Genomic DNA, 57,671 nt, shown 5'->3' with positions numbered 1-57,671 from the left:
GGTTCGGGCTGAACCAGGAGCAGGCGGGCCGCTGGACGGTGGACTTCCAGGCGCAGTTGGCCGCGCTGGACCCGGCGGCGCTGGGTTCGCCGGAGAGCTGGTGGTCGGTGCTGCTGGAGCAGATGTGGGACGGGTTGTTGTGACCCGTCGCAGCTGAACCCCGTGTGACGCGAGGAGCCGGGCCCGGTCGTCAGGACGACCGGGCCCGGCTTTTGCGTGCCCTTCTCGCGGAGTGTCGCGTTATGAACACTTCCGTGTCATCCATCAAGATGTGCGCGATTCATCCCATTTCGTGCTCGGTCTTTCGTGCTGGGCTTCGTGTCCGTCGGTGGAGAGGGGTTCCAGGGTGAGCAGCGCATCGGTGTCGTCGCAGGGCTTCGAGGTCGTACGGGGGCGTGGCTACCGTCCCTTGCAGGTGATCGCGTACGTCGAGGCCGTCTCGGATCATCGTGACGCCGCCTGGGAGCGGGCCGCGCGGCTCACCGTCCTCGCCCGGGAGATGGAGGAGGAACTGGAGCTGCTGCGGGTGCGGGTGGCGGGGCTGGCGCCGCAGACGTACGAGTCGCTCGGGGAGAGCGCGCGGCGGCTGTTCGAGCTGGCCCGGGAGGAGGCGACGGCCGTACGGGAGTCGGCGCGGCAGTACGCGCGGGACATGACGGACCTGGCGGGGGACGACGCGACCGGCGTGCGGGAGGCCGCGCAGGCGCACGCCGAGGCCGTACGCGCCGAAAGCGATGAACGCGCCGAGGAGGTGCTGCTGGCGGCCCGCGCGGAGGCCGACCGGATCCGGGTCGAGGCCCGGCTCGAGGTGAAGGAGCGGCGCGCGGAAACCCTGGCGGTGCTGCGGGAGATGCGGGAGCGCACCTCCGGGATGCTCGCCGAGGCGGCCGGGGAGCAGGCGGAACGGCTGGACGCGGTGGCGCGTGAGGAGGCCGCGCGGGTGGCCGCGCTGGACGCCCGGCACGCGGAGGGGGAGGAGCGTGCCGAGCGTGCGCTGGCCGAGGCGCGGCAGGTGTTCGCCGACGCGGAGGAGACCGCGCGGCGCCGCGCGGAGGAGGCGCGGGAGCGGGCGGCGGAACTGCTCGCCGAGGCACATGTCCGCGCGGAGGGCGTCGCGCGGGAGACCGAGCGGGTGCTGCGCGAGCACGCCGGGACGCGGGAGAACGTACAGGCGCAACTGGACCAGGTGTGCGCCGGCCTCAGCGCGCTGACGGGCCGGGCCGTGGAGTGACCCGGCTCCGGGCGTGAGTTCCTGGGCACGGCCGGTGCGGAAGGGTCCGTTCGGAGTGCGGGGCCCGTTCGGTTCTTGAGCACCGGGAACGCGTGGGGTGCGAGGACCGGCAGGACCGGGAACGCCGGTGCCGCCGCACGCCGCGCCGGGGCGGACGGCGTCCGCGACGGCCCGGCGGGTCGCCTCGGGGACGGTGCCCGCGTCCAGGGCGCGGGTGACGGGGTCCAGGTCGTCCGCGCGGCCGAGGCCGCCGGTGATCCGCGGGACGGCCGTGGACACGATGGTGGAGTCGAGTGCCGTCAGGGTCGTCGCGAGCGTCGGTGCGGTGACGACGGCTCCGCGTCGCCCGGTCGCGGCGGATCGCCCGCGGTCGCGTGTCACCGGCCCGGTGCCGTCCACCCGGAGTCCCCTCCGCGCGGTTGGGTGCCCCTTGCACCTGTCTGCCGCCGCACGGCTTCGCACTTGACCCTCACGCCACGGGAGGGCGGAGCCTGGATGAGCCGACAGGTGGAGCGACCCCGAGACGGTGTCCACCTGCCGGAGGAGAGCCCCTAGGGGTACCTCCGTACTACGGGTCGGGGAGGGTTCGTACCGACGGAGGACGAGACGGGGCGGGGGTGGTCCTTAACCTGGCTTTACGCCGCTGGGGGGTGGCGCGGTACACCGGCGGGGGTGGGGTTTTCCTCAGTACAAGACTGCGCTGGGCACCAGGGCGCGGGACCCCTGCCGGCCGCCAGACTGAACCACGTCGCACGAACACGCACGAAGCGGCCGCCGGGTACGACGGGCGGGCGCCGGAGCACCGCTTTCATCTGCTGACCGACATAGGAGACTTACCGTGACATCGGCTGTGACCATTCCCAGGCACGGGGGCACTGGAGGGACTACGGCCGTTGCCGCGCGGGCGCGGCAGGTCGTGAAGGCGTACGGGTCGGGCGAGACCCGTGTCGTCGCCCTCGACCACGTCGACGTGGACATCGCCCGCGGTCGGTTCACCGCGATCATGGGGCCCTCGGGGTCCGGCAAGTCCACGCTGATGCACTGCCTCGCCGGACTCGACACCGTGACGTCCGGTCAGATCCATCTGGACGAGACCGAGATCACCGGCCTGAAGGACAAGAAGCTCACGCGGCTGCGCCGGGACCGGATCGGCTTCATCTTCCAGGCGTTCAACCTGCTGCCGACGCTGAACGCGATCGAGAACATCACGCTGCCCATGGACATCGCCGGCCGCAAGCCCGACAAGGTGTGGCTGGACCGGGTGGTGGAGACCGTCGGGCTCGCGGAGCGGCTGAAGCACCGGCCGACGCAGCTGTCCGGCGGTCAGCAGCAGCGGGTCGCGGTGGCGCGGGCGCTGGCGGCCCGGCCGGAGATCATCTTCGGCGACGAGCCGACCGGGAACCTCGACTCCCGCGCCGGCGCCGAGGTGCTCGGCTTCCTGCGCCGCTCGGTGGACGACCTGGGCCAGACCATCGTGATGGTCACCCACGATCCCGTGGCCGCCTCCTACGCCGACCGGGTGCTGTACCTCGCCGACGGCCGCATCGTCGACGAGATGCACCAGCCGACCGCCGAGCAGGTCCTGGACCGCATGAAGGACTTCGACGCCCGGGGGCGCACGTCATGACCGTCCTGAAGACCTCCATGCGCAACTTCTTCGCGCACAAGGGGCGGATGGCACTGTCCGCGGTGGCGGTGCTGCTGTCCGTGGCGTTCGTGTGCGGGACGCTGGTGTTCACGGACACCATGAACACGACGTTCGACAAGCTCTTCGCCGCCACGTCGTCGGACGTCACGGTGAGCGCCAAGGGCGCCTCCGACAGCGGTGAGACGACCGCGGACAACGGCAAGCCGCCGGTGATACCGGCCTCCGTGCTCGATGAGGTCAAGGGCGCGGACGGCGTGAAGTCGGCCGAGGGCACGGTGTTCTCCACCTCGGTGACCGTCGTCGACGGCGACAAGGACAACCTCTCGCCGACCAGCGGCGGCCCGACCATCGTCGGCAGCTGGAACGGCAACGACGCCCGCACCATGGAGATCACCTCCGGTGCGGCGCCCGAGGGCGCGGACCAGATCATGGTCGACGCCGACACCGCCGACAAGCACGACCTGAAGCTCGGTGACGAGATCGGTGTGATCACCGTGGTCGGCACGCACACCGCGAAGGTCTCCGGCATCGCCGACTTCACGGTCACCAACCCCGGTGCGGCGATCTTCTACCTGGACACGAAGACCGCGCAGCAGACCCTGGTCGGCGAGAGCGGCGTCTACACCAACGTCAACGTCACCGCCGCGGCCGACGTCAGCGACACACAGCTGAAGAAGAACGTCGCGGCCGAACTCGGCGGCGCCTACAAGGTGCAGACCGCCGAGGAGACCGCCGAGGCCAACCAGGAGAGCGTCGGCGACTTCATGAACGTCATGAAGTACGCGATGCTCGGCTTCGCGGGGATCGCCTTCCTCGTCGGCATCTTCCTGATCATCAACACCTTCTCCATGCTGGTCGCCCAGCGCACCCGGGAGATCGGCCTGATGCGGGCGATCGGCTCGTCCCGCAAGCAGGTCAACCGTTCGGTGCTGGTCGAGGCGCTGCTGCTCGGCGTCTTCGGTTCGGTCCTCGGGGTCGGCGCGGGCGTCGGTCTCGCGGTCGGCCTGATGAAGCTCATGGGCATGATGGGCATGGAGCTGTCCACGGACGACCTCACGGTGGCCTGGACGACCCCGGCGCTCGGACTGCTCCTCGGCGTGGTCGTCACGGTGCTCGCCGCCTACCTGCCCGCCCGGCGGGCCGGCAAGATCTCCCCGATGGCCGCGCTGCGCGACGCCGGTACCCCGGCGGACGCCAGGGCCGGCTGGATACGCGGCGGGATCGGCCTGGTCCTCACCGGCGCCGGCGGCTTCGCCCTGTACCTGGCGGGCAGCGCGGACAAGGCGACGGACGGCTCGATGTGGCTGGGCCTGGGCGTGGTGCTGTCCCTGATCGGCTTCGTCGTCGTCGGTCCGGTGCTGGCGAGCGGTGTGGTGCGCGTCCTCGGCGCGATCCTGCTGCGGGCCTTCGGTCCCGTGGGCCGCATGGCCGAGCGCAACGCCCTGCGCAACCCGCGCCGTACCGGAGCGACGGGCGCCGCGCTGATGATCGGCCTCGCGCTGGTGGCGTGCCTGTCCGTGGTCGGCTCCTCCATGGTGGCGTCCGCCACCGACGAACTCGACAAGGCCGTGGGCACGGACTTCATCATCCAGTCCGACAACGGCCAGCTGATCACTCCGCAGGCCGTCGAGGCCGTGAAGAAGTCACCCGGGGTGGACCGGGTCACCGAGTACAAGTGGACCGAGGCCGACTTCACCACGCCCGACGGCAAGACGCTGAAGGACACGGCGATCACGGCGGCCGATCCGACGTACGCGACCGACCTGCGGGTCGAGACGGTCGCCGGAAAGCTCGACGACGCCTACGAGCCCGACTCGATGTCCGTCCACGAGGACTTCGCGAAGGACCACGGCATCAGCGTCGGCTCGAAGATCGAGATCGCGTTCAAGGACGGCGAGACGGGCGAGCTGACGGTCCGGGCGATCACCAGCAGCGAGGGCGTCGTCGACGCGGGCGCGATGTACACGTCCATCGACACCCTCGCCACGTATGTGCCGGCCGACAAACTGCCGCTGGACACGCTGCTCTTCGCCTCGGCGAAGGACGGAGGGACCGACGCCGCGTACACGGCGCTGAAGGACGCGCTGCACGACTACCCGCAGTACACGGTGCGCGACCAGACCGACTACAAGGAGGCGCTGAAGGACCAGATCGGCCAGCTGCTGAACATGATCTACGGCCTGCTGGCCCTGGCGATCGTCGTCGCGATCCTCGGTGTGGTGAACACCCTGGCCCTGTCGGTCGTGGAACGCACCCGGGAGATCGGCCTGATGCGGGCCATCGGCCTCTCGCGCCGGCAGCTGCGCCGCATGATCCGCATGGAGTCGGTCGTGATCGCCCTCTTCGGTGCCCTGCTGGGCCTGGGACTGGGCATGGGCTGGGGTGCCACCGCGCAGCAGCTGCTCGCCCTGGAGGGCCTGAAGGTCCTCGACATCCCGTGGCCGACGATCATCGGCGTGTTCATCGGCTCGGCCTTCGTGGGTCTGTTCGCCGCCCTGGTCCCGGCCTTCCGTGCCGGCCGCATGAACGTCCTGAACGCCATCGCCACCGATTAGCCACCGCACACGGGGGTTGCGGGGGAAACACCCGGCGCCGGAAAGTCCTCGGGGGACTTTCCGGCGCCGGGTACGTATGTCCCGGCCCCTCGGCCTTCGGCCGGCCGAGTCGGGTGACGGGTGGGTACAGGCCGGGGGCCAGGGGGGAGCCCCCTGGGAGTCGAGCACCGGCGCCGCCCCGCCGGCCGGCGCACGTTGTCCACAGCCCCGGCACCCTCCGGCGCGGCGACGTACGCTGGACACCCCCGGCCCGCAGCGCGCGTCGGGCCCGTCGTGTTGCACACCCCCGGACGGAAAGCGCCCCGAATGAGCCTGCACGGTCTGCTCGACGCCGTAGTCAAGGACACCGCCCTCGCGGAAGCGATCGCGGCCGCCGCGGACGGCAACCGCATGCACGTCGACCTGGTCGGCCCGCCCGCGGCCCGGCCCTTCGCGGTCGCCGCCCTGGCCCGTGACACCGGCCGCCCCGTGCTGGCGGTGACGGCGACGGGACGCGAGGCGGAGGACCTGGCGGCGGCCCTGCGCTCCCTGCTCCCGTCCGAGAAAGTCGTGGAGTACCCGGCCTGGGAGACGCTGCCGCACGAGCGGCTCAGCCCCCGCAGCGACACCGTCGGCCGCCGCCTCGCCGTACTGCGCCGCCTGGCCCACCCCCGCCCGGACGACCCCGAGACCGGCCCGGTCTCCGTCGTCGTAGCGCCCGTACGCTCGGTGCTCCAGCCGCAGGTCAAGGGCCTGGGCGACCTGGAACCGGTCTCCCTGCGGAGCGGCCGGAGCGCCGACCTCAACGAGATCGTCGAAGCCCTCGCCGCCGCCGCGTACGCGCGCGTGGAGCTGGTCGAGAAGCGCGGCGAGTTCGCCGTACGCGGCGGCATCCTCGACGTGTTCCCGCCCACCGAGGAACACCCCCTGCGCGTGGAGTTCTGGGGCGACGACGTCGAGGAGATCCGCTACTTCAAGGTCGCCGACCAGCGCTCCCTGGAGGTCGCCGAGCACGGCCTGTGGGCCCCGCCGTGCCGTGAGCTGCTGCTCACCGAGGACGTACGGGAACGTGCGCGGGTCCTCGCCGAGATCCACCCGGAACTGGGCGAGCTGCTCGGGAAGATCGCCGAGGGCATCGCCGTCGAGGGCATGGAGTCCCTGGCGCCCGTCCTCGTCGACGACATGGAGCTGCTGCTGGACGTGCTGCCCAAGGGCTCCATGGCCGTCGTCTGCGACCCGGAGCGGGTGCGCACGCGCGCGTCGGACCTCGTGGCCACCTCGCAGGAGTTCCTGCAGGCGTCCTGGGCGGCCACCGCAGGCGGCGGCGAGGCGCCCATCGACGTCGGCGCGGCCTCCCTGCGGTCCATCGCGGACGTCCGCGACCGGGCCCGCGAGCTGGACATGATGTGGTGGTCGGTGTCGCCCTTCGCCGCGGACGAGGAGCTCACGGAGACGTATGCCGCCGACGCGGCGGGGGACACCCTCAAGCTGGGCATGCACGCCCCGGAGACCTACCGCGGCGACACCGCCAGAGCCCTCGCCGACACCAAGGGCTGGCTCGCCGACGGATGGCGCACGGTGTTCGTCACCGAGGGCCACGGTCCGGCCGCCCGCACGGTCGAGGTACTCGGCGGCGAGGGCATCGCCGCACGCCTCGACAACGACCTGGGCGAGATCACCCCGTCCGTCGTGCACGTCTCCTGCGGCTGCATCGACCACGGCTTCGTCGACCCGGTGCTCAAGCTCGCCCTGCTCACCGAGACCGACCTGACCGGCCAGAAGGCGTCCGGCCGCGAGGGCGCCCGGATGCCGGCCCGGCGCCGCAAGACCATCGACCCGCTCACCCTGGAGGCGGGCGACCACATCGTCCACGAGCAGCACGGCGTGGGCCGCTACATCGAGATGGTGCAGCGCACCGTGCAGGGCGCCACCCGCGAGTACCTGGTCGTGGAGTACGCCCCCGCCAAGCGCGGCCAGCCCGGCGACCGCCTCTACATCCCCACCGACCAGCTGGAGCAGATCACCAAGTACGTCGGCGGCGAGGCCCCCACCCTGCACCGCCTCGGCGGCGCCGACTGGACCAAGACCAAGGCGCGCGCCAAGAAGGCGGTCAAGGAGATCGCCGCCGACCTGATCAAGCTGTACAGCGCCCGCATGGCCGCGCCCGGCCACGCCTTCGGCGCCGACTCGCCCTGGCAGCGCGAGCTGGAGGACGCCTTCCCCTACGTGGAGACGCCCGACCAGCTCACCACCATCGCCGAGGTCAAGGAGGACATGGAGAAGTCGATCCCCATGGACCGCCTGATCTGCGGCGACGTCGGCTACGGCAAGACCGAGATCGCGGTACGGGCCGCCTTCAAGGCCGTACAGGACGGCAAGCAGGTCGCCGTCCTCGTCCCCACCACGCTGCTGGTGCAGCAGCACTTCGGGACGTTCAGCGAGCGGTACGCGCAGTTCCCGGTGAACGTGCGGGCGCTGTCCCGGTTCCAGACGGACGCCGAGGCCAAGGCGGCCCTGGAGGGTCTGCGCGAGGGCTCGGTGGACGTCGTCATCGGCACCCACCGCCTGTTCTCCTCGGAGACCAAGTTCAAGGACCTCGGGCTGGTCATCGTCGACGAGGAGCAGCGCTTCGGCGTCGAGCACAAGGAGCAGCTGAAGAAGCTGCGCGCCAACGTCGACGTGCTGACCATGTCCGCCACGCCGATCCCGCGCACCCTGGAGATGGCGGTCACCGGCATCCGCGAGATGTCGACGATCACCACCCCGCCGGAGGAGCGGCACCCGGTGCTCACGTTCGTCGGCCCGTACGAGCAGAAGCAGATCGGCGCCGCGATCCGCCGCGAACTGCTGCGCGAGGGCCAGGTCTTCTACATCCACAACCGGGTCGAGTCCATCGACCGGGCGGCGGCCCGGCTGCGGGAGATCGTGCCCGAGGCGCGGATCGCCACCGCCCACGGCCAGATGTCGGAGTCGGCGCTGGAACAGGTCGTCGTCGACTTCTGGGAGAAGAAGTTCGACGTGCTGGTGTCGACGACGATCGTCGAGTCCGGCATCGACATCTCCAACGCCAACACCCTGATCGTCGAGCGCGGCGACAACTTCGGCCTCAGCCAGCTGCACCAGCTGCGCGGCCGGGTGGGGCGGGGACGGGAGCGCGGGTACGCCTACTTCCTGTACCCGCCGGAGAAGCCGCTGACGGAGACCGCGCACGAACGGCTCGCGACGATCGCCCAGCACACCGAGATGGGCGCGGGCATGTACGTGGCGATGAAGGACCTGGAGATCCGCGGCGCCGGAAACCTGCTCGGCGGCGAGCAGTCCGGGCACATCGCGGGCGTCGGTTTCGACCTGTACGTGCGGATGGTCGGCGAGGCGGTCGCCGACTACCGGCGCCAGCTGGAGACCGGCGGGACCGAGGAGGAGCCGCCGCTCGAGGTCAAGATCGAGCTGCCCGTCGACGCGCACGTCCCGCACGACTACGCGCCCGGCGAGCGGCTGCGCCTCCAGGCGTACCGGGCGATCGCCTCCGCGAACTCGGAGGAGGACGTCAAGGCCGTACGTGAGGAACTCGTCGACCGTTACGGCAAGTTGCCGGAGCCGGTGGAGAACCTGCTGCTGGTGGCGGGGCTGCGGATGCTGGCCCGCGCGTGCGGCGTCGGCGAGGTCGTGCTCCAGGGCAGCAACATCCGTTTCGCGCCGGTGGAGTTGCGCGAGTCCCAGGAACTGCGCCTGAAGCGCCTGTACCCGGGCACGGTCATCAAGGCGACCGCGCACCAGGTGCTGGTCCCGCGCCCGAAGACCGCGAAGGTGGGCGGCAAGCCGCTGGTCGGGCGGGACCTGCTGGGCTGGGTCGGGGAGTTCCTGACGTCGGTCCTGGGTTCCTGACCCGCGGACGGGAAGCCGTCCACGGCGAAGGCCGCCGTGGACGGCCCCGACAGGTGCGCGAGGCCTTACGGCCGGTCGGGACGATCGCGGTCCATGCCGAGCCGGCGTTCGGCCTGTTGCTGTCCGGTGTCGATGTGCTGCTCGTACTTGCCGCCGGTCCTCTCGTTCATCTTCCGTTCCGCGGCGTCCGAGGCTTGCTTGGCCTTGTCGCGCGCCGCCTTGTTGCTCTTGAACTTGTCGAGGATGCCCATGCGGGAACTCCTTCCGGAGATGACTCGGAATCGACGATACGCGCGCTTTGCGACGAATGCCCGTGAAGTGTTGAATTGGTCTGGACCTCTCGCTCGTTACGGTGAGGTCCGGATCGACCCGCCCCCGGCGGGGCAGGAATCAGAAGAACGAGGGAGGGCGCGGTGACACGGAGCAAGAGGTGGAGCGCACAGGTTCGGCGCACGGGACCGGTGGTGATCGCCGCGGTGGCCCTCCTCGCCGGCTGCGAGGGCGTCCAGGACGCGGAACCGGACGGCAGCGCCGGACGCGCCGTCAGCCCGCTGGACAACCCCGACGGCACCGAACCGGGCCTCGCGTCCGTGACCGGCGAGCCGGACCGGGCCGAGGCCGTCGACCTCATATCGAAGGTGACGACCAAGGGCCGCGGACCGAAGACGGGCTACGACCGCGACGAGTTCGGTTACGCCTGGATGGACACGGCGGACGGAGTGCCGCTCGCGAGGAACGGCTGCGACACCCGCAACGATCTGCTGCAGCGCGACGGTGAGGACGTGCGGTTCCGGTCCGGGTCCGACTGCGTGGTGGTCGCCATGACCCTGGCCGACCCGTACACCGGCACGGCCATCGAGTGGCGCAAGCAGGAGGCCGCCGAGGTGCAGATCGACCACGTCGTGCCGCTCTCCTACAGCTGGCAGATGGGCTCCTCGCGCTGGGAGGAGGAGAAGCGGCGGCAGCTCGCCAACGACCCCCTCAACCTGCTCCCGGTGGACGGCTCCGCCAACTCGTCCAAGAGCGACTCCGGACCCGCATCCTGGCTGCCCCCGAGCAAGAGGATCCGCTGCTCCTACGCGGTCCGCTTCGCCCAGGTCGCCGTCAAGTACGAGATGCCGGTGACACCGGCCGACAAGCGCATGATGCTGGAGCAGTGCGGCGGCTGAGCGGCACCGCTGTGAACAACCGGGCGTCAGCTCAGGGAGTCGAGGTCCAGGACGTCGCCGGCGGGCTTCTCCACCGGGACCGGCTCGTCGTAGTCGCTGAAGGAGAGGGAGCCCGGCTCGGCGGTGGACGTGCTGTCGAACCGCAGCATGTACGGCTCGCCCTCGGTGGCGACGTACAGCGTGAAGCGGTCGTCGCCGTCCTGCGCCTTCAGCGTGATCGCGGGCGTGCCGTCGATCGTCGTGGTCTTCCCGCGGGTCGCGTCCGAGTCGCCGTCCTCCGCGCCGCCGAGGACCTGGTCGAGGTCGCAGAAGCCCGCGAGGTCCTTGACGTCGGAGCCCTCGGCGGACATCCTGGTCCACTTCCCGGCCAGTAGCGCCACGGCCGCGTCCACGCTCTCCTCGGGCTCGCCTTCGCTCTGGGACCGCAGGAACTTCTCGTCGTACCTCATGTAGACGGTGTCGCCGGTCTTGATCAGCTCGGCCTCGCCCTGGCCGTCCATCCCCATCGTGCCGGCACACTCGCCCCGCTTGTTCAGGGCCATGTCGACGTGGATGGTGCCGCCGCTCCCGTCATCGGGGACGTCGCCCGTCATCCGCAGGGACGACGCCCCGGTCGTGGCCTTGAAGGCCTTGTCGGCGATCTCGCCGCCGGTCAGTCCGGCGAAGGGTTCCTTCTCCGGCTTCGGGGTGCTCTCGTGTTCCTTCGCGGTGTTCCGCGCGGTCGAGTCGCGCGAGGTGCTGCTGTCCGGCTTGTCCTCGCCGCCACAGCCGGTGAGGCCGACGGTGGCCACGGCGGCCAGACAGAGGGCGGTGAGTGCGGTGCGACGCATGACGGATTCCCCCCGGGTCCCTAGAAGCTGCCGTTGCCGATGATCTCGCCGTCGGCGTCATACACGGTGACGAGACCGTTGCCGCTCTGCTTCCAGTCGGCGAACGCGGAGGCGATGAGCTTGGCGGGACCCGTGCCCTCGCCCATGATCCCGCCGGTGAAGTCGGTGTAGACGTCGGCCGCGTCCAGGATGTCGTTCTGCTCGTCCGCGCCCTGGACCTTGGTGATGTGCCCGGCGGCGTCCTTCTCCTGCGGCGTCCCGTTCTTCTGCACGAACGCCTTGAACTGCTCGGCCTGGGACGCCTTCCCGGTGCCCTTGTCCTCGGCGGGCTTCGCGTCGGACTTCGCGTCGGACTTCGTGTTGCCGGGCTGCTGCTCGGCGGACGCCGAGGTGCCCTTGTCGGCGGAACCACCGTCCGGGTCACCGGAGTTCGCCGAGACGGCACCGATGACGACGATCCCCACGAAGGCGCCCAGCGCGATCTTGCTCTTCATGCCCATGGCTGTGTCCCTCCACTGCGGCCACCGCCGCCTGCCGACGGTCGCTCGTTCGCGGGGTCAATGAGAACAGATTCTGTGAACTGAATCAACACAATTCACAGAGTGTTGTAGGTACACGTCCGTGAATCCTCGAATCTTGCGCTCATCGGTATGCTCGTCGCCACACACGGAACAGAGGGAAAGCGGGCGGGGTGCCGGGCATGCAGGACAACGCGACAGAAGTGACCGCCGCCGGGATCGCACGACTGGCCGGTGTCGGCCGCGCCGCCGTCAGCAACTGGCGCCGGCGGCACACCGACTTCCCCGGCCCGGTCGGCGGCACCGAGACCAGCCCCTCGTTCGCGCTGGCCGAGGTCGAGGGCTGGCTGCGCAGGCACGGCAAGCTCGCCGAGGTCCCGCTGAGGGAACGCGTCCGGCAGCAGCTCGCCGGCCACCCCGCCGGACCGGTCACCGCCCTCACCCACGCAGGCTGCGTCCTGCTGCTGATCCACGACCGCTCCCCGGTCTGGCTCGAGGTGAGCTCCGGCTCCGACGAGCGACTCGCCGCACTGCTGCCCGGAGCGCTGGAGCAGGTGCTCACACCTCGACTCGGCGACGTGAACGGCTCACCTGTGAACACCGCGGGCGCTGTTCACACCCCCGCCGCCCCGGCCGCCCCGGCCACCCGGAAAGCCCTCGAACCCCCCACCGCCCCCCAGCTGCTCCCCTCCGTACCCCTCCTCCGCGCCGTCGCCGAACTCGCCGCCGAACTCGGCGCCCGGCACACCTTCGAGTTCCTGCTCGGCCGTCACCTCGACGCCCACCCGCGCCAGTACACGCTCACCCCCGCCGACCTCGCCGGTCTCATGGCCGGCCTGGCCGGAACCGCCCGCACCGTCCTCGACCCGGCCTGCGGCACCGGAGCCCTGCTGCGCTCCGCCGGCAACGGTCCCGACCGGCGGCTGTACGCCCAGGACAGCGCCCCCGAACTCGCCGCCCTCACCGCGCTCCGCCTCGCCCTGCACACCCGCGCCCCCGTGCACGCCGCCGCCGGCGACACCCTGCGCGCCGACGCCCACCCGGAGCTGCGGGTCGACGCCGTCCTGTGCCACCCGCCGTTCAACGAGCGCAACTGGGGGCACGACGAACTCGCCTACGACCCGCGCTGGGAGTACGGCTTCCCGGCCCGCACCGAGTCCGAACTGGCCTGGGTGCAGCACGCGCTGGCCCGGCTGCGGGACGGCGGCATCGCCGTGCTGCTGATGCCGCCCGCCGCCGCGTCCCGCCGCTCCGGACGCCGGATCAGGGCCGACCTGCTGCGCCGGGGCGCGCTGCGCGCCGTCGTCGCGCTGCCGGTCGGCGCGGCACCCCCGTACAACGTCCCGCTGCACCTGTGGGTGCTGCGCCGGCCCGAGCGGGCGCCCGCACAGCCGGAGGTGCTGCTCGCCGACGCCGGGCGGTTCACCGGCGAGGGGCGCGGCGGGCCCGACTGGCCGGGGGTGCGGGAGACGGTCCTCGACGCCTGGCGCGCCTTCGACCGGACCGGCCGGCTCGACGAACGGCCGGGACTGGCCCGTTCCGTGCCCGTCATCGAACTCCTCGACGACGACGTCGACCTCACCCCGGCCCGGCGTCTGCCGCCCCCGGCCGCCGCGGACGGTGCCGGCCGGCTCACCGGCGTACGCGAACGGCTCGGCGAGACGCTGCGCCTGGCCACCGGCCTCACCCCGCCGCCCGTCGCCCCCGCGCCGCGCGCCGCCGGGCGCCCGCCCCTCATCACCGTCGGTGAACTCGCCCGCGCGGGCGCCCTGGTGATGCGTACAGGCGGAAACGGCGGCCACGCGCGCGTGCCCGTCCTCACCGACCACGACGTCCTCTCCGGAACCGGCCCCTCCGGCACGCTCCCGGAGAGCGACGAGGAGGCGGTGCTCACCGAACCCGGTGACGTCGTCGTGCCCGTGCTCGGCGGGGGCGCCGTCGCGCGGGTGATCGACGACGCGACCGCCGGGGCCGCCCTGGGCCGCAACCTCGTGCTGCTGCGCCCCGACCCGGAGGTGCTCGACGCGTGGTTCCTCGCCGGGTTCCTGCGCGGCACCGCCAACCACCGCCAGGCCGGCAGCTACGCGTCCACCGCCACCCGGCTCGACGTACGCCGGCTGCAACTGCCCCGGTTCGCACCGGCCGAGCAGCGGCGCCACGGCGCCCGCTTCCGGGCCCTGGACGAGTTCGAACGGGCGCTCAGGCAGGCGGGCCGGCTCGGTGAGCAACTCGTCCGCGGGATGTACGACGGCCTGACCGACGGGACGATCACCCCCGACCGGGTCCCCGAGTGAGCCCCGGCCGAGCCCGCGGAACACCCTCGGCGCGCCTCCAGGACGCCCCGGTACGACAACGGTTCGGTACATCCCGGGACCGGTTGTCGCTGTCGGCCTATACGCTCGGACTCCGAGTTTCCATCGGCTACACCTGTCCAGGAGCAGTCATGTACGGCCACGGCGCGGCGCCGCCCACCCCCAGCGCGGCAATGGTCATCACGCAGCGCGTGCTGTACGCCGCCGCCGGAGTCCTGTGCTGCGGCCTGCTGGCCTGCGTGCCGCTGTTCCGGGTCGCGTTCCTGCGGGGACGGCTGCTCGACTGGGCGGCGGCCTGGGTGAGCATCCCGCTGTCGATAGCCTGCCTGGCGGTGGTCGGTTCGCTGCCGGAGTCGGACTACCGGACCGACGTGGCCCTGGCCGCCGTCCTGATCCTCGGCGCGAGCGCGGCCGCGTACTACCTGACCGTGGACATCCGCCTGCACCGGCGGCCGCACCCGTACGCGGGCCAGATGCCGCCGCCGTCCCACGCCACGACGATGCACGGCCCTGGCACCCACGCCCCCTACGGCTACCCGCAGCAGGGCTCGCCGTACGCGCCCACGCCGGTCCCGCAGCCCCAGGCCCCCCACACCCCGGTACCGCACACCCCGGCACCCCCCACCCCCGTACCGCCACCGCAGTCGCCGCAGCACCCCGCGCCGGCCCGGATCGACCAGGTGCGCGCCGAGCTGGACGAACTCAGCGACTACCTGCGCCGCCAGGACGGGCAGCAGGACCGGCACGGCAACCACGAGGGCGGAAGGTGAGCGTGACGACGGGACGTGTCGTCGCCGGCCGCTACGAACTGTCCACGCTCATCGGACAGGGCGGCATGGGACAGGTCTGGACGGCCTACGACAAACGGCTGGACCGGCGCGTGGCGGTGAAGCTGCTGCGCCCGGACAAGGTGGCCGGCCAGGAGGCCGACGAACTGCGCCGCCGCTTCGTGCGCGAATGCCGGGTGACCGCACAGGTCGACCACCCCGGCCTGGTCACCGTGCACGACGCGGGCAGCGAGGGCGAGGAGCTGTTCCTCGTCATGCAGTACGTCGACGGCGCCGACCTCGGCGACCACCTCGCCGAACACGACCCGTACCCGTGGCAGTGGACCGTGGCGGTGGCCGCGCAGCTGTGCGCCGTCCTGAGCGCCGTGCACGCCGTGCCGATCGTCCACCGCGACCTCAAGCCGCGCAACGTGATGGTGAAGCAGGACGGCACGGTCACCGTGCTCGACCTCGGTGTCGCCTCCGTCATGGACAGCGACACCACGCGCCTGACGCACACCGGTTCGCCCATCGGCTCGCCCGCCTACATGGCGCCCGAGCAGGCGATGGGCGGCGCGGTCGGCCCGTACACCGACCTGTACGCGCTCGGGGTGCTGATGCACGAACTGCTCAGCGGCGACGTGCCGTTCGCGGGTTCCACGGCGCTCGGGGTGCTGCACCGGCACCTGTACGAGCCGCCGGTGCCCGTGCGCCGGATCCGCCCCGAGGTCCCCGAGGCCCTGGAGACGCTGGTGCTGCGCCTGCTCGCCAAGGACCCGCAGCACCGCCCGGACTCCGCGCAGGAGGTCTACGAACACCTGGCGCAGCTGCTCCCCGCGCGGGGAACGCCCACCGGCGCGCCCCTGGACCCCACCCGCCCCTTCCTGCGCCCGCACGCCCCCTGGCCGGACCGCGCCCGCACACCCGCACCACAGCCGGCACCCGCCGCGCCGTCCGCGCCCGTGGCGGAGAAGGCCGATGTCGCCGCCGCCGTGGACGAGGTGAAACGGCTGCTCGGCGAGGGCCGCATCACCCAGGCCGTCGACATCCTCGGCTCGATCCTGCCCGTCGCCGCCGACCAGCACGGCGAGCACTCCCCGGTCGTGCGCACCCTGCGCAAGCAGTACGCGGCCACGCTCCTGGACGACGGCCAGTACCGGCGTGCCCTGCCCGAACTGCGCCGCCTCGCCGACGAACGCGCCGCCGAGGCCGGCCAGGCCGACCCGCAGTCCCTGCGCCACCGCTACGAGGCCGCCCAGTGCCTGGAGCAGCTCGGCGAACCCGCGGCGGCGCTCGCCGAGTACCGGGCGCTGCTGGCGTACTACGAGAACCAGTACGTGGCCGCCGGCGACCCGCAGCTCGCCCATGACGTCCGTCGCCGCATCGGCCATCTGCTGCTCGCCCTCGGCGACCGGGCCGCCGCGCACGACACGCTGATACGGCTGCTGCACGACGTGGAACGCGTGCAGGGACCGGGGCACCCGCTGGCCGTCGACATCCGGCGGACGCTGCAGTGGCTGGGACAGGTGCGCGGATAGCGGGGCAGCGGGCGCGAAGGCCGTAAAGCCGCAAAGGGGACGTGGGCGGGGCGTACGGCTGTACGGCGCGGACGCCGGTGCCGGAAGTCGCCGTGAATCGTTGGTCGAATGGGTTGGCCAGAGCTTGGCCGATGCCTACCATCGATCACCGCAAGACTTTGTGCACCGCCGCACAAGCTCTCCTCAGGAGGTCTCCTTGCACCGCCGCCGTCGCACCGCGCTCTTCCTCACCGCCGCGATCGCCGCGGCGGCGCCCCTGCTCACCGCCTGCGGGAACGACGCGCACCCCGGTGCGGCAGCCGTCGTCGGCGGTGAGCGGATCACCGTGTCGCAGCTGGAGAACCGGGTCGACGAGGTCCGCGCGGCCCAGCGGGCGGCCGTACCGGACGACGCCCAGTACCAGCAGGCCATCGCCCGGACCGGCAGCCTCACCCGCGACACCCTGCACGGCATGGTCCTGGACCGGGTGCTGGAGCGCGCCGCGCGGGACGCCGGCGTGACGGTCACGGACCGTGAGGTCCAGCGGATGCGGTCCGGCCTGGAGCAGCAGGCCGGCGGCGCCGAGGCGCTGGAGGCGGCCTGGCTGCAGCAGTACGGCATCCCGCCGCAGCGCCTCGAGGCCAACCTCCGCCTCCAGGTCCAGGCCCAGAAGCTCGCCCAGCGACTCGGCACCGACACCAGCCGGCCCGAGTTCTGGCAGGCGCTGTCCGAGGCGGGCGAGGAGCTCGACGTCGACCTCAACCCGCGCTACGGCGACTGGGACGTCGAGAAGAGCAGCCGGGTCGACGCCAGGACGCCGTGGGTACGGGACGTCACGGCGGCCGGGGCGCCGCAGACGCTCTGACCGGCCGCCTGCGGACAACCGGCCTGTGGACAACCCGGGGGCTGTCGGCGGGGTGGGCTAGTTTCGGAGCGTGAACGCAATCAGCCCCGCACCGAGCTCCGCGACCGCCCCCGGCCGTGCCGTCCTGCTCACCACCAGCCACCGTGTCGCGCCCGGCCTGCTGTCCTGGCCGGCCTGGCAGGCCCTGCACGCGGCCGACCGGGTGCTGTGCGCGGACGGCGCCCACCCGCAGCTGCCGTATCTGCGGGAGGCGGGGATACCGGTCGAGGAGGCGTCCCCGACCGCCGAGGAGATCGTCGACGCCTGCGCGGGCGGGCGGACGGTGGTGGTCGTGGCGACGGGCGAGGGTGAGCCCGCGCTGACCGACGGGCTGGCGCGGCTGGCCGGGACCGGCAGGGTGCGGATGCCCGAGCTGGAGCTGCTGCCCGCCTCCTACGACCTGCCGGGCGCCCGGCTGCTCGACCTCGTGCAGGTCATGGACCGCATCCGCGCGGAGTGCCCGTGGTCGTCCCGGCAGACCCACAAGGGCCTGGCCAAGTACGGCATCGAGGAGGCGTACGAGCTTGTCGAGGCCATCGAGGAGGGCGACCGGGACGAGCTGCGCGAGGAGCTGGGGGACGTGCTCCTCCAGGTCGTCTTCCACGCCCGGATCGCCGAGGAGCACCCGGAGGAACCGTTCTCCGTCGACGACGTGGCGGGGGGCATCGTGGCCAAGCTGATCCACCGGCATCCGCATGTCTTCGGCGGGGAGACGGCGGACACGCCGGAGGACGTCAAGGCGCACTGGCTGCGGACCAAGGCGGAGGAGAAGCGGCGCAGTTCGGTGACGGAGGGGGTGCCGCTCGGGCAGCCCGGACTGGCGCTGGCGGCGAAGCTGGGGTCGCGGGCGCGGACCGCGGGGCTGGACGTGCCGGTGCCGGTGGGGGAGGGGGTCGGTTACGAGCTGCTGGGGCTTGCGGTGTGGGCGGAGGCGGCGGGAGTCGATCCGGAGGCGGCCTTGCGGGCGGCCGCGCGGGTGTACCGCGATGCGATCCGTGCCGCGGAGGGTGGCGAGGGCTGAGAGCGGGGTGCGGCGCGGGAGGGTTTCTCGCCCCCGCCGTCCCGTCCCGTCCCGTCCCCCGGGGGCTCCGCCCCCGGACCCCCTCGCGCGGTTCCCCGCCCCCCTGAAGGGGCGCGGGGAACCGCGCGAACAACCACCACGCGCCCGCAGCCGCCCGACGGCCCCGGACACCCGAGCTGCCGCGCCGTCCTGCTCCCGTCGCCCGTTAGGGTCGCCGCATGCATGACCAGCCCACCCCTCCTGCTCCGCAGGGACCCACTCCCGAGTTGTTCAGCCGGGAGTTCGCCGCCGATCCCTACCCCGCCTACGCCTGGCTGCGTGAGCACGAGCCCGTGCGCAGGACGCGGCTGCCCAGCGGGGTGGAGGCGTGGCTGGTCACGCGCTACACCGACGCCAAGCAGACGCTCGCCGACAACCGGCTGTCCAAGAACCCCGCGCACCACGACGAGCCCGCGCACGCCAGGGGCAGGACCGGTATCCCCGGGGAGCGCCAGGCGGAGCTGATGACGCATCTGCTGAACATCGACCCGCCGGACCACACCCGGCTGCGCCGGCTGGTCAGCAAGGCGTTCACCCCGCGCCGGGTCGCCGAGTTCGCGCCCCGCGTGCAGGAGCTCACCGACGGGCTCATCGACCGGTTCGCGGACAGTGGCTCCGCCGACCTGATCCACGAGTTTGCCTTCCCCCTCCCCATCTACGCCATCTGCGACCTGCTCGGCGTCCCGAGCGAGGACCAGGACGACTTCCGGGACTGGGCGGGCATGATGATCCGTCACGGCGGCGGCCCGCGCGGCGGGGTCGCCCGGTCCGTGAAGAAGATGCGCGGCTACCTTGCCGAGCTGATCCACCGCAAGCGCGAGGCGCTCCCCGCCGAACCCGCCCCCGGCGAGGACCTCATCTCCGGCCTCATCCGCGCCTCCGACCACGGTGAGCACCTCACCGAGAACGAGGCCGCCGCCATGGCGTTCATCCTGTTGTTCGCCGGTTTCGAGACCACCGTCAACCTGATCGGCAACGGCACCTACGCCCTGCTCACCCACCCCGGACAGCGTGACCGCCTGCAGCGGAGCCTCGTCGCCGGGGAGCGCGGGCTGCTGGAGACCGGTGTCGAGGAGCTCCTGCGTTACGACGGCCCCGTGGAGCTCGCCACCTGGCGGTTCGCCACCGAGCCGGTCACCATCGGCGGGCAGCGCATCGCGGCCGGCGACCCCGTCCTCGTCGTACTCGCCGCCGCGGACCGGGACCCGGAGCGGTTCGCCGACCCGGACGTGCTCGACCTCGGCCGGCGCGACAACCAGCATCTGGGATACGGCCACGGCGTCCACTACTGCCTGGGCGCCCCGCTGGCCCGCCTGGAGGGCCGGACCGCGCTCGCCACCCTGCTGACCCGTCTGCCGGACCTGCGGCTCGCGGTGGAACCGGCCGAACTCCGTTGGCGGGGCGGGCTCATCATGCGCGGACTGCGCACGCTCCCGGTGGAGTTCACTCCTCCGCGGAAGTGACGGACGGAACCGCCGTCCGCCGTGCCCCCGAGCGGACCAGCGCAAACATGACGCGCTCTCAACTCTGTGATCTTCACGTGATCTGCGCGGCATGAACTTGTGACAAGTGATCGTCTGCGGATACGTTCACCCATCAAGTGCGGCACATCGGGTTCCACTCGCCGCGCCGGTCATTGCTGTCTTGTGAAAGGTCTCCGCATGCTCTCCGGGAACGGTCGGCACCGTCGCCCCCGCCAGGCTCCGGCTCTCCTCGTCGCGGCCGGAGTGACCGGCTCCGCCATCGCGATCCCGCTCCTCGGAGCCGGTAGCGCCAGCGCGGCCGACGGCGCGACCTGGGACCGGGTCGCCGAATGTGAAAGTGGTGGCTCCTGGAGCCAGAACACCGGCAACGGCTACTACGGCGGCCTGCAGTTGACCCAGGACGACTGGGAGAACTACGGCGGTCTGGACTACGCGACCAGCGCCGACCAGGCCAGCCGCGGCCAGCAGATAGCCGTGGCCGAGAGGATCCTCGCCCAGCAGGGGGTCGGCGCGTGGCGCACCTGCGGACTGACGGCGGGCCTCAGCCAGGGCTCGACGTCGGCCGACATCGACACGGGCGTGGCGGAGGACTCGACCTCGGACGCATCGGACTCTTCGGACTCGTCCGGATCATCGGAATCCGGGAATCCGTCTGTCTCGTCCTCTCCGTCGTCCGGCGCCAAGGGATCGGACGACGGAGAGGACGAGGCCGGTGAATCGGCCAAGCCCGGCAAGTCGAGCGACTCGGACGCGGATTCGGACAACGGCTCCGACGGCGGATCCGGCACCTCCCCCTCCGCCTCGGCCACTCCCAAGAGTGACGAGTCGGACAAGTCCGGGCAGGCCACCGGCTCTTCCGAGCTCACCGACGCCGAGGGCACCGGCCCCGGCCGCCATCGCGGCACCGGTGCCGAGGAGGGTGAGGCGGAGGACCGTACGTCGGAATCGTCCGGCCGGCACGCCTCGCGCGGCACCGACGCCTCGCGCGATGCCGCCGACGGCTCGTACACCGTGCGCACCGGGGACAGCCTCTCGTCCATCGCCGACTCCCTTGAGCTCGACGGCGGATGGCGGTCGCTCTATACCGAGAACGAGCAGGTCGTCGGCGTCGACCCGGACCTCATCCTGCCGGGTCAGGAGCTTGAGGTCGGGGTCGAACCGGGCGAAAAGTGACGCCCGAAAGGGCGTGTGTCCGGCGGTGGTTGACGTCATGATTCGCGGTGAATGTCCGGTTTAAAGGGCGTGAGAGATAGGTCTCAGAAGCCCTGATCGTCTTTGAATTTCCGCGGATCGCGTGTCTACGGTCGTGACCGCTCGCCACCGCGGGCCCCGGCTGCCGCCACGCCGAATCCTGCCAGTGGCAGCACGGGAACAGTCGTCGCGTCATGCGCCGTAGGCAGGAGCGGGGGACCCAAGGTAAGTGTCCTTTCCGGTGGTTGACACCGGATCGGGCTTGGGGTGAAGCCGCGTCCCGTGAGGGACGTGGCCGGGCAACTCAACCGGCCCGAACCCGACAGCTCACCTCGTAGGCGTCGGTGAGGGGATCCAACCATGCTGTTTTCCGGCAAGGGCAAGCACCGTCGTCCGTCCAAGGCCACCCGCGCGATCGCCGTCGCCGGTGTCGCCTCCGCCGCCGTCGCCGCCCCGCTGATGGCGGCCGGCACCGCCTCCGCCGCCACCGCCTCCGAGTGGGACGCCGTCGCCCAGTGCGAGTCCGGCGGCAACTGGTCCATCAACACCGGCAACGGCTACTACGGCGGTCTGCAGTTCTCCGCCTCCACCTGGGCCGCGTACGGCGGCACGCAGTACGCCTCCAGCGCCGACCAGGCCGGCAAGGCGCAGCAAATCGAGATCGCCGAGAAGGTCCTCGCGGGCCAGGGCAAGGGCGCCTGGCCGGTCTGCGGCACGGGCCTGTCCAACGCCGCCTACACCGGCTCCTCCTCGAACGAGTCCTCGAACGGCTCTTCGGCGGGCTCCTCGCAGAGCACCGGTTCCACCGAGACCCGTGAGACCGAGCAGAAGGCCTCCCGCTCCGCCGAGCGCCCGGCCGCCGAGCAGAAGACCGAGAAGAAGACCGTCACCACCCCGACCGGCGAGAAGGTCGAGAAGGGCGACGGCGAGTACAAGGTCGTCAAGGGCGACACCCTCAGCTCCATCGCCGCCGAGCGCGACGTCGAGGGCGGCTGGGCCGAGCTGTTCGAGCTGAACGACGACATCGTCGACGACGCCGACCTCATCTACCCGGGCCAGCAGCTGCACCTCAAGTAAGCGGCTGCCCCCTGCTCCCCGCCCCGGTGCGTCTTCCCCCGTACGCACCGGGGCGGGGTTTTTCACGGCCGGGTTTCCGGAAACCGCTTTGTTCCGTTCGGAAACAATTTACTCTCGGTTCTGTCCACGGGGCGGGCGACCGGCTGGCCGATCGCCCGGAGCCGGTTAGGCTCGGTCTCGCAAGACCCTCCGGGGTCCTGCTCACCCGCGTCACATCCATGAAGGAGATGCTCGTGCCGTCCATCGACGTCGTCGTAGCCCGGGAAATCCTGGACTCCCGAGGCAACCCCACGGTCGAGGTCGAGGTCGGCCTCGACGACGGCAGCACGGGTCGTGCCGCCGTCCCGTCCGGCGCCTCCACCGGCGCCTTCGAGGCCATCGAACTCCGTGACGGCGATGCCAACCGTTACCTGGGCAAGGGCGTCGAGAAGGCCGTCCTGGCCGTCATCGAGCAGATCGGCCCGGAACTCGTCGGCTACGACGCCACCGAGCAGCGCCTGATCGACCAGGCGATGTTCGACCTGGACGCCACCGACAACAAGGGATCGCTGGGCGCCAACGCCATCCTCGGTGTCTCGCTCGCCGTCGCCCACGCCGCCTCCGAGGCGTCGGACCTGCCGCTCTTCCGCTACCTGGGCGGCCCCAACGCGCACCTGCTGCCGGTGCCGATGATGAACATCCTGAACGGCGGCTCGCACGCCGACTCCAACGTGGACATCCAGGAGTTCATGATCGCCCCGATCGGCGCGGAGTCCTTCTCCGAGGCCCTGCGCTGGGGCGCCGAGGTCTACCACACCCTGAAGAAGGTCCTGAAGAGCAAGGGCCTGGCCACCGGCCTCGGCGACGAGGGCGGCTTCGCCCCGAACCTCGGCTCCAACCGCGAGGCCCTCGACCTCATCCTCGAGGCCGTCAAGGAGGCCGGCTACACCCCCGGCGAGCAGATCGCCCTCGCGCTCGACGTCGCCGCGTCCGAGTTCTACAAGGACGGCTCCTACACCTTCGAGGGCAAGACGCGCACGGCCGCCGAGATGACCGAGTACTACGCCGAGCTCGTCGACGCGTACCCGCTCGTCTCCATCGAGGACCCGCTGTTCGAGGACGACTGGGAGGGCTGGAAGGTCCTCACCGACAAGCTCGGTGACAAGGTCCAGATCGTCGGCGACGACCTGTTCGTCACCAACCCCGAGCGCCTCGCCCGCGGCATCGAGGAGGGCGCCGCCAACGCCCTGCTGGTCAAGGTCAACCAGATCGGCTCGCTGACCGAGACCCTGGACGCCGTCGAGCTGGCCCAGCGCAACGGCTTCAAGTGCATGATGTCCCACCGCTCCGGCGAGACCGAGGACGTCACCATCGCCGACCTGGCCGTCGCCACCAACTGCGGTCAGATCAAGACCGGCGCCCCGGCCCGCTCCGAGCGCGTCGCCAAGTACAACCAGCTGCTGCGCATCGAGGAGATCCTCGACGACGCCGCGGTGTACGCCGGCCGCAGCGCGTTCCCCCGCTTCAAGGGCTGAGCACCGCTCCGGTAGGCAGCGTCGTACGTACGTCCCCGTACCCGGTCCCGTACCGTGTGCGGGGACGTACGCGCGTATGACGGTGAGCGAGAGGCGGGAACATGGCGGTCAAGGACCGGGACCGTTTCTCCACCGCGACCAGGATCCGGCTGATCGGTGAGCAGACCGCGGCCCGGGTCTACCGCTCGCAGACCAAACGCCAGGCCCGCCGCTCCCGGCTGACCGGCCGGGCGGCGCTGCTCGCCCTGGTGGTCTGCTCCCTGATCGTCGCCCTCGCCTATCCCATGCGGCAGTACGTCTCCCAGCGCGCGGACATCGCCGACCTCCAGCAGGAGCAGGACGAGACCCGCCGACGGGTCGAACGGCTGCGCGACATGAAGGCCCGCTGGCAGGACGACGCCTACGCCGAGCAGGAGATCCGCCGGCGGCTGCACTACGTCATGCCCGGCGAGACCGGCTACATCGTCATCGACCCGGGTACGGCGGAGAAGTCCCGTACCGATCTCGAAGCCGCCGACCGCCCCTGGTACGCGAACGTCTGGGACGGTGTCGACAAGGCCGACGCCGCCGCCGACCAGTGACCCTTCGCAGAAAGCCGTAGAAAGACAGTATGGAAACGCCCCCGCCCACGACTCCCCGCACCGAGCCCACCGACGCGGACGTCGAGGCCTTCAAGCAGCAGCTCGGGCGGCCCCCGCGCGGGCTGCGCGCCATCGCGCACCGCTGCCCCTGTGGGCAGCCGGACGTCGTGGAGACCGCGCCGAGGCTGCCCGACGGCACCCCCTTCCCGACGCTCTACTACCTCACCTGCCCGAAGGCGAACTCCGCGATCGGGACGCTGGAGGCGAACGGCGTGATGAAGGAGATGACGGAGCGGCTGGCCACCGACCCGGAGCTGGCGGCCGCGTACCGCGCGGCGCACGAGGACTACGTCCGGCGCCGTGACGAGATCGAGGAGCTCAAGAACTTCCCCAGCGCGGGCGGCATGCCGGACCGCGTGAAGTGCCTGCACGTGCTGGTCGCCCACTCGCTGGCCGCGGGCCCCGGGGTCAACCCGCTGGGCGACGAGGCGCTGGCGATGCTGCCGGAGTGGTGGCGCAAGGGCGCCTGCGTGACGCTGCCCGCGAAGGAGGACGGCCGGTGACCCGGGTCGCCGCCGTCGACTGCGGTACGAACTCCATCCGGCTGCTGGTGGCCGACGCCGACCCCGTGACGGGTGAACTCACCGAACTGGACCGGCGGATGACGATCGTGCGGCTCGGCCAGGGTGTCGACCGCACGGGCCGGCTGGCGCCCGAGGCGCTGGAGCGGACGTTCGCCGCCTGCCGTGAGTACGCGGAGATCATCAGGAAGCACGGCGCGGAGCACCTGCGCTTCGTCGCCACCTCCGCCTCCCGTGACGCCGAGAACCGCGACGAGTTCGTGCGCGGGGTGCGGGACATCCTGGGCGTGGAGCCCGAGGTCGTCACCGGTGACCAGGAGGCCGGGTTCTCCTTCACCGGGGCCACCAAGGAGCTGACGGGCCGGACCGACCTGCACCGCCCGTTCCTGGTCGTGGACATCGGCGGCGGCTCGACCGAGTTCGTCGTCGGTGACGACCACGTCCGCGCCGCCCGCTCCGTGGACGTCGGCTGCGTACGGATGACCGAGCGGCACCTGGTGCGGGACGGGGCCGTGACGGACCCGCCGGCCGAGGAGCAGATCGCGGCGATGCGCGCCGACATCGAGGCCGCCCTCGACCAGGCCGAGGAGACGGTCCCGCTGCGCGAGGCGCGCACCCTGGTCGGTCTGGCCGGCTCGGTCACGACCGTGTCGGCGATCGCCCAGGACCTCCCCGAGTACGACTCCGGGGCCATCCACCACTCCCGCGTCTCCCGCGACCGTGTCCGCGAGATCACCGGGTGGCTGCTGCGCTCCACCCACGCGGAGCGCGCGGCGGTGCCCTCCATGCATCCGGGCCGGGTCGACGTGATCGGCGCCGGGGCGCTGGTCCTTCTCTCGATCATGGAGCGGATCGGCGCGGAGGAGGTCGTGGTGTCGGAGCACGACATCCTCGACGGCATCGCCTGGTCCGTGACCCGGGCCCCCTTCACCGCTGATCAGTAGCACTCCACTGAGCAGTCGGGACAGCGTTTGAGCGGCGTCCGGGGGGCCTGTCGGGCCCTCCGGCGGGGCCTCGCCGGGAAAGTTCGTGAAGTTCTTCACAAGGAATCGGCCCCGGGAGAACGAAGAACTGAATCCGGTTGACCCGTTCGGGCCCTCAACACCCCTTTGAACACGTTCAGAAGATGGCGGCGGGTGTTTTGTCGGGGGTGGTCGCGACGACCCGCCGACCGGCCTCACGGCGCCTCCTGATGGACAGAGAGGCAGCTCACGCGGCATTGACAACGTCCCGAACGGGGTGCCGGTTCCCGCTTCGCTCTGTGATCTGGATCAAGAAGCGGAGGATGGTAACACAGGCCCTGTCGAAGCTTGTGAAGGGGCGCACGAGGTACCCCCCTGAGGCGGGTGGATACTCGATGGCATGAGCACCACGGAGCGTCCCAGGATCCTCGTAGTAGGCGGTGGGTACGTAGGCCTGTACGCAGCTCGGCGCATCCAGAAGAAGATGCGTTACGGCGAGGCGACCGTCACCGTCGTCGACCCGCGGTCGTACATGACCTACCAGCCCTTCCTCCCCGAAGCCGCCGCCGGCAGCATCTCCCCCCGGCACGTCGTCGTCCCGCTGCGACGCGTGCTTCCCAAGGCGGAGGTCCTCACCGGTCGGGTCACCACCATCGACCAGGAGCGCAAGGTCGCCACGGTCGCCCCGCTGGTCGGCGAGGCGTACGAGCTGCCCTTCGACTACCTGGTCATCGCGATGGGCGCGGTCTCCCGCACCTTCCCGATCCCCGGCCTCGCCGAGCAGGGCATCGGCATGAAGGGCATCGAGGAGGCCATCGGCCTGCGCAACCACGTCCTCGAGCAGCTCGACAAGGCCGACTCCACCACGGACGAGGAGATCCGGCGCAAGGCGCTCACCTTCGTCTTCGTGGGCGGCGGCTTCGCCGGCGCGGAGACCATCGGCGAGGTCGAGGACATGGCCCGCGACGCCGCCAAGTACTACAAGAACGTGTCCCGCGAGGACATGCGCTTCATCCTCGTCGACGCCGCCGACAAGATCCTCCCCGAGGTCGGTCCCAAGCTCGGCGCGTACGGCAAGGAGCACCTCGAGAGCCGCGGCGTCGAGGTCTACCTGTCCACGTCGATGGACTCCTGCGTCGACGGCCACGTGGTGCTGAAGAACGGCCTCGAGGTCGACTCCCACACGATCGTGTGGACGGCGGGCGTCAAGCCGAACCCGGCGCTGTCCCGCTTCGGTCTGCCGCTGGGTCCGCGCGGTCACGTCGACACCGAGCCGACGCTCCAGGTCAAGGGCACCGACTACATCTGGGCCGCGGGCGACAACGCCCAGGTTCCGGACCTCGTCGGCCGCAAGGCCGGCAACGAGAACGCCTGGTGCCCGCCGAACGCCCAGCACGCGCTGCGCCAGGCCAAGGTCCTCGGCGACAACGTGGTCTCCGGCATGCGGGGCTTCCCGCAGAAGGAGTACAGCCACGCCAACAAGGGCGCGGTGGCGGGCCTCGGCCTGCACAAGGGCGTGGCGATGATCGTCATGGGCAAGATGAAGATCAAGCTCAAGGGCCGGCTCGCCTGGTACATGCACCGTGGCTACCACGGCATGGCGATGCCGACCTTCAACCGCAAGATCCGCGTCTTCGCCGACTGGACCCTCGGCATGTTCCTCAAGCGCGAGGTCGTGTCCCTGGGTGCGATCGAGTCGCCGCGCGAGGAGTTCTACGAGGCGGCGAAGCCGGCGCCGGCCCCGGCGGCCGTCAAGCAGGAACCGAAGAAGACCGAGGCCAAGGCTTCCTGACCCCCGGTCACCGAACTGCCCGAAGGGGCCGCCCGCCATCCGTGGTGCGGGCGGCCCCTTCGGCGTCACCGAGCGGCCGACCGGTCCGGCCCACCCGCGCGGCTCGGTGGGCCGGGAGGCCGTCGTCCCGGGCGGACCTCCGCCGGGCCGCCGGTGCGCGTGCGATTCGGGGTCCGTCCATCCCCGCCTTCGAGCGCAACCGCATCGGCCTCGACCGGGTCCTCGCCGTCAGAACCCCCGCGTCCGGCGCCTGCGCCCTCCCCTGCGCCGCCCGCACCCGGAACCGGCCCGCACGCGACGACGGGCCCCGTTCCACCCGGAACGGGGCCCGCGCCACAGCCACGACTCCTGCCCGGCTACTCGGCCTTGATCGCCTGCAGCATGTTCAGCCGGGCCGCCCGCCGGGCCGGCCACAGCGCCGCCAGCACACCCACCACCGCGGCCAGCAGCAGGAAGACCCCCATCCGGGCCCAGGGCAGGACCAGTTCGTACGTCGCCATCCTCGCCCCCACCAGCTCACCGGCCGCCCAGCCGAAGAACACGCCCAGACCGAGACCGAGCACCGCGCCGAACAGCGAGATCACCAGGGACTCCAGCCGGACCATCCGCTTGATGCCCTTGCGGTCCAGGCCGATCGCCCGCAGCATGCCGATCTCCTGGGAGCGCTCGAACACCGACATCGCCAGGGTGTTGATGACGCCGATGACCGCCACGATCACCGCCATCGCCAGCAGGCCGTAGACCATGTTCAGGATCAGGGTGAACATCTTCGCGATCTCGTTGGAGAGGTCCTGCTTGTCCTGGACCTTGATCGCAGGGTTGGTGCCGAGGGTCTTCTCCAGCGCGTCCTTCGCCGCGTCGGACGTGCCGTCGGCGGTCTTCACCATGACCATCATGTCGGCCGGTTCCGACTCGTGCGGGTCGAGGATCGCGGTGTCGATCATGATGCCGCTGATCATCTCGTTGGCCTGGTAGACACCGGAGACCGTGAGCTTCTGCTTCTCGCCGTCCTCGTAGGCGACGGTGAAGGCCGAACCGGCCTTCCAGCCGTACGACTTCGCGGTGTCCTCGTCCACGACGACCCGCGTGCCGCCGACCTCGAAGGCGCCCTGCGCGACCGGGAACTCGGTCAGCTCGCCGATCGTGGCGCCGTTCACACCGGTCAGGTACTCGGTCTCGCCGTCGATGCGGACGTCCGCGTTGCGCATCGGGCTGACGGCGGTGACGTCGCCGGCCTGCCTCAGCTTCTTCTCGACGTCCGGCGACAGCGAGTGCCCGTTCGCCATGGACACCATGTAGTCCGCCTCGATCGCGGCGGCCGCCATCTTGTCGATGGACTTCTGCAGACTGCCGGCCATCACCGTCATACCGGTGATCAGGGTGAGCCCGATCATCAGCGCGGACGCGGTGGCGGCGGTACGGCGCGGGTTGCGCACCGAGTTCTGCCGGGCCAGCTTGCCGGAGACCCCGAAGACGCGCAGCACCGGGGCCGCGGCGGCGATCAGCGGACGGGACAGCAACGGCGTCAGGATGAAGACGCCGATGATCAGCAGGACGGCGCCGAGCCCCATGGGGGCCTGGCCGTCGGCGCCTTCCATCGTCGTGGCCGCGAGGACCACCGCGACACCGGCCGCCGAGAACAGCGCGCCCAGCGTGTTGCGCAGCACCAGCGACTTGGTGGTCGCCGCGGCGTGCAGCGCGCTCATCGCCGCCACCGGCGGGATCTTCGCGGCCCGGCGGCCGGGCAGCCACGCGGCGAGCATGGTCACCAGGATGCCGACCGCGAACGCGGAGCCGACCGTGCCCGGGCTGACCACCAGGGGCCCGTCGGGCATGGGTGCGTCCAGCGCCCCCATCAGGGAGCGCAGCCCCGCGCCGATGCCGACACCGGCGACGAGTCCGGCGACGGCGGCGACCGCGCCGACCACGAACGCCTCGATCAGCACCGACCGCGTGACCTGACGCCGGGAGGCGCCGACCGCGCGCATCAGGGCCAGCTCCTTGGTGCGCTGGGCGACCAGCATGGTGAAGGTGTTGGCGATGATGAAGGTACCGACGAACAGCGAGATCCCGGCGAACACCAGCAGGCCCTGCTTCAGGCCGCTCATCGAGGAGGCGATCGCCTCCGCCTGGTCGTCGGCGAGCCGCGTGCCCGTCGTGGTCTCCACGAGGTCGGACGGCAGCGCCTTCTCCAGCTGGGCCTGCAGCGCGGTGTCGCTGACGCCGTCCTTCGCCTTGACGGCGATCTCGTCGAAGGTGCCCGCCTTGCCGAACAGCTTCTGCGCGCTCGCCGTGTCGAACAGCGTGAGGCTGCCGCCGGCCGCGACATTGCCGTCGTCGGTGGTGAAGACACCGGCGATCACCGGCTCCAGGACGGGGCCGTCGACCGACATCCGTACGGTGTCGCCGACCTCGTAACCGGCCCGCTTCGCGGTCTCGGAGTCGATGAGGATCTCGCCCTCACCCTTCGGCGCGCGCCCGCTGACCAGCGGGTACCGGGGGTCCTTGGTGCCCCAGTAGTTGCCGCCCTGCGACTGGAAGCCGTCGCCGATCAGCTTGCCGTCCTTGTCGGCGATCGCGGTGAAGCCCTGGACGGTGCCGATGGCCTGCGCGGCGCCGGGCACGGCGGCGCTGTCGTCGACCAGTTCGCGGGTCAGTTCCCGGTACTCGCCGACCTTGTCGCCCTCGGCCTCCTTCCACTTGGGCGTGACGGCGACGTCGACGTGGTCGAAGCCCTTGGCGGACTGCTTCTGCAGGGCGTCGGAGAGGCTGTTGGTGAAGACCAGGGTCCCCGACACGAAGGCCACGCCGAGCATCACGGCGAGCACGGTCATCAGGAGCCGGGCCTTGTGCGCGGAGACATTGCGCAAGGCGGTACGGAACATGGGTGTCTTCTCGAGTCCAGACGTACGGAGGAGGGGGGCGGGCGGAGGGGAGGGCGGGGGTGTCAGCTGGTGCGGCCCTTGGCGTCGAACTGCTTCATGCGGTCGAGCACCGAGTCGGCGGTCGGCCCGTACACCTCGTCCACGATCCGGCCGTCCGCGAGGAAGACCACCCGGTCCGCGTAGGCGGCGGCGACCGGGTCGTGCGTCACCATGACCACCGTCTGCCCCAGCTCGCGCACGGAGTTGCGCAGGAAGCCCAGCACCTCGGCGCCGGAACGGGAGTCGAGGTTTCCGGTGGGCTCGTCGCCGAAGATGATGTCCGGCCGGGAGGCCAGCGCCCGGGCCACGGCGACCCGCTGCTGCTGACCGCCGGACAGCTGCGAGGGCCGGTGGCTCAGCCGGTCCGACAGCCCGACCATCCCGATCACGGTGTCCAGCCACCCCTTGTCCGGCTTGCGGCCCGCGATGTCCATCGGGAGGGTGATGTTCTCCAGCGCGGACAGCGTCGGGAGCAGGTTGAACGCCTGGAAGATGAAGCCGATCTTGTCCCGGCGCAGCCTGGTCAGCTGCTTGTCCTTCAGCGAGCCCAGCTCGGTCTCACCGATGCGCACGGAACCGGAGGAGAAGGTGTCGAGCCCGGCCACGCAGTGCATCAGCGTGGACTTGCCGGAGCCGGACGGGCCCATGATCGCGGTGAACTCGGCCTGCTGGAAGGCGATGGAGACCCGGTCCAGGGCGACCACCTGGGTCTCGCCCTGGCCGTAGATCTTCGAAAGCTCCGTGGCGCGTGCGGCCACGGCGGTGGTCCGGTCGGCGAGGGATGCGGTGGTCACGGGATGGACTCTCCTGTCGGGACGACGTGTTCTCGGGTACGTCGTCCATCGTTCCGCCGCTTTCCCCCGGTGTAGTCACCCGCTGCTCCGGTTCCGGGGGGCGACCAGGGAGGGACCACCGGGCGCGGCGTCATACCTGGGGATGACGGCGGCCCCTGAGGCGGGGGCGCGTGGAACAGGTGGAGCGCCCCTGTTTCGACGGTGAAATTCCGTCATTCCGCGTACGTGACGGAACGTCACACGCAAGGCTGTTGGCACGTACTGATGGCGAGTTCGCGGTGCTGATGGACCCTCAGGCGCCAATAAAATAAGACAAGATCGGCCCCTCCCGCCGCTGCTCGCGGGAGGGCCACCGATAGGCTCGGAACCGCGACGCGGAGCCCATGGCCTGCCCGGATGGTGGAATGCAGACACGGCGAGCTTAAACCTCGCTGCCCCTGAGCGGGCGTGCCGGTTCAAGTCCGGCTCCGGGCACCATTACACATGCCGCTCCCACGCGCCGGCCGCGAACCCGGCACTCCCGACAACCGCGCCTCACCTACGCCGACCGGACGCTCCCGCGTGGGGGTGAGTGCGCGTACTCAGCCGCGGTGGGGGAGGTTGAGCAGGAGCGCGTATGTCGGACGGGACGGGTGAGCGGCACCGTTGTGGGCGAGGGTTCGCTTCGTCGACGGGGGAGTCGTATGGCCGCCGGGTTCTGGCTGCGGGTGGTGGTCACCGGGGCGGCCGTGGTGTCGCTGGCCGGGTGCGGCAAGGCGGATCTGGCCGTGCTCAAGGCGCCGGCGTGCCCGGAGGGGGCCTCCGCGCGGCCCGAGCGGCAGGAGGGGCGGCCGGCGGGGACGGTGTGGGCCTGGGCCCCGCTCTTCGGGGCACCCGAGGGCACGCCCCGGAAGGGCGCGGTGCCCGGACTGGCCGACGTGGTGTCGATCGCGGACAGCGGGCACACCATGGTCGCCGTGCGCGGTGACGGCACCGTGTGGTCGTACGGCACCAACGTCGACGGTTCCCTCGGGCACGGCTCGCGCGAGCGCCACTACCTGGCCGAGCCCCGGCAGGTGACCGGGATCGGCCCCGCGCACGCGGTGTACAACAGCGGGCCGACCTTCTACGCGGTGCTGCGGGACGGCACCGTGACGGCCTGGGGCTCGGACAGGTTCCTGGTCAGGGCCGGGAAGCGGGAGGGGTACGCCGGGGTGGCCACCCCCGAGCGGGTGCCCGGGGCGAAGGGCGTGGCCACCATGGGACCGGGCCCGCTCAACGCCTTCGCGCTGCGCGGCGACGGCCGGGTCCTCGGCTGGGGCATCAACGTGACCGACGTCCTGGGCGACCGCGACAGCACCCGGCTCACCACGGTCGACGGGGTGAAGGGTGTCGTCGACGTGGCCTCGGCCGGCGGCGCCGTGGTCGCCGCCACGGCGGACGGCCGGGTCTGCGCCTGGGGCGGCAACGCCCACGGACTGCTGGGCGTCGAGCCGCGCGGCGGACAGTCGGGGCGGCCTCTGCTCGTACGGGGTCTGAAGGACATCGTCCAGGTGGCCGGCGGATCGGACGTGGCCTATGCCCTCGACCGGGACGGCACCGTCCGGGCCTGGGGCCGGGGTGCGAGCGGCGCCCTCGGCGACGGGGACCGCTCGGACCACACCTCCGCACGACCGGTCCGGGTGAACGGACTGCCCGAGATCCGCCGGATCGCGGCCCACGGGCTCACCGGGTACGCCATCGACACCTCCGGCGGACTGTGGGCCTGGGGCTCCGGGCTGCCCCTCGGCGACCACGTCCCGCAGTCCGCCCGGCCGGTGCGCATCCCGCTGCCCGGGCCCGCCCTGGACGTCTCGGGCCACCACGCGATCGTCGGGGCGGGATGAACGGGTGATCTCCGGCCGGTTCCGGGGAGGTACCGGGTCGGTCATGGTTCGGTTCCCCGTGGTGAAGGGAATCACCCGGCCGCGTAGCGTGTTGCGCAGCACAACGAGGGAAAGATCCTCCCCAAGCATTAGGGTCATTCCTTTGCCTACCTATTACTCTTGAGCCAAGGCCGCGCTGTGTGGCCATGGAGGAGTGAAATGAGGAGCAGAAACCCGGTCTTCTCGCGACGGGGGTTCAGCCGCGACAACGGCTACGCGGGCTTCAACACCGCGCCGCAGGCCGGGGGTCCCGCTGTCGCCACGCAGGCCAACCCGTACGCGCAGCCGACGGGCAATCCGTACGCCCAGAACCCCTACGCGCAGACGGACCAGCAGTACGGCGCACCGCCGCAGGCGCCGGCCACCACCGGCCGGATGACGATCGACGACGTCATCATCCGCACGGGGAGCACGCTCGGCCTGCTCATCGTGACCGCCGCGCTCTCCTGGGCGCTGCTGCCGGTCGACGACGCCAACATCAGCCGGTCCTACGGCATCGGCATCGGTGCCGCGCTGATCGGTATGGTCCTGGCGCTCGTACAGTCCTTCAAGCGCAAGCCCACGCCCGCGCTGATCCTGACGTACGCCGCGTTCGAGGGTGTCTTCCTCGGCGTCATCTCCAGCATCGTCGACAACCGCATCGCCGACGGTGCGGCCATGCAGGCCGTGCTCGGCACCATGGCGGTCTTCGCCGGTGTGCTGGTGGCGTACAAGGCCGGCTGGATCCGCGTCAACCGCCGTTTCTACGGCTTCGTGATGGCGGCCGCGCTCGGCTTCATCCTGCTGATGGCCGTGAACCTGCTGTTCGCGGTGTTCGGCGGCGGTGACGGCCTCGGCTTCCGCAGCGGCCCGCTCGGCATCATCTTCGGTGTCGTCGGCATCATCCTCGGTGCCTGCTTCCTCGCCCTGGACTTCAAGCAGGTCGAGGACGGCATCGCCTACGGTGCGCCGCGCGAGGAGGCCTGGTTCGCCGCCTTCGGCCTCACGCTGACGCTGGTGTGGATCTACATGGAGTTCCTGCGACTCATCGCGATCTTCAACAGCAGCGACTGACACCCCAGCAGTCCCAGTAGTACGGACAAGGGCCCCGGGTTCCCACCCGGGGCCCTTCGTCGTGCCGACGCGCGTCAGAGCAGTTTGCGCGCGGCCCTCCTCAGGTCGTACTCGTGGACGATCGCCTTGGCGTGGCCGTACGCCAGGTCGTGCTCGTGACGGAGCCAGCTGACCTTCTCCTCGAAGCGGAAGAGCGCCGGGCCTTCTTCGACGGTGCGCAGCCAGTCGGCGATCTCACGACCGGTGCAGTGGGGGATGCGGGCGAGCATGTTGCGATGGGTCTCTGCGGAGAAGACTTGGGACATCGGCGCCTCCGGACGCATGGGATGTAAGCCGGTCCTTCAGGTCACCGTGCCTGAGCGGTCGCCCGTTGGCAACAGTCCTGCCGCGCCGCGTACGCTCGCCGCGTGGTTGATACGACGCCCTTCACCCGTGCCGTGGATCATTTCGCCGACCGCCTGCGGGCCGCGCCGCAGAGCAGGCTGCAGCGGGGCGGGGCAGCCGAGGCGCTCGCCCTGGCCAGGGACTTGGCGCGGCGCACCCAGCTCGTCGAGGAGCCGGGCACCGAGCCCCGCGAGATGCCCGACGCGGGCATGTTCGCCGCCGCCGACCAGATCACCGTCGCCGGCCACGACCTGGCGCTCGTACTGCGGAGCGAGGACGAGGTGCGGGAGGCCGTACGACTGGTGGAGGAGGCACGCGAGCGCGCCGGGGTCTAGCCGGTCCGGAGATCAGAGGGACGCGATGACGCGGTCCGCCAGGACGTAGACGTTCTCCTCGCCGCAGGAGAACGTCAGCGTGTACGCCCCCGAGATACCGGAGCCGCCCAGCAGGAACGGGGTCTCGCCCGCGCGCAGGGCCGCCGCCAGGCGCTCCGCGGTCTCGCGGTGGCCCGGCGTCATGCACAGCGTCGTCCCGTCGGCGAAGACGTAGACGTCGAGGGTGCCCAGCGGGCCCGGACGGACGTCGGTCAGCTCGGTCCGGGCGGCGGCCAGCTCCTCCAGGGTGGTCAACGTGCGCTCGTGGTCGTTCACGATCGGCGAGGGGTTCGGCACGAAGTCCGGATGCGAGGGGTGACGGCGGCGGGCCGCGGCCAGCTCCGGGGAGTCCCCGGAGTGCTCCTCGACGTCCGCACCCAGCTCGCTCACCGGCTCCAGACCCACGAAATCGGCCTGCCGGGGCAGGAACAGCTCGCTGTCGGCCAGACCCAGCAGGGACGGCGCGTCGGACGCGTCACGCACCTCCTGGGCGGCCCAGAAGGCCCGCGCCTCGGCGAGCTCGCGCTCCCGCTCCTCGGCGAGCGCCTCCGCCACGGCGGCACGTATCTCGTCGGTGCCGGCCGTGCGGGCGGAGGGAACGTGCGCGCGCGTGGTCGCGGCGCCGTTCTCGGCCAGCACGGTGTGCAGGGCCGCGACCTGTCGGCGCAGCACCATGATGCTGCGCAGAACAGCGACGCCCACGGCGCCGGTGGCGGCCGTGGTGATCAGCAGGGCGATCGGCATGGCGCTCACTGACGTACTCCCGGTTCAAAGTCGACCCCCGACTTCCTACATCAGCTTGAAGGGTGGACTAACCATCTGTCAGTGCGTAACGTCACGAAACGGGCAGGCCTTTGAGGATGTGTCCGCGAGGGGTCCGGCCCTGACCTGTATGAATCCCCGCCGCGAGGGAGATAGGTCACATCCTGGGGGAGATTGGATCACGAATCGGCCCGGCCCTCCGGAGTCTCCGGGGACCGGGCCGTTGGCTCACGGACCGTACCGCGACGGCTACCGTGCGCCTGTGATGCGGGGTGAAGGGTTCAGCTGAGGCGCTCGATGACCATCGCCATGCCCTGGCCGCCGCCGACGCACATCGTCTCCAGGCCGAACTGCTTGTCGTGGAACTGGAGGGAGTTGATGAGCGTGCCGGTGATGCGGGCGCCGGTCATGCCGAAGGGGTGGCCGACGGCGATGGCACCGCCGTTGACGTTCAGCTTCTCCAGCGGGATGCCGAGCTCGCGGTAGGAGGGGATCACCTGGGCGGCGAACGCCTCGTTGATCTCGGCCAGGTCGATGTCGTCGATGGTGAGGCCGGCGCGGGACAGCGCCTGCTTGCTCGCCTCGACCGGACCGAGGCCCATGATCTCGGGGGAGAGGCCGGAGACGCCGGTGGAGACGATCCGGGCGAGCGGGGTGAGACCCAGCTCGCGGGCCTTGGTGTCGCTCATGATGACGAGCGCGGCGGCGCCGTCGTTGAGCGGGCAGCAGTTGCCGGCGGTGACGAGCCCGTCCGGGCGGAAGACCGGCTTGAGGCCCTGGACGCCCTCCATGGTGACGCCGGCGCGGGGGCCGTCGTCCTTGGAGACCACCGTGCCGTCGGGGAGCGTCACCGGTGTGATCTCGCGCTCCCAGAAGCCGTTCTTGATGGCCTCCTCGGCGAGGTTCTGCGAGCGGACGCCGAACTCGTCCATGTCCTGGCGGGTGACGCCCTTGAGGCGGGCCAGGTTCTCCGCGGTCTGGCCCATCGCGATGTACGGGTCGGGCACCAGGCCGTCCTCGCGCGGGTCGTGCCAGGAGGAGCCCTCCGACTCCGCGACGGCGGCGGTACGGGCCTCGGCCTCGGCGAACAGCGGGTTGCGGGTGTCCGGGAGGCTGTCGGAGTTGCCCTTGACGAAGCGGGAGACCGTCTCGACGCCGGCCGAGATGAACACGTCGCCCTCGCCGGCCTTGATGGCGTGCAGGGCCATGCGGGAGGTCTGCAGCGAGGACGAGCAGTAACGGGTGACGGTGCAGCCGGGGAGGTGGTCCATCCCCATCTGTACGGCGACCACGCGACCGAGGTTGTTGCCCTGCTCGCCGCCGGGGAGGCCGCAGCCGAGCATCAGGTCGTCGATGTCCCTCGGGTCCAGCTCGGGAACCTTGGCGAGGGCGGCCTGGATGATCGTGGCGGTCAGGTCGTCCGGGCGCAGGTCCTTGAGGGAGCCCTTGAAGGCGCGGCCGATGGGGGAGCGGGTGGCTGAGACGATCACGGCTTCGGGCATCACGGCTCCAGGGGGAAGGTGCGGCGCGTAGCGCCTCGTCGAGGGGTGGTGGTCGGGCGACGGGTGGGCGTACCGGGTGGTTGGTGCGGGGCTTCTTGGGAAGTTACCCGGACGTATGGGCGGGGTCACGGGTGACGTCATGTGACATGGACCGCAACTGTCTAAGCGCTTGCTTTTCCTCGCGTCCACCGCGGGCGGGTCGTGCCGCGGGGCGCACGGGCGGGCCGAGGGCGCCTCCCCGGCCCTCGAGGCACCGGAGAGGCGCGACTGGCCGCGGCTATGGCGGCGCGACTGCCCGCGGCTACGGCGGCGCGACCGCTCACGGCTACGGAGGTACGACCGCCCGCGGCTGAGCGGGGCGCCGCTACGACGGCTGGGCCGACGGCTCCGGCTCCGCCTCCGCGACCCGCCGGCGCCGGCGGCGTTTCAACAGGGCCCACGGCCCCCGCGAACCCGCAGGCATCGCCGCAGTGACCTCCGTACCCGCCTCCGCCGCCGCCTCCGCCGCCGCCCGGGCCACCGGCAGGAACCCCTCGCGGCGGGCGGCGTCCGGCCGTTCCTCCTCCGCCGGCCACAGCCCCAGCGCCGCGCACACCGTCGGCAGTATCGCCATCGCGGCGGTGGCGTACCCCTCCGCCGAGGGGTGGTAGCTGTCCGGCCCGAACAGCTCGCGCGGATTCGCCGCGAACTCGGGCCCCAGCAGATCGCCCAGCGACACCGTGCGCCCGCCCTGCTCGACGGCCCCGATCGTCTGCGCCGCCGCCAGCTGTCGTGAGGCCCGGCGGGCCAGCCAGCGCAGCGGCTGCTGCACCGGCTGGAGCGTGCCGAGGTCGGGACAGGTGCCGACGACCACCTCCGCACCGGCCGTCCGCAGCCGCCGTACCGCCGAGGACAGATGACGTACGGAACGGGTGGGCGGCATGCGATGGGTGACGTCATTGGCGCCGATCATGATCACGCAGACGTCCGGCACCCGGGAGGGATCCGCCAGCGCCCGCGTCACCTGCCGGTCCAGATCGTCGGAACAGGCTCCGGGCACCGCGACCGTGCTCAGCCCCACCGGATGTTCCGCGATCGCCGCGACGCCCGACGCCAGCAGCGCGCCCGGCGTCTGCCCGGCCCGGTGCACGCCCTGTCCGGCCGCCGTGGAGTCGCCCAGCATCGTCAGCCGCAGCGCCGGTTCGCCCGGCACCGTGTACGCCGCGCCGTACAGCCCGTCCGCGTTCGGTACGTGAGGAGTCGTGCCGTTGCCCACGCGGCGCCGCGCCAGCTGGGCCTCGGCCATCAGGAGTCCCACGGTGGCCGCCCCGGCCAGACCGATCCCCCCGCCGCCGTACGCCGCGCCGGCCGCGATCCGCCGGGCCACCCTCGCCCTCGACAAGCCCGTCATGCCTCGCCGCCACCTCCTCGAACCCGTACACCCAGTGCTTGCCCCGTACGGACCGTGGTCCAATCCCCACGGCGAGTGAACGACCCGGCCGGGTTCGGACCGGTGAGGGCCTAGGCTGGCAGCACCACTACGACCACCTCTTTTGCAGCATCCGGAGACAACGGTGCAATTCCACGACTCGATGATCAGCCTCGTCGGCAACACCCCGCTGGTGCGGCTCAACAGCGTGACCAAGGGCATCAGGGCGACCGTCCTGGCCAAGGTGGAGTACTTCAACCCGGGCGGTTCCGTGAAGGACCGCATCGCCCTGCGCATGATCGAGGCGGCGGAGCAGAGCGGGGAGCTGAAGCCGGGCGGCACCATCGTCGAGCCGACCAGCGGCAACACCGGCGTCGGGCTCGCCATCGTGGCCCAGCAGAAGGGCTACAAGTGCGTCTTCGTCTGCCCGGACAAGGTGTCCACGGACAAGATCAACGTCCTGCGGGCCTACGGCGCCGAGGTCGTCGTCTGCCCGACCGCGGTGGCGCCCGAGCACCCCGACTCCTACTACAACGTCTCCGACCGGCTGGTGCGTGAGACGCCGGGGGCCTGGAAGCCGGACCAGTACTCCAACCCCCACAACCCCCTCTCCCACTACCACTCCACCGGCCCCGAGCTGTGGGAGCAGACCGAGGGGAGGATCACCCACTTCGTGGCCGGCGTCGGCACCGGAGGCACCATCTCCGGGACCGGGCGCTACCTGAAGGAGGTCAGCGACGGCGGCGTGAAGGTGGTCGGCGCGGACCCCGAGGGGTCCGTGTACTCCGGGGGCTCCGGGCGGCCGTACCTGGTCGAGGGCGTCGGCGAGGACTTCTGGCCGACCGCCTACGACCGTGATGTCGCCGACGAGATCGTCGCCGTCTCCGACAAGGACTCCTTCCAGATGACCCGCCGGCTCGCCAAGGAGGAGGGCCTGCTGGTCGGCGGCTCCTGCGGCATGGCGGTCGTGGCGGCCCTGGAGGTGGCCTCGCGGCTCGGTGAGGACGACGTGGTCGTCGTCCTGCTGCCGGACAGCGGCCGCGGCTACCTCAGCAAGATCTTCAACGACGAGTGGATGGCCGACTACGGCTTCCTGGAGGACACCGGCTCCAGCGCCCGCGTCGCCGACGTCCTGAACGACAAGGAGGGCGGCCACATCCCCTCCCTCGTCCACATGCACCCCGACGAGACGATCGGCCAGGCCATCGAGGTGCTGCGCGAGTACGGCGTCTCGCAGATGCCGGTGGTCAAGCCGGGCGCCGGTCACCCGGACGTGATGGCCGCCGAGGTCGTCGGCTCGGTGGTGGAGCGGGAGCTGCTGGACGCGATGTTCAGCAAGAGCGCCTCGCTCGACGACCCGCTGGAGAAGCACATGTCCGCGCCGCTGCCGCAGGTCGGCTCGGGTGAGCCCGTCGCGGACCTGATGGCCGTCCTGGGCAAGGCGGACGCGGCGATCGTCCTCGTCGAGGGCAAGCCGACCGGTGTGGTCAGCCGCCAGGACCTGCTGTCCTTCCTCGCCAAGGCCGGGAAGTGACGACACGTCGGGCGAAGCACCGGTGAACCCGCCGTGAACGGCCGGGTGCCGGCACAGTGATGTTCTTCGTGGACTTCGCGGAAGTGGTACGAGCGCGTCACGTCCGCGCAGCACCGGCTTAACACGGGTCCGGCAGATTGGTGGGTGTCGGCGGGACGGCGGAGACGCCTCCCAGGCGTTCAGCCCTGGGGGAGGCTCCCCGTTCCGGCCGGCGACCGAACGGCGTCGAAGGACCTCCGGAGCGGCTCCCGGACCTCCATGGACGCCTCGGACGCGCAGCCCGCCTCTACGGGCGCGCGTCCCCGCGGGGACCGCCGTCGTCCCGCCCCCCGGCGACGGGGGTGCGGCGGTCCCCGCGCAACCCGGCCTCAGTCCTCCCAGTCGCTGTCCCGGGTCGGCTCACGGCGGCCGAACAGGCCCGGATGGGTACGGGCGGCCTGGACGACGTTGACGCCGACGATGCCCAGCCAGGTGACCACCAGACCGGGCAGATGGCCCACGCCCCCGCCGATGGCGGACAGCGGCACCGCCAGGACCAGCGAGACGATGCCGAAGCCGAAGCGCTCGCCCCAGGTGTCCGTGGCCTTCGGCGACCTCGAGTCCCGGGCCGCCGTCATCTGCTGCTCGGCGAACTGCCGGCGCACCCGGCGCTCCACCGCGCCGTCGATGCGCTGATCGACCTTCTCCAGGAACGAGTCGACCAGCGCGGACTCGTACTCCTCGCCCAGCTCCCTGCGGGCCTGCAGGGAGGCGTCGAGTTCCTTTTTCAGCTCGGTGTCCCGCGCGTCCATTCCGGTCATGCGTTCCACGGTAGGGAGGCGGCAGGCCGATGACACTGGGGGTAACCCCCCTCTCGGCCTCGGGTTCGCCGCGCCGCTACTTCTTGCACATCTTCTCGTCGGCCCGGAACTGTTTGCCGTCGTCGACCTTGTTCGGCGGGGCGATGGGGACACCGGCCCCGGTGAAGTCGGGGCCGAGGGTGAGCGTCATCGGTGTCGTCGCGTCGGCGTCGGTCGTGCCGGGCTTCATGGCCGAGGCGGGCAGGCCCATCAGGTCGGCGAGCTTGCGGGCCTGGTCCGCCTGGTTCGGCGCGTACTCCAGCCGGGTCTTGCCGACCTCGGCCGGGGCGTTGCCCTTGTTGGTGGACCTGGCCACGCCCTCGCCGGTCTGCAGCCAGGCCAGGGTGTCCTGCGCGGCCCCCTGCGGGCCACCGCCGTTGAGGACGTCGACGCGGATCTCGGACGCCTCGGCCCGTGTGCCCTCCAGCAGCTTGGCCTGCTTGTTCTTGGCGTCCTTCTTCTTCTTTTCGACCTCGGTGAAGGAGACGTCGTTCTGCAGCATGCTGAAGATCTTCGGGGCCTTGTCCGGGTCCAGTACGACGGTGACGGGCGTGGGCTCGTCCGGGTTGTCCTTCACCGGCACGGTCATCATGGTGATGTTCTTCAGGTTGATCTTGCCGAGTTCCTTGGCGAGGGTGAGCAGCTTGCTGGGGCTGCCTATGCCCTTGTCCACGGTGAGGGACTTGGTGGCCGCGTCGGCGACGTCGAGCATCTTCGACGGGCTGTCCAGTGTGTCTTCCTTGAGCTGGCGGATCATCGACGCGACGAACTTCTGCTGCATCTCGATCCGGTCCAGGTCGCTCTCGTTCTTCAGGCCGTGCCGGTTGCGGAGGAAGGAGAGCGCGTCCTCGCCCTGGACGGTGCTCTCCCCGGCCGGCAGATCGAGGCCGGAGCCGCCGTCCAGGTCCTTGAGGGGCTTCTCCAGGCACACCTCGACGCCGCCGACCGCGGTGGACAGCGTCTTGACCGCGTTGAAGTCGAACATCATGAAGTGGTCGACCTCGAGGCCGGTGATCTCCTCGACCGTGAGCATGGTGCAGCCCGGATCGCGGCCGTTCACACCGTAGGACTCGTTGAACCTGGTGGCGACCGTCGAGCCGGGGATGTCCTTGGTGGAACCGTCGGACTGTTTGGACGTGCAGTCCGGAATCTTGATCATCAGGTCGCGGGGGATGCTCACCACGGTCGCGTTGGTGCGGTCCTCGGCCACGTGGAAGAGGAGCGTGGTGTCGGCGTGCCCGGTGACGTTGGTCCGGTTGCCGTAGTCCTCGTTGCCCTCGCCGGTGCGGACGTCGTTGCCGATGATCAGGAGGTTGACCGGTCCGTCCGCCAGGACCTTGTCACTGCCCACGTCACCGATGTCGACGGTGTTGATGTTGCCGTAGAGGCGGTCGTACCAGTAGTACGCGAACGCCGAACCGCCCACGAGGACCAGGCCGAGGGCGCCTCCCGTCCACATCAGCGCCTTCTTCCTGCCGCTCCTCCCCGGCTTGCGCTTGCGGCGGTCCTGGCCGGGCGGGTCCTCCGGTGCGGGGGTGGGCGTGGGTGCGGCGCGGCGGCCGCGCTGGCCGGGGACGCGGGCGGGCGCGGGGGAATCGGGGCGGGAGGCCCGGCGGGGGCGGGGAGCCTTCGGCTGCGCTGCGGAATCGTTCAGCCGCAGTTCGTATTCGCCGGTATCCGGGTTGAGTACCCACTGGTCGGCAGGGTCGGTTCCGTCCGCCTGCCCACGACTCTGCGCGTCCACGCCTCTACCAGTCCTCCGTCGGGTGCCACATGGGTCGCCTGCGCCTCAAGACGCTCTGTTGTTCGATGAGTTACGCTATCCGGCCCGTTCCGGATGCGGTGACGTCGTAGCAAAATCGTCGAGTTCCGGATCTGTCGCCGAAAGGGGCACAGTGTGCGATCTCCGTCCATCGCGACGCCCGGTCGGCGCGACCCCGCGGGCGCCTGTATAACGGTATGCAGGAATTTCGATGGGTGAATAGGCCGAGGTGTCGAGGTGCCGAGGTGTCGAGGGGGAGTCAGGTCATGAGCGGCACCGAGAGCCCTGCCGCGCGTCTCCAGGCGCTCTTCGAGGGGCACCGGCTGACGCCGACCCAGCGGCGCATCGCGCACAGCATGGTGCGGCGCGCCGCCGACGTGCCGTTCCTGTCCAGCGTGGAGCTGGCCGAGCTGGCCGGGGTCAGCCAGCCGTCCGTGACCCGGTTCGCCGTCGCCCTCGGCTTCGACGGTTATCCCGCCCTGCGGCGGCATCTGCGTGAGGTCGCGCCCGCCGAACCGGCGCCGGAGACCGGCTCGTACAACGAGTACCAGCAGGCCGTCGAGGCCGAGATCGAGAACCTGCGGCATCTGGCGGAGGTGCTGGCCGACCCCCGGCCGGTGCGGCGGGCGGGCCGGATGCTGGCCGGGAGCCGGCCGCTGCCCGTACTGGGGCTGCGGGCCGCTGCGGCCCAGGCGCACGGATTCGCCTACTTCGCCGCCAAGGTCCATCCGGACGTACGGCTGCTCAACGAGGGCGGCACGATGCTCCACGACCGGATCGACGCCGCCGCGCGGGCCGGGGCGAGCGCCCTGCTGTGCTTCGCGCTGCCCCGGCATCCCCGCGAGGTCCTCGACGCCCTCGCCCGTGCGAAGGAGACGGGGCTGACCGTGGTCACCGTCGCGGACTCCCCGTTCGCGCCGGTCGCCAAGGTGTCCGACCTGCTGCTGCCCGCCGCCGTCGGCACCGGGCTGGCCTTCGACACGGCGTGCGCGCCGATGCTGCTGGGCCGGGTGCTGCTGGAGGCGATGTGCGACGACCTGCCCGACGCGCAGGCACGGCTGGAGGAGTTCGACGCGAAGGCGGCGGCGCGCGGGCTGTTCGTGGACTGACGGCACGCGTGGCGGCGGGGGCCCGCCCGTGTTCTCAGACTCGTCTCACCTTGCGTCGCTAGCGTCCGTCCCCTAGGACATGCACAGGCATCGGAGGACGGGAGGCCGGACATGACGCGCGGAGGACAGGGACTGGCCCGAGTGGCCGTCGTGGTGCGGGCCGGGGCCGCGCCACTGTGGTGGCTGGGAGTCGTCGCGGCGGGCACCGGAGTGCTGGTGCCGGGACTGACCGGGCGCAGGATCGGTGTACTGGCGGGCGCCGCGCTGTTCCTCGTGGCGGCGGCCGTCGTGGCGTACGGGCGGCGGGGGCGCTACCGCGCACCGGCCCGTTCGGCGGCCCGGGCGGGCAAGCACGACGTGCTGCAGGACCGGGCGGTGACCGTCCGCAACTGGCGTCGCGGGCACCGTTGGTGGCTGTTGCTCGCCTTCCTCGCCGCGCTGGGCACGGCGTTCGCGGTGCCCGCCGCCGGTGGTCTGCTGCTCGCCGGGTGCGGGGTGGGGCTGTGGCTGAAGGCGGCCTGGATCGGGCGTCTGGAGCAGGCGGACGAGGTTCTGCTGTGGGTACGCGTCGACTGGCTCCGTGCGGGGGTGGGTCGGCCTGCGGGCAAGACGGTCAAGGGGTACCGGACGACCGGTGTCGCGGCGGGTGACGCGGCGCCGGGCGGTGCGCGTCGGCGGGCGCCGGCCCTCGTCTGAGGGGCGGTTTCCTCCGGGGCGCCGTGGATGATCGCGCCCGCGCGGCGGCCCCGCGCCCTAGAGGATCAGGGCGTCGGTGTGGGCGGCGCCCGATTCGGTCACGATCTCCTCGATCGTCTGGGGGGTGCGCACCGTTGCGAAGGTGACGCCTCCCGTGCCGTCCGGGGTGAAGCCGTGGACGCCGGGGCGGGGGAGCGAGTTGTAGGCGTAGTGGTGGGCGAAGTAGTACGCGCCCGTGTCGAGCGCCGCCGCGTGGTCGCCCTGTTCCAGCAGGGGCAGTGACTGTGCCTGGGCGAGCAGGTCGCCCGCGAAGCAGGCCGGTCCCGCCACGTCCTGCACGACCGCCGGACCCTTCTTGGGCCGCCCCTTCGCGTCGTACGCGGCGATCCGCAGCGGCCACGACGCCGGCGCGTACACCGTCCGCGTCGCCACCTGCACGCCCGCGTGCGTCACCGCGACCGGACGCCCGCCGGCGCTCTTGGCGTACTCCACGCGCGCGACCACCGTGCCGTGCTTGGCCAGCAGCGACCGGCCGAACTCGGTGACCAGCCCGTACCGCCCGTCGAACAGCCCCGGCACCGTCTCGCTCAGCAGCCGCGCGTACCGCCCGTACGTCGGTGTGTTCGCCTCGGAGGCGAAGTTCACCGGCAGCCCACCGCCGATGTCGATGGTGTCGACCTGGTGGCGCCCGGCACGCCGGTTGATCTCCTCCGCCAGTTCGTACGTCTGGGCGACCCCCCGCGCCATCATCGTCAGCGCGATGCCCTGGGAGCCGGTGTGCGCGTGCAGCCGGGTCAGCCACGGCCGGTCCAGATACGCCCGTACGACCCACTCCCGCGCGCCCTCGTCGCGCAGCGCCACGCCGAACTTCGAGGTCGCCGTGGCCGTGGACAGCGCCTCGATGGAGCCGCCGCCGACCTGCGGGTTCACCCGGATGCCGATGGGGGAGCGGGAACCGGCCCCCGCCATCAGGGCGTCGAGACGGGCCAGCTCCTGGGGGTTGTCCGCGTTGACGGCGATGCCCAGCGCGAGCGCCTCCCGCAGTTCGGCGGGTGTCTTGGCCGGCGAGTCGAGGACCGTCCGCTCCGGCTCCACCCCCGCCGCCCGCGCCAGCGCCAGCTCACCCGGACTGGCCACCTCCGCGCCGATGCCCTCCGCGCGCAGCAGCCGCAGTACCGGCACCAGCGGGCTCGCCTTCACCGCGAAGGCGTGCAGCACGGGTGTGCCGGGCGCCGCCACCGCGTCGAACGCCGTCCGCAGTTCGGCCGCCGACTCCCGGATGCCGGTCACGTCGAGCAGGGCCACCAGGGGGTTGCCGGCGTCGAGCAGCCCCTGCTCCACGGCGGCCCGCACCGCCTCGTTCCGCCGGGCCGCCCGCCCGTCGGCGTACGCGTCCACCTCGTCCGTCCGGTCGTCGTGGGTCACCGTGTCCCCCGTCCCCTTGGCGTTCTCCGTGTTCGCGTGCATGAAGCCAGCCAAACACCCCTCGTACGGCCGTGCCGCCCCATCCCCGTATTGACTAGTTCTATTCAGGTAGCGAGGATGTGAATATCTGCAGTAATCGTCCGCAGTACAGGAGGCAGACATGTCCGGACCCCGCCCGCCCGTCTCCCGCCACCACCCTCAAGCGGGTCCCTACGGGCCGCCCCCTGGTCCTGTCCGAGCGCCGCGCGGCACCGAACCGAGCGCCCTGGGATGGCAGCAGGAGGCCGCCCTGCGGATGCTGCAGAACAACCTCGACCCGGAGGTCGCCGAGCACCCCGACAAGCTCGTCGTCTACGGCGGCACGGGGAAGGCGGCCCGCGACTGGCGCTCCTTCGACGCCATGGTCCGCACGCTGAGGACCCTCAAACAGGACGAGACGATGCTCGTCCAGTCCGGCCGCCCGGTCGGTGTCATGCAGACCCACGAGTGGGCGCCGCGCGTCCTCATCGCCAACTCCAACCTCGTCGGCGACTGGGCCACCTGGGAGGAGTTCCGCCGCCTGGAGGCCCTCGGCCTGACCATGTACGGGCAGATGACCGCCGGCTCCTGGATCTACATCGGCACCCAGGGCATCCTCCAGGGGACCTACGAGACCTTCTCCGCCGTCGCCGCGAAGAAGTTCGCCGGCACCCTCGCCGGGACCATCACGCTCACCGCAGGACTCGGCGGGATGGGCGGCGCCCAGCCGCTCGCCGTCACCATGAACGACGGCGTCGCGATCTGCGTCGACTGCGACCCCCGCGCGATCGAACGCCGCATCGAGCACCGGTACCTCGATGTGAGGGCCGACTCGCTCGACCACGCCCTGCAGCTGGCCGTCGAAGCCCGCGACGCCCGCCGCCCCCTGTCCATCGGGGTCCTCGGCAACGCCGCCGAGCTGGTGCCGCAGCTCCTCGCCATGGGCGCTCCCATCGACATCGTCACCGACCAGACCTCCGCCCACGACCCGCTGGCGTACCTGCCGACCGGCGTCGCCTTCGACGACATGGCCGACGCCGCCGCGAAGGACCCGGCAGGCTTCACCACCCGCGCACGCGAGTCCATGGCCCGGCACGTCGAGGCGATGGTCGGCTTCCAGGACGCCGGTGCGGAGGTGTTCGACTACGGCAACTCCATCCGCGGCGAGGCGCGGCTCGCCGGGTACGACCGCGCGTTCGCCTTCCCGGGGTTCGTGCCGGCGTACATCCGGCCGCTGTTCTGCGAGGGCAAGGGGCCCTTCCGGTGGGCCGCGCTGTCGGGTGAGGCCGCCGACATCGCCAAGACCGACAAGGCGATCCTGGAGCTGTTCCCGGAGAACGAGTCCCTGGCCCGGTGGATCAGGATGGCGGGGGAGCGGGTCCACTTCCAGGGCCTGCCCGCGCGTATCTGCTGGCTCGGTTACGGGGAGCGGGACAGGGCCGGGGAGCGGTTCAACGACATGGTCGCGAGCGGGGAACTGGCCGCGCCGATCGTGATCGGGCGTGATCATCTCGACTGCGGTTCGGTGGCCTCTCCCTATCGGGAGACCGAGGCGATGCTGGACGGGTCCGATGCGATCGCCGACTGGCCGTTGCTGAACGCGATGGTGAACGTGGCCTCGGGGGCGTCGTGGGTGTCCATCCACCACGGTGGTGGGGTCGGTATGGGTCGGTCCATCCACGCGGGGCAGGTCACGGTGGCCGACGGGACCGCGCTGGCCGGGGAGAAGATCCGGCGGGTGCTCACCAACGACCCCGGCATGGGCGTCATCCGGCATGTCGACGCCGGGTACGACATCGCGGAGTCGGTTGCGGGCGAGCGGGGTGTTCGCGTGCCGATGCGTGAGGGTGGCTCGGAGTGAAGGGCGGCGACTCCTCGGTGGGGGCGGGGGCACCGTCGCCGCCTGCGGGTTCGGCTGCGCCCGCCCTCCCCCATGGTGCGAGGAGCATGGGAGGTACCCCCGTCGCCCTGCGGAACGACGGCCCACAGCCCGGCGGCCGTCAGCCGGGCAGCGGTTCGCAGCCTGAACCGCCCTCGTTCCATGAGATGTGGCGGCAGTTGCTGCCCATCGGGCGCAGTTCCGCCTCCGGTGGCTACCGGCGGTTCGCCTGGACCGGGGCCGACTCCGACTGCCGGAGCTGGTTCGAGGAGCAGGCCCGTGGCCGAGGGCTGGTCCATGAGGTCGACCGGAACGGGAACCAGTGGGCCTGGCTCGGGGAGCCCGCGCGGGGGGACGCCGTCGTCACCGGGTCACATCTGGACTCCGTGCCCGACGGCGGGGCCTTCGACGGGCCCCTCGGGGTCGTGTCCGCCTTCGCCGCCCTCGACGAACTGCGCCGCAGGGGCGCACGGTTCGCCAAACCGCTCGGCATCGTCAACTTCGGGGACGAGGAGGGCGCCCGCTTCGGGCTCGCCTGCGTCGGCTCCCGGCTCACCGCGGGCGCGCTCACCGTCGAGCAGGCCCACCGGCTCACCGACGGGGACGGCAGCACGCTCCCGGAGGCCATGGAGGCCACCGGGTACGACCCCGACGCCATCGGCCCCGACCCCGAACGACTCGGCCGCATCGGCGCCTTCGTCGAACTCCACGTCGAACAGGGCCGGGCCCTGGACCTGTCCGGCGACCGCATCGGCATCGCGTCCGCCATCTGGCCGCACGGCCGCTGGCGGTTCGACTTCCGGGGCGAGGCCAACCACGCCGGCACCACCCGGCTCGCCGACCGGCACGACCCCATGCTGTCGTACGCCGAGACCGTCCTCGCCGCCCGCCGCGAGGCGGAACTCGCCGGTGCCGTAGCCACCTTCGGCAAGATCGCGGTCGAGCCGAACGGCGTCAACGCCATCCCCTCCCTGGTGCGCGGCTGGCTCGACTCCCGCGCCGCCGACCAGGAGAGCCTGGACACCGTGGTCGAGGGCGTGCGGAAGGCCGCCCGCGCCCACGCGCGGGAGCACGGCGTCACACTCGACGTCGAACGCGAGTCCTTCACCCCCGTCGTCGAGTTCGACCACGCCCTGCGCGACGAGCTCGCCCGCCTCCTCGGCAGCGACACCGACCTCAAGGTGCCCGTCCTCGGCACCGGCGCCGGACACGACGCCGGAATCCTCTCCGGACGCGTCCCGACCGCCATGCTGTTCGTGCGCAACCCCACCGGCGTCTCGCACTCCCCGGCCGAGTTCGCCACCGAGGACGACTGCGTGGCCGGGGTCCTCGCCCTCGCCGACGTACTGGAAGGACTGGCCTGCACGTGACTGCCATCCCGCGGACGTACTGGCTGGAGCACGCCTGGCTCGGCACCCACGTCGAACCGGGCGTGGCCGTCGAGGTCCGGGACGGCCGCATCACCGCCGTCCGCCCGGACACCCCCGCCCCGCCGCCCGGCGCCGAGATCCTGCGCGGACTGACCCTCCCCGGGCTGGCGAACGCGCACAGCCACGCCTTCCACCGCGCCCTGCGCTCCACCGTCCAGGTGGGGTCCGGCACCTTCTGGACCTGGCGCGAGATCATGTACGCCACGGCCGACCGGCTCACACCGGACACCTACCACGCCCTCGCGCGGGCCGTGTACGCCGAGATGGCGCTGGCGGGCATCACGGCGGTCGGCGAGTTCCACTACGTCCACCACGCCCCCGGCGGCACGCCCTACGCCGACCCCAACGCCATGGGCGAGGCGCTCATCGAGGCCGCCGCCGAAGCCGGTGTCCGCATCACCCTCCTCGACACCGCCTACCTCTCCTCCGGCTTCGGACAGCCGCCCACCACCCACCAGCTCCGCTTCTCCGACGGCGACGCGGACGCCTGGGCCGGGCGCTGTTCAGTTCTCAAGGAACGGGATCACGCACGGATCGGGGCGGCCGTCCACTCCGTCCGGGCCGTGCCGGCGGAGCAGCTGGCGACCGTGGCGCGGTGGGCCGAGGAGCGGCGGGCCCCGCTCCATGTGCATCTGTCCGAGCAGACCGCCGAGAACGACGCCTGCCGGGAGGCCCACGGCTGCACCCCGACGCAGCTCCTGGCCCTGCACGGTGTCCTCGGACCGCGCACCACCGGCGTCCACAACACCCACCTCACCGCCGAGGACATCGCCCTCATCGGCGGCAGCGGCACCGGCACCTGCATGTGCCCGACGACCGAACGCGACCTCGCCGACGGCATCGGACCCGCGGCCGCGCTGCAGAACGAGGGTTCCCCGCTCTCCCTCGGCTCCGACAGCCACGCCGTGATCGACCTGCTCGAAGAGGCCCGCGCGATGGAGCTCGACGAGCGCCTGCGCACCCGCACCCGCGGCCATTGGACGGCCGCCGCGCTGCTGCGGGCCGCCACCGCCGACGGGCACGCCGCCCTCGGCTGGGACGACACCGGCCGCATCGGGACCGGGGCACGCGCCGACCTCACCACCATCGGGCTCGACTCGGTCAGAACAGCGGGACCGCCGCCCGGACTCGGCGCCGAGACGGCCGTATTCGCCGCGACAGCGGCTGACGTACGGCACACCGTCGTGGCGGGCCGGCACGTCGTACGCGACGGGGCGCACACGCTCGTACCCGATGTGCCCGGAGCCCTCGCGCAGGCCGTCGAAGCACTGCGCGCCTGACGACCACCCACGAGGACACCATGAGCAGCACCGTCATCAGCAACATCGCCACGCTGGTCACCAACGACCCCTCCCTCGGTGACAGTTCTCCCCTTGGTCTGGTCCGGGACGCGGCCGTCGTCATCGAGGGCGACCGCGTCGTGTGGACCGGTGAATCAAGCAAAGCACCCGCCACTGACAACCGGGTCGACGCCGAAGGCCGGGCGGTCCTGCCGGGCTTCGTCGACTCCCACTCCCACCTGGTCTTCGCCGGTGACCGCACCGAGGAGTTCAACGCCCGGATGTCGGGCCGCCCCTACAGCGCCGGCGGCATCCGTACGACCGTCGCCGCCACCCGGGCCGCCGGCGACGGGCGGCTGGAGGCGAACCTCACCCGTCTCCTCCACGAGGCGCTCCGCCAGGGCACCACGACCTTCGAGACCAAGTCCGGCTACGGCCTGACCGTCGAGGACGAGGCCCGCGCCCTGCGCCTGGCCGCCCGCCACACCGACGAGGTCACCTACCTCGGCGCCCACGTCGTCGCGCCCGAATACGCCGAGGACCCGGCCGGGTACGTCGACCTGGTCACCGGCGAGATGCTGGACGCCTGCGCGCCGCACGCCCGCTGGATCGACGTCTTCTGCGAGAGGGGCGCCTTCGACGGCGACCAGGCCCGCGCGATCCTCACCGCCGGAAAGGCGAAGGGCCTGCACCCGCGCATCCACGCCAACCAGCTGTCGTACGGCCCCGGGGTGCAGCTCGCCGTCGAGCTCGACGCGGCCAGCGCCGACCACTGCACCCACCTCACCGACGCCGACGTGGGCGCCCTAGCCGACGGGAACACCGTCGCCACCCTGCTCCCCGGCGCCGAGTTCTCCACCCGCGCCGAGTGGCCCAACGCCCGCCGGCTGCTGGACGCGGGCGTCACCGTCGCGCTGTCCACGGACTGCAACCCCGGCTCGTCCTTCACGTCCTCCGTCCCCTTCTGCGTCGCGCTCGCGGTGCGGGACATGGGGATGACGCCGGACGAGGCCGTCTGGTCGGCCACGGCGGGCGGTGCCGCCGCCCTGCGCCGTGACGACATCGGCCGCCTGACCCCGGGCGCGTACGCCGACCTCACCCTTCTCGACGCCCCGAGCCACGTCCACCTCGCCTACCGGCCCGGTGTCCCGCTGGTCGCGGGGGTGTGGCGACGGGGCGTACGCGAGGTGTGAGCGGTGCGGCGCTCCCCGGACGTCCCGAAGGGGGCGGCCCGGTCCCGGACCGCCCCCCTGGAGGGCAAGCGTCACCCGGTGAGGATCACTCCTCGACCGTGAGCCCCTTGCGCAGCTTCACCAGAGTCCGCGACAGCAGGCGGGAGACGTGCATCTGGGAGATGCCCAGTTCCTCGCCGATCTCCGACTGGGTCATGCCCGCGACGAAGCGCAGGGAGAGGATCTTCCGGTCCCGCGGCGGCAGTTCGGCGATCAGCGGCTTCAACGACTCGATGTACTCGATGCCTTCGAGCCCGTGGTCCTCGTACCCGAGCCGGTCCGCCAGCGCGCCCTCGGCCTCGTCCTCCTCCGGCTGGGCGTCCAGCGAGGAGGCGGTGTAGGCGTTCGACGCCGCCATGCCCTCGACGACCTCGTCGCTGCTGATGCCCAGACGCTCGGCCAGTTCGGTCACCGTCGGCGCCCGGTCCAGTTGCTGGGCCAGCTCGTCACCGGCCTTGGCCAGGTCGAGCCGGAGCTCCTGCAGCCGGCGCGGTACGCGCACGGACCACGAGGTGTCGCGGAAGAAGCGCTTGATCTCACCGATGATGGTCGGCATCGCGAACGTGGGGAACTCGACGCCGCGCGACAGCTCGAAGCGGTCGATCGCCTTGATCAGGCCGATGGTGCCGACCTGGATGATGTCCTCCATCGGCTCGCTGCGCGAGCGGAACCGGGAGGCGGCGAACTTGACCAGGGCGAGGTTCAGTTCGACGAGCGTGTTGCGTACGTACGAGTACTCGTAGGTGCCTTCCTCCAGCGACTCCAGGCGCTCGAAGAGGGTCTTGGACAGCGCCCGCGCGTCGACCGGGCCCACCTCGTCGTACGGGGGGATCTCCGGGAGTCCGGCGAGCAGGTCGTCCGGGACGACACCCGGGTCGTCGCGCTCGATGGGATTCAGGTGCTCCGGAGGGAGTGTCGACGTCGCTTTCGGGGTACGCGATGCGTCGAGCCGGGGTGACATGATGTCCTCCATCGTTCTCGGCTATATGGCTGCCGAAGCCGATACGTGCACTGCGGTGTGCGGCGCCTCCAAAGCCGGCCGTGTCGGTTGCGTGTTCTTACTAGCCCTACCCGCTTTCCCGAGCGAACCGCAAGTGCGCTCTGTTGGCATATGTCCGTTTGTGCGCGATTGTTCGGCTGTCGGAGTGTGGCCAGAAGGCGTAATGTTCGAGGACGTCAGCAGGCAGCCACGACGTCGGGAGAGAGAGACGGCATGGACCGCGGGACGGTCGGCAGCGCACAGTCGGGCCGGCTTCTGGTCGAGGTGCGAGAAGAGGGCCCCAGTGCCGTCGTGACTCCGGCGGGTGAGTTGGATCACCACACCGCCGATCTGTTGCGTGAGCCACTGGAGGAATGCCTCGCCAAGGGATTCAAGCGGCTTGTCATCGACTGCTCCCGGCTGGAGTTCTGTGACTCCACGGGGCTGAACGTGCTGCTCGGTGCCCGACTGAAGGCCGAAGCCGCCGGGGGCGGGGTTCATCTCGTGGAGATGCAGCCCGTCGTCGCGCGCGTGTTCGAAATCACGGGAGCGGACGCGGTGTTCACCGTCCATGACACTCTCGAGGCGGCGCTGGCCGACGATTCCGCGTGACGCGCGCGGGCAGGTTCGGCCGGACGCCCCCGTCACCGGAGGGCCGCTTCCGGTGCGCCTTTTCGTGCGAATACGGGGGTGTCCCCTCGGTCTGTCAGGGCAGGAGACACCCTGAACGCGCCGGCCACGGTGGTTACGAGGGTGTCGAGAACCGGGTGTGCCGTGCGCGCGTGACCGACCGAGGACGAAAACTTTTGAATCGTGAACTGGTGACACGGTGAGGTGAAGCGCTGATGAGCACCACCCGGCCCTATTCGCCGGGCGACCGCGGTCCGGAGCCCAGCGGCGCTTCCGGGACGCCCGGGGGCGGCGCGCCGGCGGGGGGCGCGCCCGACGGGGGCGTCGTCGCGCCCACCGCGCCATCGGGGTCTTCCGGGCCGTCGGGCGGCGGCCAGGTCCGCCGGCTGAGCTTCGACGACCAGAGCGGCGTCGTACCGCTCGCCCGTGACTTCACCCGCCAGGCGTTGTACGCGTGGGGCTGGCTGCCCGCCGCCACCGCCGACCGGCGGGCCGCCGCCGAGGACGTCCTCCTCGTCGTCTCCGAACTGGTCACCAACGCCTGCCTGCACGCCGAGGGGCCGGACCATCTGGCCATCACCTGCGACAAGAAGGTGATCCGGATCGAGGTCACCGACCGGGGCACGGGCCAGCCGGCCCCGCGCACCCCGCACCGGGCGGGCCGCCCGGGCGGCCACGGCATGTTCATCGTGCAGCGGCTCTGCCTGGACTGGGGGGTCGTACGGGCCCCGGACGTCGCGGGCAAGACGGTCTGGGCGGAACTCGGGGCACCGGCGTAACCCGGAACCCGGGGCACCGGCGTGACTCGGATCCGGGGCACCGCGTACGGCCCGGGCGTCACGGCGGCCGGGGCGAGCGTGACTCGGATCCGGCGTGCCCGCAGGACCCGGACCCACGCGCTCCGTCACCCTGACCCGGAGCACCCGGAGCACCCGGAGCACCCGGAGCACCCGGACTTCCGGCACCCGCGTCCCACCGCAACGCGCGAAGGGTCCCTGGAAACCGACGGTTTCCAGGGACCCTTCGCGTCGAGCCGTGGGGGAAGGCTCAGCGCACGTCGCCCATGAGGGCCTTGACCTTGTTGCGGTACATCCACACCGCGACACCGGCGACCACGGCGAGGCCCGCCTCCATCGCGACGATGCCCGTCTTGTTCAGGTCGACACCGGCGATGGAGAGCAGACCGGTCGTGGCGTCACCGGCGGTGACGGCCAGGAACCAGACGCCCATCATCTGCGAGGCGTACTTCGCGGGCGCCATCTTCGTGGTGACCGACAGGCCGACCGGGGAGAGCAGCAGCTCGCCGACGGTCTGGACGAAGTAGATCGCCACCAGCCACAGCGCCGCGGCCTTGTGACCACCCTCGGCGATCGACAGCGGGGCCAGGAAGAGGAAGAAGGACACGCCGACCAGCACCAGACCGGACGCGAACTTCACGATCGTGCTCGGCTCCTTGCCGCGCCGGTTCAGCGCCAGCCAGATCCAGGCGAAGACCGGGGCCAGCGCCATGATCAGGACCGGGTTGACCGACTGGTACCAGGAGACCGGGAAGTCCCAGCCGAGGACGCTGTTCTCGGCCGACGAGTCGGCGAAGATCGACAGGGTCGAGCCGCCCTGGTCGTAGATCATCCAGAAGATCGCGGCGGCGACGAAGAACCAGATGTACGCGGACATCTTCGACTGCTCGGCGCGGTCCAGGTCCTTGTCGCGCTTGATGCGGGCGATCACCATCACCGGGACGATCACGCCGAGCAGCGTCAGCGGGACCAGGACCCAGTTCAGGGTGTAGTTGCCGGTGAAGCCGATGACGGCGTACGCGACGACGGCGATGCCCGCCCAGAACGCGGCCTTGCGCAGCGTCGAGGACTTCTCCTCGGCCGACAGCGGCTTCGGGACGACGCTGGAGCGCGCGTCCAGGTGACGGCTGCCCAGCAGGAACTGCGTCACACCGAGGCCCATGCCCAGCGCGGCGAGCGCGAAGCCCAGGTGCCAGTTGACGTTCTCACCGATGGTGCCGATGATCAGCGGCGCGGCGAAGGCACCCAGGTTGATGCCCATGTAGAAGACGGTGAAGCCACCGTCCCGGCGCGGGTCGTCCGGGCCCTGGTAGAGCTGGCCGACCATCGTGGAGATGTTGGCCTTCAGCAGACCGGAGCCGATGGCGACCAGGCCGAGCCCCGCGTAGAAGGTGCCGGTGGACGGCAGGGCCAGCGTCAGGTGGCCCAGCATGATGATTCCGCCGGCGACGGCGACGGTCTTGCGGGGGCCCCAGACACGGTCGCCGAACCAGCCGCCCGGCATCGTGAGCAGGTACACCAGCGAGAGGTACACCGAGTAGATCGCGGTAGCGGTGCCCGCGCTCAGACCCAGGCCGCCCGGCGCGACGAGGTACAGCGGGAGCAGAGCCCTCATGCCGTAGTAGGAGAAACGCTCCCACATCTCGGTCATGAAGAGAGTGGCCAGTCCGCGGGGGTGGCCGAAGAAGGTCTTCTCGGAGCCGGGGGTGCCCGGAGTGACCGAGTCCTTCGTCAGGCTGGACGCCATGGTCGTTCCTTGCTGGTCGGGACGCGTCGCGCGAGCGTGTACGCGCCCGGTGGGGGGGCGGCCGGCACCGGCGGGGCCGTACCCGTCCACCCCACGCCCGAGGGAGGCCGCTCCGGGTCGCGGAACGGCGGACGGCGACCACCGGGATCCACGCCCCGCCGTGCGTCTGCGCGCGACGGGGCCCGGCCACAGGTCATTCCTTCCGGGGCCGGCGCACAGGCCGGCCCGCACACAAAAGAGACCTTCGGCGTCAACTGCGCCAAAGGTCCCCGTGGTGCAACAGGCGTTGGTTCACCATACGGCAGGACAGTGCCGGATATGGAAGGACTTGAGACGCGGATCACAGGTTTTACTGGAACCGCGATCAACCATTCGAAGGTCCTTCCCAGGTTCGCACCCCACAGCCGCAGGCGCGAACCGGGACCGCCATAGGTGAGAAACGGGTATGCCGGAGGTAAGAGTCAACGCTCGCGATCACACCCCGGGCCCCGTGGCGGCGGGACTACCATCACTGACATGACCCGTGTACTGCTCGCCGAGGACGACGCGTCCATCTCGGAGCCGCTGGCCCGCGCCCTGCGCCGGGAGGGCTACGAAGTCGAGGTCCGTGAGGACGGACCCACCGCGCTCGAAGCCGGCATGCAGGGCGGCGTCGACCTGGTGGTGCTGGACCTCGGGCTGCCCGGCATGGACGGTCTTGAGGTCGCACGCCGGCTCCGTTCCGAGGGGCACACGGTCCCCCTGCTGATCCTGACCGCGCGCGCCGACGAGGTGGACACGGTCGTCGGCCTGGACGCGGGTGCCGACGACTACGTCACCAAGCCGTTCCGGCTCGCCGAGCTGCTGGCCCGGGTCCGGGCCCTGCTGCGGCGCGGTTCCGCCGAGCCCCAGCAGCCGCCCGCCACCCACGGGGTGCGCATCGACGTCGAGTCGCACCGGGCCTGGATGGGCGACGAGGAGCTCCAGCTCACCGCGAAGGAGTTCGACCTGCTGCGGGTCCTGGTGCGGGACGCGGGCCGGGTCGTCACCCGCGACCAGCTGATGCGGGAGGTCTGGGACACCACCTGGTGGTCCTCCACCAAGACCCTCGACATGCACATCTCCTGGCTGCGCAAGAAACTGGGCGACGACGCGGCCAACCCCCGCTACATCGCGACCGTGCGCGGTGTGGGCTTCCGCTTCGAGAAGAGCTAGCCAGAACCCCCTGGGTTTCCGTTTGGGTAAGAGGACATGCGCCGCCGTCTGATCCAGTCCACGCTCGCCGTGGTGCTCGTCGTGATCGCCGTCTTCGGCGTCTCCCTGGTGATCGTCGAGACCCGCACCATCAGCGAGAGCGCCAGAGAGCGGGTGGAGTCCGAGGCGGTACGGCTGGCCAGCATCGTCGACAGCCGGCTGCTCGTCGAGGACCAGGTCACCGCCGAGATCCTCAGCGACCAGGTCACCGAGGACCGGTACGCCGTCATCCGGATCCCCGGCAAGCCGCCCATCGAGGTCGGCACCGAGCCGGACGGCGACGTCATCAGCGCCTCGGCACCCGGCGAGGAGGGCGAGACGGTCACCGTCCAGGAGCCGCGCTCCTCGGTGACCCGGGAGGTCGGCCGTACGCTGCTGATCATCGGCCTGGTGGCACTCCTCGCGGTGATCGCGGCGGT

Annotated in this window: 47 protein-coding genes, 1 tRNA gene and 1 riboswitch (2 of these 49 cut by a window edge); of the genes, 34 read left to right on the top strand and 14 right to left on the bottom strand. The window is 71.4% G+C overall.

The window, feature by feature from the left end; all coding sequences use genetic code 11:
* From ACH4VX_RS15895 to mfd, 5 genes are all read left to right on the top strand, one after another.
* Positions 1 to 143, top strand: partial view of an SUKH-4 family immunity protein gene (locus ACH4VX_RS15895; protein ID WP_398367987.1) — the 3' portion only. 2,563 nt of this gene lie to the left of the window's left edge; 143 of the gene's 2,706 nt are visible here — the last part of the coding sequence; its start codon lies off the left edge, out of view; its stop codon occupies positions 141 to 143.
* Positions 144 to 346: 203 nt separating this feature from the next.
* Entirely contained in the window at positions 347 to 1,231 is an 885-nt protein-coding gene (locus ACH4VX_RS15890) for a cellulose-binding protein (RefSeq protein ID WP_398367986.1), read from the top strand.
* An 838-nt stretch (positions 1,232 to 2,069) separates the two neighbouring features.
* Positions 2,070 to 2,858, top strand: a complete 789-nt coding sequence (locus ACH4VX_RS15885) for an ABC transporter ATP-binding protein (protein WP_398367985.1) — start codon at positions 2,070 to 2,072, stop codon at positions 2,856 to 2,858.
* Positions 2,855 to 5,434, top strand: a complete 2,580-nt coding sequence (locus ACH4VX_RS15880; protein WP_398367984.1) for an ABC transporter permease — start codon at positions 2,855 to 2,857, stop codon at positions 5,432 to 5,434. Before ACH4VX_RS15885 ends, ACH4VX_RS15880 begins: the two co-directional genes overlap by 4 nt.
* 306 nt (positions 5,435 to 5,740) lie before the next feature.
* Positions 5,741 to 9,298: a transcription-repair coupling factor gene (mfd, locus tag ACH4VX_RS15875; protein WP_398367983.1), complete on the top strand. Its 3,558-nt coding sequence runs from the start codon at positions 5,741 to 5,743 to the stop codon at positions 9,296 to 9,298.
* A gap of 65 nt (positions 9,299 to 9,363) precedes the next feature.
* On the opposite strand, the gene ACH4VX_RS15870 is transcribed toward mfd, so the two are convergent.
* Entirely contained in the window at positions 9,364 to 9,549 is a 186-nt protein-coding gene (locus ACH4VX_RS15870; protein ID WP_398367982.1) for an antitoxin, read from the bottom strand.
* A gap of 162 nt (positions 9,550 to 9,711) precedes the next feature.
* Between ACH4VX_RS15870 and ACH4VX_RS15865 the strand changes: the two genes are divergently transcribed.
* Positions 9,712 to 10,467: an HNH endonuclease family protein gene (locus ACH4VX_RS15865; RefSeq protein WP_398367981.1), complete on the top strand. Its 756-nt coding sequence runs from the start codon at positions 9,712 to 9,714 to the stop codon at positions 10,465 to 10,467.
* A 26-nt stretch (positions 10,468 to 10,493) separates the two neighbouring features.
* On the opposite strand, the gene ACH4VX_RS15860 is transcribed toward ACH4VX_RS15865, so the two are convergent.
* Both ACH4VX_RS15860 and ACH4VX_RS15855 read right to left on the bottom strand, forming a co-directional pair.
* The gene (locus ACH4VX_RS15860; protein WP_398367980.1) at positions 10,494 to 11,297 is read right to left on the bottom strand and encodes a hypothetical protein; all 804 of its coding nucleotides are present in this window, start codon (positions 11,295 to 11,297) and stop codon (positions 10,494 to 10,496) included.
* A gap of 20 nt (positions 11,298 to 11,317) precedes the next feature.
* A complete protein-coding gene (locus ACH4VX_RS15855; protein WP_398367979.1) occupies positions 11,318 to 11,797 on the bottom strand; it encodes a hypothetical protein in 480 nt (159 codons plus the stop codon).
* Between the two features lie 200 nt (positions 11,798 to 11,997).
* On the opposite strand from ACH4VX_RS15855, the gene ACH4VX_RS15850 reads away from it, so the two are divergent.
* The 13 genes from ACH4VX_RS15850 (at position 11,998) to ACH4VX_RS15790 (ending at position 27,557) form a co-directional block, all read left to right on the top strand.
* A complete protein-coding gene (locus ACH4VX_RS15850; protein WP_398367978.1) occupies positions 11,998 to 14,109 on the top strand; it encodes an N-6 DNA methylase in 2,112 nt (703 codons plus the stop codon).
* Positions 14,110 to 14,258: 149 nt separating this feature from the next.
* On the top strand, positions 14,259 to 14,897 hold the full coding sequence (locus ACH4VX_RS15845; RefSeq protein ID WP_398367977.1) for a hypothetical protein: 639 nt from the start codon (positions 14,259 to 14,261) through the stop codon (positions 14,895 to 14,897).
* A gap of 38 nt (positions 14,898 to 14,935) precedes the next feature.
* The gene (locus ACH4VX_RS15840) at positions 14,936 to 16,432 is read left to right on the top strand and encodes a protein kinase (RefSeq protein WP_398368174.1); all 1,497 of its coding nucleotides are present in this window, start codon (positions 14,936 to 14,938) and stop codon (positions 16,430 to 16,432) included.
* 196 nt (positions 16,433 to 16,628) lie between these two features.
* Entirely contained in the window at positions 16,629 to 17,276 is a 648-nt protein-coding gene (locus ACH4VX_RS15835; RefSeq protein WP_398367976.1) for a SurA N-terminal domain-containing protein, read from the top strand.
* Positions 17,277 to 17,346: 70 nt separating this feature from the next.
* Positions 17,347 to 18,336, top strand: coding sequence for a nucleoside triphosphate pyrophosphohydrolase (locus ACH4VX_RS15830; RefSeq protein WP_398367975.1), 990 nt, complete (start codon positions 17,347 to 17,349; stop codon positions 18,334 to 18,336).
* Between the two features lie 218 nt (positions 18,337 to 18,554).
* Positions 18,555 to 19,838, top strand: a complete 1,284-nt coding sequence (locus ACH4VX_RS15825; protein WP_398367974.1) for a cytochrome P450 — start codon at positions 18,555 to 18,557, stop codon at positions 19,836 to 19,838.
* 198 nt (positions 19,839 to 20,036) lie between these two features.
* Entirely contained in the window at positions 20,037 to 21,032 is a 996-nt protein-coding gene (locus tag ACH4VX_RS15820; protein ID WP_398367973.1) for a transglycosylase family protein, read from the top strand.
* Between the two features lie 205 nt (positions 21,033 to 21,237).
* Positions 21,238 to 21,406: riboswitch (cyclic di-AMP (ydaO/yuaA leader) on the top strand.
* A gap of 4 nt (positions 21,407 to 21,410) precedes the next feature.
* Positions 21,411 to 22,127, top strand: a complete 717-nt coding sequence (locus tag ACH4VX_RS15815) for a transglycosylase family protein (protein WP_398367972.1) — start codon at positions 21,411 to 21,413, stop codon at positions 22,125 to 22,127.
* Positions 22,128 to 22,360: 233 nt separating this feature from the next.
* Positions 22,361 to 23,641 (top strand): phosphopyruvate hydratase, encoded by a 1,281-nt coding sequence (gene eno / locus ACH4VX_RS15810; protein ID WP_398367971.1) that lies wholly within the window; start codon positions 22,361 to 22,363, stop codon positions 23,639 to 23,641.
* A 101-nt stretch (positions 23,642 to 23,742) separates the two neighbouring features.
* A complete protein-coding gene (locus ACH4VX_RS15805) occupies positions 23,743 to 24,222 on the top strand; it encodes a septum formation initiator family protein (RefSeq protein ID WP_398367970.1) in 480 nt (159 codons plus the stop codon).
* Between the two features lie 29 nt (positions 24,223 to 24,251).
* On the top strand, positions 24,252 to 24,785 hold the full coding sequence (locus tag ACH4VX_RS15800; protein ID WP_398367969.1) for a DUF501 domain-containing protein: 534 nt from the start codon (positions 24,252 to 24,254) through the stop codon (positions 24,783 to 24,785).
* Positions 24,782 to 25,747 carry an exopolyphosphatase gene (locus ACH4VX_RS15795; protein WP_398367968.1) on the top strand — a complete coding sequence of 322 codons (966 nt, stop codon included), beginning with the start codon at positions 24,782 to 24,784 and terminating at the stop codon, positions 25,745 to 25,747. The genes ACH4VX_RS15800 and ACH4VX_RS15795 overlap by 4 nt, the downstream gene beginning before the upstream one ends.
* Positions 25,748 to 26,165: 418 nt before the next feature.
* Complete coding sequence (locus ACH4VX_RS15790) at positions 26,166 to 27,557, top strand: NAD(P)/FAD-dependent oxidoreductase (protein WP_398367967.1); 1,392 nt, start codon at positions 26,166 to 26,168, stop codon at positions 27,555 to 27,557.
* A 356-nt stretch (positions 27,558 to 27,913) separates the two neighbouring features.
* Here the strand turns inward: ACH4VX_RS15790 and ACH4VX_RS15785 are convergent, their stop codons facing one another.
* Positions 27,914 to 30,442, bottom strand: coding sequence for an ABC transporter permease (locus tag ACH4VX_RS15785; protein WP_398367966.1), 2,529 nt, complete (start codon positions 30,440 to 30,442; stop codon positions 27,914 to 27,916).
* A gap of 62 nt (positions 30,443 to 30,504) precedes the next feature.
* A complete protein-coding gene (locus tag ACH4VX_RS15780) occupies positions 30,505 to 31,275 on the bottom strand; it encodes an ABC transporter ATP-binding protein (protein ID WP_398367965.1) in 771 nt (256 codons plus the stop codon).
* A 390-nt stretch (positions 31,276 to 31,665) separates the two neighbouring features.
* Here ACH4VX_RS15780 and ACH4VX_RS15775 point away from each other — a divergent pair.
* The 3 genes from ACH4VX_RS15775 to ACH4VX_RS15765 all read left to right on the top strand — a co-directional run bounded on the left by ACH4VX_RS15775 (position 31,666) and on the right by ACH4VX_RS15765 (position 34,232).
* Positions 31,666 to 31,752 (top strand) — tRNA-Leu (locus tag ACH4VX_RS15775).
* A 206-nt stretch (positions 31,753 to 31,958) separates the two neighbouring features.
* Positions 31,959 to 33,140 carry an RCC1 domain-containing protein gene (locus ACH4VX_RS15770; protein WP_398367964.1) on the top strand — a complete coding sequence of 394 codons (1,182 nt, stop codon included), beginning with the start codon at positions 31,959 to 31,961 and terminating at the stop codon, positions 33,138 to 33,140.
* 198 nt (positions 33,141 to 33,338) lie between these two features.
* Positions 33,339 to 34,232 (top strand): Bax inhibitor-1/YccA family protein, encoded by an 894-nt coding sequence (locus tag ACH4VX_RS15765; RefSeq protein WP_398367963.1) that lies wholly within the window; start codon positions 33,339 to 33,341, stop codon positions 34,230 to 34,232.
* 74 nt (positions 34,233 to 34,306) lie between these two features.
* Here the strand turns inward: ACH4VX_RS15765 and ACH4VX_RS15760 are convergent, their stop codons facing one another.
* Positions 34,307 to 34,537, bottom strand: coding sequence for a DUF4287 domain-containing protein (locus ACH4VX_RS15760; RefSeq protein WP_398367962.1), 231 nt, complete (start codon positions 34,535 to 34,537; stop codon positions 34,307 to 34,309).
* A 102-nt stretch (positions 34,538 to 34,639) separates the two neighbouring features.
* On the opposite strand from ACH4VX_RS15760, the gene ACH4VX_RS15755 reads away from it, so the two are divergent.
* Positions 34,640 to 34,951 carry a hypothetical protein gene (locus tag ACH4VX_RS15755; protein WP_398367961.1) on the top strand — a complete coding sequence of 104 codons (312 nt, stop codon included), beginning with the start codon at positions 34,640 to 34,642 and terminating at the stop codon, positions 34,949 to 34,951.
* A 12-nt stretch (positions 34,952 to 34,963) separates the two neighbouring features.
* On the opposite strand, the gene ACH4VX_RS15750 is transcribed toward ACH4VX_RS15755, so the two are convergent.
* From ACH4VX_RS15750 to ACH4VX_RS15740, 3 genes are all read right to left on the bottom strand, one after another.
* Positions 34,964 to 35,743 (bottom strand): hypothetical protein, encoded by a 780-nt coding sequence (locus ACH4VX_RS15750; protein WP_398367960.1) that lies wholly within the window; start codon positions 35,741 to 35,743, stop codon positions 34,964 to 34,966.
* 290 nt (positions 35,744 to 36,033) lie between these two features.
* Positions 36,034 to 37,254: an acetyl-CoA C-acetyltransferase gene (locus ACH4VX_RS15745; protein WP_398367959.1), complete on the bottom strand. Its 1,221-nt coding sequence runs from the start codon at positions 37,252 to 37,254 to the stop codon at positions 36,034 to 36,036.
* Positions 37,255 to 37,618: 364 nt separating this feature from the next.
* Positions 37,619 to 38,644, bottom strand: a complete 1,026-nt coding sequence (locus tag ACH4VX_RS15740) for an SGNH/GDSL hydrolase family protein (RefSeq protein WP_398367958.1) — start codon at positions 38,642 to 38,644, stop codon at positions 37,619 to 37,621.
* Between the two features lie 163 nt (positions 38,645 to 38,807).
* Between ACH4VX_RS15740 and ACH4VX_RS15735 the strand changes: the two genes are divergently transcribed.
* Positions 38,808 to 40,196, top strand: a complete 1,389-nt coding sequence (locus ACH4VX_RS15735; RefSeq protein ID WP_398367957.1) for a cystathionine beta-synthase — start codon at positions 38,808 to 38,810, stop codon at positions 40,194 to 40,196.
* 368 nt (positions 40,197 to 40,564) lie between these two features.
* Here ACH4VX_RS15735 and ACH4VX_RS15730 read toward each other — a convergent pair whose 3' ends face one another.
* Both ACH4VX_RS15730 and ACH4VX_RS15725 read right to left on the bottom strand, forming a co-directional pair.
* Positions 40,565 to 40,987, bottom strand: coding sequence for a hypothetical protein (locus tag ACH4VX_RS15730; RefSeq protein ID WP_398368173.1), 423 nt, complete (start codon positions 40,985 to 40,987; stop codon positions 40,565 to 40,567).
* A gap of 85 nt (positions 40,988 to 41,072) precedes the next feature.
* Positions 41,073 to 42,779: an LCP family protein gene (locus ACH4VX_RS15725; RefSeq protein ID WP_398367956.1), complete on the bottom strand. Its 1,707-nt coding sequence runs from the start codon at positions 42,777 to 42,779 to the stop codon at positions 41,073 to 41,075.
* Positions 42,780 to 43,063: 284 nt separating this feature from the next.
* On the opposite strand from ACH4VX_RS15725, the gene ACH4VX_RS15720 reads away from it, so the two are divergent.
* The gene (locus ACH4VX_RS15720; RefSeq protein ID WP_398367955.1) at positions 43,064 to 43,906 is read left to right on the top strand and encodes a MurR/RpiR family transcriptional regulator; all 843 of its coding nucleotides are present in this window, start codon (positions 43,064 to 43,066) and stop codon (positions 43,904 to 43,906) included.
* A gap of 111 nt (positions 43,907 to 44,017) precedes the next feature.
* A complete protein-coding gene (locus ACH4VX_RS15715; protein WP_398367954.1) occupies positions 44,018 to 44,602 on the top strand; it encodes a hypothetical protein in 585 nt (194 codons plus the stop codon).
* 57 nt (positions 44,603 to 44,659) lie between these two features.
* On the opposite strand, the gene ACH4VX_RS15710 is transcribed toward ACH4VX_RS15715, so the two are convergent.
* Positions 44,660 to 46,069 carry a diaminopimelate decarboxylase gene (locus ACH4VX_RS15710; protein WP_398367953.1) on the bottom strand — a complete coding sequence of 470 codons (1,410 nt, stop codon included), beginning with the start codon at positions 46,067 to 46,069 and terminating at the stop codon, positions 44,660 to 44,662.
* Between the two features lie 118 nt (positions 46,070 to 46,187).
* On the opposite strand from ACH4VX_RS15710, the gene hutU reads away from it, so the two are divergent.
* From hutU to hutI, 4 genes are all read left to right on the top strand, one after another.
* Positions 46,188 to 47,906, top strand: a complete 1,719-nt coding sequence (hutU, locus tag ACH4VX_RS15705) for a urocanate hydratase (RefSeq protein ID WP_398367952.1) — start codon at positions 46,188 to 46,190, stop codon at positions 47,904 to 47,906.
* Between the two features lie 185 nt (positions 47,907 to 48,091).
* Positions 48,092 to 49,294, top strand: a complete 1,203-nt coding sequence (locus ACH4VX_RS15700; RefSeq protein ID WP_398368172.1) for an allantoate amidohydrolase — start codon at positions 48,092 to 48,094, stop codon at positions 49,292 to 49,294.
* Positions 49,291 to 50,634: a formimidoylglutamate deiminase gene (locus ACH4VX_RS15695; RefSeq protein ID WP_398367951.1), complete on the top strand. Its 1,344-nt coding sequence runs from the start codon at positions 49,291 to 49,293 to the stop codon at positions 50,632 to 50,634. The genes ACH4VX_RS15700 and ACH4VX_RS15695 overlap by 4 nt, the downstream gene beginning before the upstream one ends.
* 20 nt (positions 50,635 to 50,654) lie before the next feature.
* On the top strand, positions 50,655 to 51,827 hold the full coding sequence (gene hutI / locus ACH4VX_RS15690) for an imidazolonepropionase (RefSeq protein ID WP_398367950.1): 1,173 nt from the start codon (positions 50,655 to 50,657) through the stop codon (positions 51,825 to 51,827).
* An 85-nt stretch (positions 51,828 to 51,912) separates the two neighbouring features.
* On the opposite strand, the gene ACH4VX_RS15685 is transcribed toward hutI, so the two are convergent.
* Positions 51,913 to 52,827 carry an RNA polymerase sigma factor SigF gene (locus tag ACH4VX_RS15685; protein ID WP_398367949.1) on the bottom strand — a complete coding sequence of 305 codons (915 nt, stop codon included), beginning with the start codon at positions 52,825 to 52,827 and terminating at the stop codon, positions 51,913 to 51,915.
* Between the two features lie 252 nt (positions 52,828 to 53,079).
* Here ACH4VX_RS15685 and ACH4VX_RS15680 point away from each other — a divergent pair, with 252 nt between their 5' ends.
* Positions 53,080 to 53,457 carry an STAS domain-containing protein gene (locus tag ACH4VX_RS15680; protein ID WP_398367948.1) on the top strand — a complete coding sequence of 126 codons (378 nt, stop codon included), beginning with the start codon at positions 53,080 to 53,082 and terminating at the stop codon, positions 53,455 to 53,457.
* A 233-nt stretch (positions 53,458 to 53,690) separates the two neighbouring features.
* Entirely contained in the window at positions 53,691 to 54,254 is a 564-nt protein-coding gene (locus ACH4VX_RS15675) for an ATP-binding protein (protein WP_398367947.1), read from the top strand.
* Between the two features lie 268 nt (positions 54,255 to 54,522).
* Here the strand turns inward: ACH4VX_RS15675 and ACH4VX_RS15670 are convergent, their stop codons facing one another.
* The gene (locus ACH4VX_RS15670) at positions 54,523 to 56,019 is read right to left on the bottom strand and encodes an oligopeptide:H+ symporter (RefSeq protein WP_398367946.1); all 1,497 of its coding nucleotides are present in this window, start codon (positions 56,017 to 56,019) and stop codon (positions 54,523 to 54,525) included.
* Positions 56,020 to 56,535: 516 nt separating this feature from the next.
* Here ACH4VX_RS15670 and ACH4VX_RS15665 point away from each other — a divergent pair.
* Complete coding sequence (locus ACH4VX_RS15665; RefSeq protein WP_030821646.1) at positions 56,536 to 57,213, top strand: response regulator transcription factor; 678 nt, start codon at positions 56,536 to 56,538, stop codon at positions 57,211 to 57,213.
* 36 nt (positions 57,214 to 57,249) lie between these two features.
* Positions 57,250 to 57,671, top strand: the beginning of a protein-coding gene (locus tag ACH4VX_RS15660; protein ID WP_398367945.1) for an ATP-binding protein. 853 nt of this gene lie beyond the right edge of the window; the window shows 422 of its 1,275 coding nt (coding positions 1–422); its start codon is at positions 57,250 to 57,252; the stop codon falls past the right edge of the window.

It is taken from the genome of Streptomyces sp. NPDC020731 (genome assembly GCF_044334705.1).
GTDB lineage: Bacteria > Actinomycetota > Actinomycetes > Streptomycetales > Streptomycetaceae > Streptomyces.
This window is presented reverse-complemented; position numbering and strand designations above follow the sequence as displayed.

Excerpts from the sequence above, each read along its gene's own strand:
- ACH4VX_RS15880 (WP_398367984.1), top strand. The coding sequence starts at position 2,855 with ATGACCGTCCTGAAGACCTCCATGCGCAACTTCTTCGCGCACAAGGGG.
- mfd (WP_398367983.1), top strand. The coding sequence starts at position 5,741 with ATGAGCCTGCACGGTCTGCTCGACGCCGTAGTCAAGGACACCGCCCTC.
- ACH4VX_RS15870 (WP_398367982.1), bottom strand. The coding sequence starts at position 9,549 with ATGGGCATCCTCGACAAGTTCAAGAGCAACAAGGCGGCGCGCGACAAG.
- ACH4VX_RS15860 (WP_398367980.1), bottom strand. The coding sequence starts at position 11,297 with ATGCGTCGCACCGCACTCACCGCCCTCTGTCTGGCCGCCGTGGCCACC.
- ACH4VX_RS15855 (WP_398367979.1), bottom strand. The coding sequence starts at position 11,797 with ATGGGCATGAAGAGCAAGATCGCGCTGGGCGCCTTCGTGGGGATCGTC.
- ACH4VX_RS15850 (WP_398367978.1), top strand. The coding sequence starts at position 11,998 with ATGCAGGACAACGCGACAGAAGTGACCGCCGCCGGGATCGCACGACTG.
- ACH4VX_RS15845 (WP_398367977.1), top strand. The coding sequence starts at position 14,259 with ATGTACGGCCACGGCGCGGCGCCGCCCACCCCCAGCGCGGCAATGGTC.
- ACH4VX_RS15825 (WP_398367974.1), top strand. The coding sequence starts at position 18,555 with ATGCATGACCAGCCCACCCCTCCTGCTCCGCAGGGACCCACTCCCGAG.
- ACH4VX_RS15820 (WP_398367973.1), top strand. The coding sequence starts at position 20,037 with ATGCTCTCCGGGAACGGTCGGCACCGTCGCCCCCGCCAGGCTCCGGCT.
- ACH4VX_RS15815 (WP_398367972.1), top strand. The coding sequence starts at position 21,411 with ATGCTGTTTTCCGGCAAGGGCAAGCACCGTCGTCCGTCCAAGGCCACC.
- ACH4VX_RS15805 (WP_398367970.1), top strand. The coding sequence starts at position 23,743 with ATGGCGGTCAAGGACCGGGACCGTTTCTCCACCGCGACCAGGATCCGG.
- ACH4VX_RS15800 (WP_398367969.1), top strand. The coding sequence starts at position 24,252 with ATGGAAACGCCCCCGCCCACGACTCCCCGCACCGAGCCCACCGACGCG.
- ACH4VX_RS15790 (WP_398367967.1), top strand. The coding sequence starts at position 26,166 with ATGAGCACCACGGAGCGTCCCAGGATCCTCGTAGTAGGCGGTGGGTAC.
- ACH4VX_RS15785 (WP_398367966.1), bottom strand. The coding sequence starts at position 30,442 with ATGTTCCGTACCGCCTTGCGCAATGTCTCCGCGCACAAGGCCCGGCTC.
- ACH4VX_RS15770 (WP_398367964.1), top strand. The coding sequence starts at position 31,959 with ATGGCCGCCGGGTTCTGGCTGCGGGTGGTGGTCACCGGGGCGGCCGTG.
- ACH4VX_RS15765 (WP_398367963.1), top strand. The coding sequence starts at position 33,339 with ATGAGGAGCAGAAACCCGGTCTTCTCGCGACGGGGGTTCAGCCGCGAC.
- ACH4VX_RS15760 (WP_398367962.1), bottom strand. The coding sequence starts at position 34,537 with ATGTCCCAAGTCTTCTCCGCAGAGACCCATCGCAACATGCTCGCCCGC.
- ACH4VX_RS15745 (WP_398367959.1), bottom strand. The coding sequence starts at position 37,254 with ATGCCCGAAGCCGTGATCGTCTCAGCCACCCGCTCCCCCATCGGCCGC.
- ACH4VX_RS15740 (WP_398367958.1), bottom strand. The coding sequence starts at position 38,644 with ATGACGGGCTTGTCGAGGGCGAGGGTGGCCCGGCGGATCGCGGCCGGC.
- ACH4VX_RS15730 (WP_398368173.1), bottom strand. The coding sequence starts at position 40,987 with ATGGACGCGCGGGACACCGAGCTGAAAAAGGAACTCGACGCCTCCCTG.
- ACH4VX_RS15720 (WP_398367955.1), top strand. The coding sequence starts at position 43,064 with ATGAGCGGCACCGAGAGCCCTGCCGCGCGTCTCCAGGCGCTCTTCGAG.
- ACH4VX_RS15715 (WP_398367954.1), top strand. The coding sequence starts at position 44,018 with ATGACGCGCGGAGGACAGGGACTGGCCCGAGTGGCCGTCGTGGTGCGG.
- ACH4VX_RS15710 (WP_398367953.1), bottom strand. The coding sequence starts at position 46,069 with ATGCACGCGAACACGGAGAACGCCAAGGGGACGGGGGACACGGTGACC.
- hutU (WP_398367952.1), top strand. The coding sequence starts at position 46,188 with ATGTCCGGACCCCGCCCGCCCGTCTCCCGCCACCACCCTCAAGCGGGT.
- ACH4VX_RS15700 (WP_398368172.1), top strand. The coding sequence starts at position 48,092 with ATGTGGCGGCAGTTGCTGCCCATCGGGCGCAGTTCCGCCTCCGGTGGC.
- hutI (WP_398367950.1), top strand. The coding sequence starts at position 50,655 with ATGAGCAGCACCGTCATCAGCAACATCGCCACGCTGGTCACCAACGAC.
- ACH4VX_RS15685 (WP_398367949.1), bottom strand. The coding sequence starts at position 52,827 with ATGTCACCCCGGCTCGACGCATCGCGTACCCCGAAAGCGACGTCGACA.
- ACH4VX_RS15680 (WP_398367948.1), top strand. The coding sequence starts at position 53,080 with ATGGACCGCGGGACGGTCGGCAGCGCACAGTCGGGCCGGCTTCTGGTC.
- ACH4VX_RS15675 (WP_398367947.1), top strand. The coding sequence starts at position 53,691 with ATGAGCACCACCCGGCCCTATTCGCCGGGCGACCGCGGTCCGGAGCCC.
- ACH4VX_RS15670 (WP_398367946.1), bottom strand. The coding sequence starts at position 56,019 with ATGGCGTCCAGCCTGACGAAGGACTCGGTCACTCCGGGCACCCCCGGC.
- ACH4VX_RS15665 (WP_030821646.1), top strand. The coding sequence starts at position 56,536 with ATGACCCGTGTACTGCTCGCCGAGGACGACGCGTCCATCTCGGAGCCG.